Annotated in this window: 37 protein-coding genes; 15 read left to right on the forward strand and 22 right to left on the reverse strand. The window is 71.3% G+C overall.

The features are described from left to right. Positions 1 to 149 precede the first annotated feature (149 nt). The 3 genes from ACWEGE_RS41665 to ACWEGE_RS41675 all read right to left on the reverse strand — a co-directional run bounded on the left by ACWEGE_RS41665 (position 150) and on the right by ACWEGE_RS41675 (position 5,781). Entirely contained in the window at positions 150 to 2,642 is a 2,493-nt protein-coding gene (locus tag ACWEGE_RS41665; RefSeq protein ID WP_449666010.1) for a polynucleotide kinase-phosphatase, read from the reverse strand. Continuing rightward, positions 2,639 to 4,015, reverse strand: a complete 1,377-nt coding sequence (locus tag ACWEGE_RS41670) for a 3' terminal RNA ribose 2'-O-methyltransferase Hen1 (protein WP_449666011.1) — start codon at positions 4,013 to 4,015, stop codon at positions 2,639 to 2,641. Before ACWEGE_RS41670 ends, ACWEGE_RS41665 begins: the two co-directional genes overlap by 4 nt. A 68-nt stretch (positions 4,016 to 4,083) precedes the next feature. Beyond that, positions 4,084 to 5,781 carry an RICIN domain-containing protein gene (locus tag ACWEGE_RS41675; RefSeq protein ID WP_449666012.1) on the reverse strand — a complete coding sequence of 566 codons (1,698 nt, stop codon included), beginning with the start codon at positions 5,779 to 5,781 and terminating at the stop codon, positions 4,084 to 4,086. Positions 5,782 to 6,059: 278 nt separating this feature from the next. On the opposite strand from ACWEGE_RS41675, the gene ACWEGE_RS41680 reads away from it, so the two are divergent. The 4 genes from ACWEGE_RS41680 to ACWEGE_RS41695 all read left to right on the forward strand — a co-directional run bounded on the left by ACWEGE_RS41680 (position 6,060) and on the right by ACWEGE_RS41695 (position 12,242). Further along, positions 6,060 to 8,027: a thioredoxin domain-containing protein gene (locus tag ACWEGE_RS41680; RefSeq protein ID WP_449666013.1), complete on the forward strand. Its 1,968-nt coding sequence runs from the start codon at positions 6,060 to 6,062 to the stop codon at positions 8,025 to 8,027. An 83-nt stretch (positions 8,028 to 8,110) separates the two neighbouring features. After that, on the forward strand, positions 8,111 to 8,668 hold the full coding sequence (locus ACWEGE_RS41685) for a hypothetical protein (RefSeq protein ID WP_449666014.1): 558 nt from the start codon (positions 8,111 to 8,113) through the stop codon (positions 8,666 to 8,668). A gap of 227 nt (positions 8,669 to 8,895) precedes the next feature. Beyond that, complete coding sequence (locus ACWEGE_RS41690; protein WP_449666015.1) at positions 8,896 to 10,272, forward strand: glycoside hydrolase family 28 protein; 1,377 nt, start codon at positions 8,896 to 8,898, stop codon at positions 10,270 to 10,272. Positions 10,273 to 10,352: 80 nt separating this feature from the next. Then, entirely contained in the window at positions 10,353 to 12,242 is a 1,890-nt protein-coding gene (locus tag ACWEGE_RS41695; protein ID WP_449666016.1) for an acyl-CoA dehydrogenase family protein, read from the forward strand. A gap of 57 nt (positions 12,243 to 12,299) precedes the next feature. Here the strand turns inward: ACWEGE_RS41695 and ACWEGE_RS41700 are convergent, their stop codons facing one another. Further along, positions 12,300 to 13,046, reverse strand: coding sequence for a DUF2382 domain-containing protein (locus tag ACWEGE_RS41700; protein ID WP_449666017.1), 747 nt, complete (start codon positions 13,044 to 13,046; stop codon positions 12,300 to 12,302). Positions 13,047 to 13,356: 310 nt separating this feature from the next. On the opposite strand from ACWEGE_RS41700, the gene ACWEGE_RS41705 reads away from it, so the two are divergent. Both ACWEGE_RS41705 and ACWEGE_RS41710 read left to right on the forward strand, forming a co-directional pair. Continuing rightward, complete coding sequence (locus ACWEGE_RS41705; RefSeq protein ID WP_449666018.1) at positions 13,357 to 13,830, forward strand: carboxymuconolactone decarboxylase family protein; 474 nt, start codon at positions 13,357 to 13,359, stop codon at positions 13,828 to 13,830. A gap of 153 nt (positions 13,831 to 13,983) precedes the next feature. Beyond that, entirely contained in the window at positions 13,984 to 14,373 is a 390-nt protein-coding gene (locus tag ACWEGE_RS41710) for a hypothetical protein (protein WP_449666019.1), read from the forward strand. Between the two features lie 135 nt (positions 14,374 to 14,508). On the opposite strand, the gene ACWEGE_RS41715 is transcribed toward ACWEGE_RS41710, so the two are convergent. The 3 genes from ACWEGE_RS41715 to ACWEGE_RS41725 all read right to left on the reverse strand — a co-directional run bounded on the left by ACWEGE_RS41715 (position 14,509) and on the right by ACWEGE_RS41725 (position 16,072). Next, the gene (locus ACWEGE_RS41715; RefSeq protein ID WP_449666020.1) at positions 14,509 to 15,078 is read right to left on the reverse strand and encodes a hypothetical protein; all 570 of its coding nucleotides are present in this window, start codon (positions 15,076 to 15,078) and stop codon (positions 14,509 to 14,511) included. Between the two features lie 29 nt (positions 15,079 to 15,107). Then, on the reverse strand, positions 15,108 to 15,560 hold the full coding sequence (locus ACWEGE_RS41720; RefSeq protein WP_449666021.1) for a hypothetical protein: 453 nt from the start codon (positions 15,558 to 15,560) through the stop codon (positions 15,108 to 15,110). A gap of 182 nt (positions 15,561 to 15,742) precedes the next feature. After that, positions 15,743 to 16,072, reverse strand: coding sequence for a hypothetical protein (locus tag ACWEGE_RS41725; RefSeq protein ID WP_449666022.1), 330 nt, complete (start codon positions 16,070 to 16,072; stop codon positions 15,743 to 15,745). 149 nt (positions 16,073 to 16,221) lie between these two features. Between ACWEGE_RS41725 and ACWEGE_RS41730 the strand changes: the two genes are divergently transcribed. Further along, positions 16,222 to 19,068, forward strand: coding sequence for an nSTAND1 domain-containing NTPase (locus tag ACWEGE_RS41730; protein WP_449666023.1), 2,847 nt, complete (start codon positions 16,222 to 16,224; stop codon positions 19,066 to 19,068). Here ACWEGE_RS41730 and trhA read toward each other — a convergent pair. Further along, the gene (gene trhA / locus ACWEGE_RS41735; RefSeq protein ID WP_449666070.1) at positions 19,065 to 19,706 is read right to left on the reverse strand and encodes a PAQR family membrane homeostasis protein TrhA; all 642 of its coding nucleotides are present in this window, start codon (positions 19,704 to 19,706) and stop codon (positions 19,065 to 19,067) included. The genes ACWEGE_RS41730 and trhA overlap by 4 nt on opposite strands. 113 nt (positions 19,707 to 19,819) lie before the next feature. On the opposite strand from trhA, the gene ACWEGE_RS41740 reads away from it, so the two are divergent. The 3 genes from ACWEGE_RS41740 to ACWEGE_RS41750 all read left to right on the forward strand — a co-directional run bounded on the left by ACWEGE_RS41740 (position 19,820) and on the right by ACWEGE_RS41750 (position 25,539). Beyond that, the gene (locus ACWEGE_RS41740; protein WP_449666024.1) at positions 19,820 to 20,596 is read left to right on the forward strand and encodes an isoprenyl transferase; all 777 of its coding nucleotides are present in this window, start codon (positions 19,820 to 19,822) and stop codon (positions 20,594 to 20,596) included. A gap of 458 nt (positions 20,597 to 21,054) precedes the next feature. Further along, positions 21,055 to 22,347, forward strand: a complete 1,293-nt coding sequence (locus tag ACWEGE_RS41745) for a PhoH family protein (RefSeq protein ID WP_449666025.1) — start codon at positions 21,055 to 21,057, stop codon at positions 22,345 to 22,347. A 120-nt stretch (positions 22,348 to 22,467) separates the two neighbouring features. Next, positions 22,468 to 25,539 (forward strand): amidohydrolase family protein, encoded by a 3,072-nt coding sequence (locus ACWEGE_RS41750; RefSeq protein WP_449666026.1) that lies wholly within the window; start codon positions 22,468 to 22,470, stop codon positions 25,537 to 25,539. A gap of 1 nt (position 25,540) precedes the next feature. Here ACWEGE_RS41750 and guaB1 read toward each other — a convergent pair whose 3' ends face one another. Further along, positions 25,541 to 26,980, reverse strand: coding sequence for a GMP reductase (guaB1, locus tag ACWEGE_RS41755; RefSeq protein ID WP_449666027.1), 1,440 nt, complete (start codon positions 26,978 to 26,980; stop codon positions 25,541 to 25,543). Between the two features lie 43 nt (positions 26,981 to 27,023). Between guaB1 and ACWEGE_RS41760 the strand changes: the two genes are divergently transcribed. Together ACWEGE_RS41760 and ACWEGE_RS41765 are read left to right on the forward strand one after the other, a co-directional pair. Continuing rightward, positions 27,024 to 27,491: a DUF309 domain-containing protein gene (locus tag ACWEGE_RS41760; RefSeq protein ID WP_449666028.1), complete on the forward strand. Its 468-nt coding sequence runs from the start codon at positions 27,024 to 27,026 to the stop codon at positions 27,489 to 27,491. After that, entirely contained in the window at positions 27,485 to 27,979 is a 495-nt protein-coding gene (locus ACWEGE_RS41765; RefSeq protein ID WP_449666029.1) for a hypothetical protein, read from the forward strand. Before ACWEGE_RS41760 ends, ACWEGE_RS41765 begins: the two co-directional genes overlap by 7 nt. Here the strand turns inward: ACWEGE_RS41765 and ACWEGE_RS41770 are convergent. Then, the gene (locus tag ACWEGE_RS41770; RefSeq protein ID WP_449666030.1) at positions 27,976 to 28,599 is read right to left on the reverse strand and encodes an MBL fold metallo-hydrolase; all 624 of its coding nucleotides are present in this window, start codon (positions 28,597 to 28,599) and stop codon (positions 27,976 to 27,978) included. The two genes, ACWEGE_RS41765 and ACWEGE_RS41770, sit on opposite strands and share 4 nt — an antisense overlap. A gap of 97 nt (positions 28,600 to 28,696) precedes the next feature. Between ACWEGE_RS41770 and ACWEGE_RS41775 the strand changes: the two genes are divergently transcribed. Continuing rightward, on the forward strand, positions 28,697 to 29,911 hold the full coding sequence (locus tag ACWEGE_RS41775; protein ID WP_449666031.1) for an NADH:flavin oxidoreductase/NADH oxidase family protein: 1,215 nt from the start codon (positions 28,697 to 28,699) through the stop codon (positions 29,909 to 29,911). 409 nt (positions 29,912 to 30,320) lie between these two features. Here ACWEGE_RS41775 and ACWEGE_RS41780 read toward each other — a convergent pair whose 3' ends face one another. The 5 genes from ACWEGE_RS41780 to ACWEGE_RS41800 all read right to left on the reverse strand — a co-directional run bounded on the left by ACWEGE_RS41780 (position 30,321) and on the right by ACWEGE_RS41800 (position 34,957). Further along, entirely contained in the window at positions 30,321 to 30,515 is a 195-nt protein-coding gene (locus ACWEGE_RS41780) for a transposase (protein ID WP_449666071.1), read from the reverse strand. An 80-nt stretch (positions 30,516 to 30,595) separates the two neighbouring features. Next, on the reverse strand, positions 30,596 to 31,201 hold the full coding sequence (locus ACWEGE_RS41785) for a Pr6Pr family membrane protein (RefSeq protein ID WP_449666032.1): 606 nt from the start codon (positions 31,199 to 31,201) through the stop codon (positions 30,596 to 30,598). Between the two features lie 94 nt (positions 31,202 to 31,295). Further along, positions 31,296 to 31,736 carry a hypothetical protein gene (locus ACWEGE_RS41790; RefSeq protein WP_449666033.1) on the reverse strand — a complete coding sequence of 147 codons (441 nt, stop codon included), beginning with the start codon at positions 31,734 to 31,736 and terminating at the stop codon, positions 31,296 to 31,298. A 211-nt stretch (positions 31,737 to 31,947) separates the two neighbouring features. Further along, positions 31,948 to 33,480, reverse strand: a complete 1,533-nt coding sequence (locus ACWEGE_RS41795) for an ATP-dependent DNA ligase (protein ID WP_449666034.1) — start codon at positions 33,478 to 33,480, stop codon at positions 31,948 to 31,950. Positions 33,481 to 33,559: 79 nt separating this feature from the next. Beyond that, a complete protein-coding gene (locus ACWEGE_RS41800; protein ID WP_449666035.1) occupies positions 33,560 to 34,957 on the reverse strand; it encodes a class II fumarate hydratase in 1,398 nt (465 codons plus the stop codon). A 122-nt stretch (positions 34,958 to 35,079) separates the two neighbouring features. Here ACWEGE_RS41800 and ACWEGE_RS41805 point away from each other — a divergent pair, with 122 nt between their 5' ends. Beyond that, positions 35,080 to 36,069 carry an NAD(P)/FAD-dependent oxidoreductase gene (locus ACWEGE_RS41805; RefSeq protein ID WP_449666036.1) on the forward strand — a complete coding sequence of 330 codons (990 nt, stop codon included), beginning with the start codon at positions 35,080 to 35,082 and terminating at the stop codon, positions 36,067 to 36,069. A 1-nt stretch (position 36,070) separates the two neighbouring features. Here the strand turns inward: ACWEGE_RS41805 and ACWEGE_RS41810 are convergent, their stop codons facing one another. From ACWEGE_RS41810 to ACWEGE_RS41835, 6 genes are all read right to left on the reverse strand, one after another. Continuing rightward, positions 36,071 to 36,823: a S1 family peptidase gene (locus tag ACWEGE_RS41810; protein WP_449666037.1), complete on the reverse strand. Its 753-nt coding sequence runs from the start codon at positions 36,821 to 36,823 to the stop codon at positions 36,071 to 36,073. 8 nt (positions 36,824 to 36,831) lie between these two features. Next, entirely contained in the window at positions 36,832 to 37,884 is a 1,053-nt protein-coding gene (gene glpX, locus ACWEGE_RS41815) for a class II fructose-bisphosphatase (RefSeq protein ID WP_449666038.1), read from the reverse strand. Between the two features lie 82 nt (positions 37,885 to 37,966). Beyond that, positions 37,967 to 38,194 carry an exodeoxyribonuclease VII small subunit gene (locus ACWEGE_RS41820; RefSeq protein ID WP_449666039.1) on the reverse strand — a complete coding sequence of 76 codons (228 nt, stop codon included), beginning with the start codon at positions 38,192 to 38,194 and terminating at the stop codon, positions 37,967 to 37,969. Then, on the reverse strand, positions 38,191 to 38,589 hold the full coding sequence (locus ACWEGE_RS41825) for a hypothetical protein (protein ID WP_449666040.1): 399 nt from the start codon (positions 38,587 to 38,589) through the stop codon (positions 38,191 to 38,193). Before ACWEGE_RS41825 ends, ACWEGE_RS41820 begins: the two co-directional genes overlap by 4 nt. Then, the gene (gene xseA / locus ACWEGE_RS41830) at positions 38,586 to 39,833 is read right to left on the reverse strand and encodes an exodeoxyribonuclease VII large subunit (protein ID WP_449666041.1); all 1,248 of its coding nucleotides are present in this window, start codon (positions 39,831 to 39,833) and stop codon (positions 38,586 to 38,588) included. The genes ACWEGE_RS41825 and xseA overlap by 4 nt, the downstream gene beginning before the upstream one ends. Beyond that, positions 39,830 to 40,585 (reverse strand): lipid droplet-associated protein, encoded by a 756-nt coding sequence (locus ACWEGE_RS41835; RefSeq protein ID WP_449666042.1) that lies wholly within the window; start codon positions 40,583 to 40,585, stop codon positions 39,830 to 39,832. The genes xseA and ACWEGE_RS41835 overlap by 4 nt, the downstream gene beginning before the upstream one ends. Before the next feature lie 141 nt (positions 40,586 to 40,726). On the opposite strand from ACWEGE_RS41835, the gene ACWEGE_RS41840 reads away from it, so the two are divergent. After that, positions 40,727 to 41,722 carry a 4-hydroxy-3-methylbut-2-enyl diphosphate reductase gene (locus ACWEGE_RS41840; RefSeq protein ID WP_449666043.1) on the forward strand — a complete coding sequence of 332 codons (996 nt, stop codon included), beginning with the start codon at positions 40,727 to 40,729 and terminating at the stop codon, positions 41,720 to 41,722. Positions 41,723 to 41,894: 172 nt separating this feature from the next. Here the strand turns inward: ACWEGE_RS41840 and ACWEGE_RS41845 are convergent, their stop codons facing one another. Beyond that, positions 41,895 to 42,806: a DUF6542 domain-containing protein gene (locus ACWEGE_RS41845; RefSeq protein WP_449666044.1), complete on the reverse strand. Its 912-nt coding sequence runs from the start codon at positions 42,804 to 42,806 to the stop codon at positions 41,895 to 41,897. Positions 42,807 to 43,425: the final 619 nt, after the last annotated feature.

The raw sequence follows: 43,425 nt of genomic DNA on the forward strand, positions 1-43,425 counted from the left end.
TCGGCGAGGCAGCTTGTCAAGGCGGGAAAGCGTGCCTTGACAAGCTGCCGCCGGCCGTGTTGCGGCTCCGGATCGGGGTTGCGGGGGGTCTGGGTGGCGTTGTGGTCCTGTTGGGCTTTCCCCTTGCGTTGGGGCCATGAGGTGGTCGGTCAGAGCCTGGGGTCCACCGGGTCCGACTCCAGGGCCAGTACTGCGAACACGCACTCGTGTACGCGCCACAGTGGCTCTCCCCGCGCTACGCGCTCCAATGCCTCCAGGCCCAGTGCGTATTCGCGTAGCGCCAGCATGCGCTTTCGGTTGAGGCCGCGCTTGCGCAGCCTCTCCAGGTTCTCCGGCAGCGTGTAGTCCGGGCCGTAGATGATGCGCAGGTACTCGCGTCCGCGGACCTTCAGCCCCGGCTGGACCAGGCCGCGCGTTCCGCGGGTCAGGTTGCTTGCCGGCTTGACCACCATTCCCTCGCCGCCCGCCGCTGTCAGCTCCTCCCACCACGTGACGCCTCTGGTCACTGATGCGTCGTCCAGCAGGTCGACCTCCAGGGTTCGGGTTCGCTGGAAGCGGGGGCCCGTGAGGGCGTCGAGCTTCGACAGGTGCCAGGCGTGCGGGCGGTCGTGGTAGGCCTTTCCTTCCGACGCCAGGAGCTGGAACGGTGCCAGGCGCACGCCGTCCAGGCCCGAGGTCGGCCAGCAGTAGCGGCGGTACGCCTTCCGGTAGGAGTCCACTGTGGATGCACGGGAAGCCGTGCGAGCCAGGAGGTCTCCCACGTCGATGCCGCGTGCGGCCGCTGTCGTCAGCGCTGCCGCCGCCGCGGGCAGGACCGCTTCGGCGGCCGCGCCCACCGATGCGTACTGGTCCGCGATGAGCGAACCGGCCTTCGCGCTCCACGGCAGCAGCTCGGCGTCGAGCAGCAGCCAGCCCGAGTCCAGCTCCTCGAACAGGCCGGCCGCCGCCGTGCGCACGTCCGCCAGGAGCTCGTCGTTCTGCGCAGCCGAGAAGAACGGGCGTCCGGTTCGGGTGTACACCGCGCCGCCGCCCTGGATGCCGAAGCGGCGAAGTGCCACCTCGTCGTCCCGGCAGACCAGCACGACGGCCCGGGAGCCCATGTGCTTCTCTTCGCACAGCACCGCTTCGACGCCCGCCGCCCGGTACTCGGCGAACGCGTCCTCCGGGTGCTCCAGGTACTCGGCGCGGGACGACGTCGAACACGGCGCCATCGTCGGCGGCAGGTACGCCAGCCAGCGCGGGTCGACCGCGAACCGGCTCATCACCTCCAGGGCCGCCGCCGACTGCTCCGCCGAGACGCCGACCCGGCCGTGGTGGGCGGTCTGGACGATCCGCTTGCCGGTGACGTCGGACAGCTCGAGCACCGCCGGCTCGCGGCCGCCCAGCGGCCGGGCCGCGTCGAGCGGCCGGGACGGCTCGTACCAGACCCGGTGCGCCTTCACCGAGACCACTTCGCGCTCCGGGTAGCGCAGCGCGGTCAGCTTCCCGCCGAACACCGCGCCGGTGTCGAGGCACATCGTGTTGTTGACCCACTCCGGCTCCAGCGTCGGCGTGTGCCCGTAGAGGACCATCGCCGAACCGCGGTAGTCGTGGGCCCACGGCAGCCGCACCGGCAGGCCGTACTCGTCGGTCTCGCCCGTCGTGTCGCCGTAGAGCGCCATGCTGCGCACCCGGCCGGAGGCGCGCCCGTGGTAGCGCTCCGGCAGCCCGGCGTGCGCGACGACGAGCTTCCCGCCGTCGAGGACGTAGTGCGCGATCAGGCCGTCGCAGAACTCGTGGACGCTGCGGCGGAACTCCTCGGACTCCGCGCCGAGCTGCTCGAGGGACTCGGCGAGCCCGTGCGCGACGTTGACCTTCCGCCCGTGCAGCGCGCGCACCAGCTTCTGCTCGTGGTTGCCGCACACGACCAGCGCCGTCCCGGCCGCGGCCATGCCCATCACGCGCCGCAGCACGCCCGGGGTGTCCGGGCCGCGGTCGACGAGGTCGCCGACGAACACCGCCGTCCGCCCGTCCGGGTGCACGCCGTCGGCGTACCCCAGCTCGGCCAGCAGCTCCTCGAGCTCGGCCGCGCAGCCGTGGACGTCACCGATCACGTCGAACGGCCCGGTCAGCTCGCGCTTGTCGTTGCGCAGCGGCTCGACGACGATCTCCGCCTCGGCCACCTCGGCCTCGGACCGCAGCACGTGCACGCGCCGGAACCCTTCGCGCTCCAGCGTCTTCAGCGACCGCTGCAGCTCACCGCGCTGCCGGCGGATCACGTGGTCGCCGAAGTCGCGGTCCGGCCGGCCGGCGTTGCGGGCGACGCACACGGACAACGGCAGGTCGAGCACGATCGCCGTCGGCAGCACGTCGTGCTCCTTCGCGAGCTTCACCAGGCTCGCCCGCGAAGCGCGCTGGACGTTCGTCGCGTCGATGACGGTCGTCCGCCCGGCCGCGAGCCGCTTGCCCGCGACGTAGTGCAGCGCGTCGAAGGCCTCGGCCGACGCCGACTGGTCGTTCTCGTCGTCGGCGACGAGCCCGCGGAAGAAGTCGCTGGAGAGCACCTGCGTCGGCGCGAAGTGCGTGCGCGCGAACGTCGACTTGCCGGAGCCGGAAGCGCCGACGAGCACGACGAGCGCCATGTCGGGGACGGTCAGCTTCACGCGGCCACCTCCTTTTGGGTGGTGAAGACCGCCAGTTGGGTCGGCGGTCCCGAGTCCTGGTCCTCCGGTCCGATCGGCAGGTACCGGACGTCGTAGCCGCGCCGGGTCGCGACGCCGTCCGCCCAGGCGCGGAACTCGGCTCGGGTCCATTCGAACCGGTGGTCGGCGTGCCGGAAATGCCCCGATGGCAGGAACTCGAACAGCCGGTTGTACTCCGCGTTGGGGGTCGTGACGAGCACCGTGCGCGGCGCCGCGACCCCGAACACCGCGTGTTCCAGCGCCGGCAGCCGCTCTTCGTCGACGTGCTCGACGACCTCCATCAGCACGGCGGCGTCGAACCCGGCCAGCGCCGGATCGGCGTAGGTCAGCGCGGACTGCCGCAGCGTGACGCGGGAGCCCTCCTTCAGCCGCTTCTCGGCGATGTTCAACGCACTGCTGGACACGTCGACGCCGACGATCTCGGTGAACGACCGCTCCTTCTCGAGGACGCGCAGCAGCGCGCCGGAGCCGCAGCCGAGGTCGAGCACCCGCCGTGCGCCCACGGCCCGCAACGCGGCGAGCACGCTGCCATGGCGCTGTGAAGCGAGGCTCTGCGGCTTGTCTGCGACCTCTGTGACCGCCGTGACCAGCGCTTCGGCCTCCGCCGGGACGTCGTCCGCCTCGGCCAGCCGCGAAAGCGCGTACGCGACGACCGGGCGGCGCCGCTCGAGGTAGCGGTTCGCGATGAGCGTCCGCTCCGGGTGCCCGGCGAGCCAGCCGTCACCGGCGCGCAGCAGCTTGTCGGCCTCGTCCTGGCCGACCCAGTAGTGCTTGTCACCGTCGAGTGCGGGCAGCAGGACGTACAGGTGGCGCAAGGCGTCGGCGACGCGCTGGGTGCCGGTGAGCTTCAGGTCGACATAGCGGCTGTCGCCCCAGTGCGGGAACTCCGGGTCGAGCGGGATCGGCGTCGCCGAAACGCGCCAGCCGAGCGGCTCGAACAGCTTGTGCACGACCTCGGGGCCACCGCGCGCGGACAGCGACGGCACGTGGACCTCCAGGTCGAAGGGCTCGTCGACGAGCTCCGGGCGCGCGGCGCACCGGCCGGCGAGCGCGGTCGTGAACGCGGTCCGCAGCGCGACCGCGAGGTACGAGCCCCCGGCGTACGGCCGGTCGTTGACGTACTGGGTCAGCGACGTCCCGCCCCCGCGGACGAGCTCGACGGGGTCGATTTCGACGAACAACGCGGCGGTGCAGCGGTCCGGCGCCGCCTCCGGGTAGAAGATGTGCGCGGTGCCGGCGGACAGCGCGACCGACTGCGCCTTCTCCGGGTGCTTGTGCAGGAGGAAGCCCAGGTCGGTGGCCGGGTTCCGGGTGGTCGTGATGGTCAGGAGCACCGGCCCAGTGTGGCCGACGGGCCGGTGACCGCGCGCCCGGTTTTCGCGGGGGCGCGGTCACCGGTCGGCTACTTGAGCGGTGTCCCGCCCGAGTTGTGGTACGCGATCGTCTTGTCGATCAGGTTCCCGCCGTCGGTCTCGACCGTGGTCTGTTCCTGCTGCCCGGCGCCGAACAGGATGGCGGCGACGTGCGCGTCCGCCACCTGGTCCAGGTGCGAGAAGAAGTAGTCCACCTTGTCGTCCTGGTAGTGGTTGAGCGTGTTGTTCTGCCGCATGTTGCCCACCGGGACCTGCCACAGGACCACGGGCTTGCCCACCGACTCGGCCATGGTCTTGTAGAACTTCAGCGCGGCGGCGGCCTGCTGGTCGGTCCAGAAGGTGTTGCGGCCGCCGTTCGCCGGCTTCGCGTACCAGCCGGCGTCGCGGTCCGACACGTCGGTGACCAGGAAGTCGGCGTTCTTCGCGCCGAGTTCCGCGTAGTCCTTCACACACCCCTGGACGTTGGTCTCCCAGTCCCAGCAGGTGAGGTGGAGCCCCGCGCCCGTGTTCGGCGCGTACTTGTGCGCCATGGCGATCAGGCAGGCGGCCAGGCCGGCGGCGCTGTTCTCCTGCGCTCCGCAGTCCGTCGGGTTCGACGCCTTGACCTGCGCGGGCACCTGGTGCGGGCTGCCGAGCGACCGCACGTAACCCCAGAAGTCGGGTTCGATGTCGATCAGGTCGTGCGAGGTGCCGATCTTCTGGAGGAAGAAGCGGTAGTCGTTCAGGTAGCGGGTGAGCAGGTCGGTCCGGTTGATGGCGACGACCTCGCCGGGACCGTCGCCCTGGCCGGCCGCGTCCCCGAGGTCGCGCAGCGAGTACCAGGTCCAGAGGTACTTCTGCGGGCGCGGCTTGCCCTGGTAGGTGGCCTGGGCCACGTGCTGGTCGCCCCAGGTCACGTAGAAGCCGGGAGCCGTGGTTTCCCCGGTCCAGCAGCCCCACCAGCTCGACCACTCGGGCTTGCAGCGCGCCGCCGTGTAGTAGTCCGCCGACGGCGCCGGCTGGCTGTGCACGTAGTTGTACCGGACGTCGAAGGGCGCGGCCGTCGCCGAGGCGTCGTTCATCGAGCCGCCGATGAGCAAGGTGCTGCTGCCCATGAACCGGGTCGCCGAAGCGGGGCTGCCGGTGGCCGGGGTCGTCGACGTCGGCGACGGGCGGGTGCTGCTGCTCGGGGTCTGGCTCGTCGTCGCGCTGCCGCGCGGTGTGGTGGGCGTGGTGGTCGTCGTCGTGGTGCTCTCGGTGCCGCCGATGCTCCCGGCCGGGACGAGCTGCCACTGCTGGTTGGCGCCGCCCCAGTCCCAGTACTGGGCGACGCGGGCCCCCGCGGTCCTGGAACCGGCCGTGACCTCGACGGCCATGCCGCTGAAGCGGTTGATCAGGCGCACGTGGCCGTCCGGCGACTTCTCCAGGCGGAACTGCTGGTTGGCGCCGTTCAGGTCGTGCCACTGGACCATGGCGGTGCCGGCGGTCTTCGACCAGCCGAAGTCGTCCAGCACGTTGCCGGAGTTGCGGTTCTGCAGCCGGTAGTAGCCGTCACCCGCGTCGATGAACCGCCACTGCTGGTTGGTCCCGTCGTAGCGGCCCCACTGGACCACCGCCGCACCGTCGTTCCTGGCGTAGGCGAAGCCGTCCAGCGCCTGGCCGCTGGTGCGGTTGACCAGGACGTACCAGGACTTCGGGTCGACGGTGTCCGCCGAGGCGGTGCTGACCACGACCACGGAGCCGGTCACGACGGACAGGACGAGGGCCGCCCAGAAACCCCGGCGCTGGAACAGCCGGCGGCCGCGATGCCGTCCCGGACGGGCCGGGCGGCCACGACCGGGGGAGGCCGGCGACGGCGTGGGTGGGCGAGGGGACATGTCGGTGCTCTCTTTCGGTCGCTGCCTCTGGCGCCGGCCGCGTGGCCGGACGCCCCTGGGTTGCCACCGGTTCCGGAAAGGTTGCCGCGGCGCGGAAGATTTCTCGCGGCTGCCGCGCGCCCGGTTTTCCCGGGTGCGACCCTGGAGCCATGAACCGCCTCGCGCACGCGACCAGCCCCTACCTGCTCCAGCACGCGGACAACCCGGTCGACTGGTGGCCGTGGGGGCCGGACGCGCTCGCCGAGGCGAAGCGGCGGGACGTGCCGATCCTGCTGTCGGTCGGCTACGCCGCCTGCCACTGGTGCCACGTCATGGCGCACGAGTCGTTCGAGGACGCCGACACCGCCGTCGCGATGAACACGCACTTCGTCAACATCAAGGTCGACCGCGAGGAGCGGCCGGACATCGACGCGGTGTACATGGCCGCCACCCAGGCGATGACCGGGCAGGGTGGCTGGCCGATGACCTGCTTCCTCACCCCGGACGGCGAGCCGTTCCACTGCGGCACCTACTACCCGCCGACGCCGCGGCCGGGCATGCCGTCGTTCCGGCAGCTGCTGGCCGCCGTCGCCGAGGCGTGGCGGGAGCGGCCGGACGAGCTGCTGGACGGCGCGAAGCAGATCGTCGCGCACCTCGCCGAGCAGACCGGGCCGCTCAAGGAGTCCGTTGTGGACGAAGCGGTGCTCGCCGCGGCGGTCGGGAAGCTCGAGCAGGAAGCGGACCCGGTCAACGGCGGGTTCGGCCGCGCGCCGAAGTTCCCGCCCTCGATGGTGCTGGAGTTCCTGCTGCGCCACCACGAGCGCACGGGGTCTTCGACTGCACTGTCCCTTGTGGAGTCGACGGCGGAGGCGATGGCCCGCGGCGGCCTGTACGACCAGCTGGCGGGCGGCTTCGCGCGCTACTCCGTCGACGCCGAGTGGATCGTGCCCCACTTCGAAAAGATGCTGTACGACAACGCGTTGCTGCTCCGCTTCTACGCGCACCTCTGGCGGCGCACCGGCTCGGCGACGGCGTTGCGGGTCGCCACCGGAACGGCGCAGTTCCTCTTCGACAGCTTGCGAACACCCGAGGGCGGCTTCGCGTCTTCACTGGACGCGGACACCGAAGGCGTCGAAGGCCTGACCTACGTCTGGACGCCGTCGCAGCTGCGTGAGGTGCTCGGCGACGACTCTGCCGCCGAGCTGTTCGGCGTCACCGAGGAAGGGACGTTCGAGGAGGGCGCTTCGACGTTGCGCCTGTTCGGCGACCTGCCGGAGCCGATGCGCGTCCGGCTGCTGGAAGCGCGGGCGAAGCGGCCGCAGCCGGGCCGGGACGACAAGGTGATCGCGTCCTGGAACGGCCTGGCGATCACCGCGCTGGCCGAGGCGGGTGTCGCGCTTGATCGTCCACAGTGGATCGAGTGGGCGGTCGGCGCGGCCGGGTTGCTGCTGCGGGTGCACGTGGTGGACGGCCGGCTGCGGCGGAGCTCGCGCGACGGCGTCGTCGGCGAATCCGCCGGCGTGCTGGAGGACTACGCCTGCGTCGCCGACGGGTTCCTGGCCCTGCACCAGGCGACCGGCGACGCGAAGTGGCTCACCGAAGCGACCCGGCTGCTCGACCTGGCGCTGGCGCACTTCGCGTCCCCTGACGTCCCCGGCGCGTACTTCGACACGGCCGACGACGCCGAGACGCTGGTCCAGCGCCCCGCGGACCCGGGCGACAACGCCAGCCCAGCGGGGGCGTCCGCGCTGGCCGGGGCGCTGCTGACGGCGTCCGCGCTCGCGGGCCACGCCGATTCGGGCCGCTACCGGGAGGCGGCCGAGCAGGCGCTCCGGCGGGCCGGGGTGCTGGCCGGGCGGGCGCCGCGGTTCGCCGGGCACTGGCTGTCGGTGGCCGAAGCGCTGCAGGCCGGCCCGGTGCAGGTGGCGGTGGTGGGCGCGGACCCGGCGTTGCGCCTCGCGGCCGCGCGCGGTGTCCACGGCGGCGGCATCGTCCTCGCCGGCGAGCCGGACGCACCCGGCGTGCCACTGCTGGCCGATCGCCCGCTGGTCTCGGGCGCCCCGGCGGCCTACGTGTGCCGGGGGTACGTCTGCGACCGCCCGGTGACGTCCGCGGAGGAGCTCGCTGCCCAGCTCTGATCGCCCTGGGTGAACGCTGTGTCGGTGCGGTTGTCTTCGGCGTAACTTCGGTAGCGATGTAATCATGTAATCGGAGGTACGACATGGGACGCGGATGGCGCGGAAGCCGGGGCTGGCAGCAGGCCGAGGTCCCGCCGGCGGACGACGCGGCGGCCTGGTTCGGCGGGCGCCTGCCCGACGGCTGGTTCACGGGTGCACCGGAGGTCACGGTCGACCGCGAAGAGATCATCGTGGTCGGCGAGCTCCCGGCCCTGACGGAGGAGTACCCGGACGACGCCGCCCGCGCGGCGGCCGAAGAGGGCCGGATCAGCCGGTACCGCGAGGAGACGCGCGACGAGCGGATCGAAATCGCCCGGCAGGCGGAGCACCGGTACCAGCGCAAGGTGGCGTGGGGAGCGCGCCTGGGCAGCACGACGGTGCTGTTCACGACGCACTCGGCCCCGGTGATGACGCGCTTGCGCCAGCCGGAGCGCCTGGTGCTGGACACGCTGGTGGACGCGGGCGTGGCCCGGTCGCGGTCGGACGCACTGGCGTGGGCGGTAAGGCTGGTCGGCCGGCACGCGGACAGCTGGCTGGGCGAGCTGCGCGAGGCGATGACCAAGGTCGACGACCTGCGTTCCAAGGGCCCCGACCTGGCCTGACCGGTCTGCCGCGGCTGTCGCGAGTGGTGAAGGCGGGGTCAGAACCCGCCTTCGCCACTCACGACACGGCTGCGGGTGCCGCGGGACAGCGGGCGCCCACCCGAACCTGGGCGGCGCTCGCCGCGCAAGCCTGGACCTTCCGGCGCGGGGCACCTAGAGTTCGTCGTGCCCACGGTCCGTGCCGTGGTTCCGCCGTCGCACACGTCTTCCCCGTGAAGGAAGTGTCCATGGACGGCAGGTTCACCCGGCGGCAGCTGATCAAGGGCGGGCTCGCGGTGGCGGCGGTGCCGCTGCTCCCGGCCTCGCCCGTCTCGGCGGCGCCCCGCATCGACGTCCCCACGCTCCCGTGGCCGGCGGCGAACGACATCGTCGCGAACACGACGATCCCGGTCTTCCCGGACCGCAGTTTCCCGATCACCGGCTACGGCGCGAAGAACGACGGCAAGACCGACAACACCGCGGCGATCGCGAAGGCGATCGACGCCTGCGCCGCGGCCGGCGGCGGGCACGTGATCGTGCCCGGTGGTGGCAGCTTCCTCACCGGTGCCGTCCGGCTGAAGAGCAACGTCGACCTGCACCTCGAACCCGGCTCGGTGCTGAAGTTCAGCGGCGACGCGGCGAAGTTCCCGAACGTCCTGACGCGCTACGAAGGCATCGAGTGCGTCAACCGGTCGCCGATGGTCTACGCCCACGGGGAGAAGAACATCGGCCTCACCGGCAGCGGCACGCTCGACGCGGCGGCCACCTCGTCGTGGAACAAGGGCAGTGACCGGGCCTACCTGGAGTCGTTGGTGGCCAAGGGAACCGCGCCGGAGAAGCGGGTGGTGCCGGGCTCGGGGCACAGCATGCGGTCGGCGTTCGTCGAACCGTACGCCTGCGAAAACGTGCTGATCCAGGGCATCACGCTGAAGAACTCCATGTTCTGGCAGCTGCACCCGACGCTGTGCCGCAACGTCACGGTCGACGGCGTCAGCACCGATCCCAGCACCGCGCACAGCAACACCGACGGCTGCGACCCGGAGTCGTGCGATCACGTCGTCATCGCCAACTGCACCCTCGGCGCGCACGACGACAACATCGCGATCAAGTCCGGGCGCGACGCCGACGGGCGCCGGGTGAACGTCCCGTGCCAGAACCTCGTCGTGGTCGACTGCGTGATGAACGGCAACTGGGGCGCGATCACCTGCGGCAGCGAGCAGACCGGCGGCATCCGCAACGTCTACGCCTACCGGCTCACCGTGAAGGGTGACACGAAGTTCGCGCTGTACGTGAAGTCCAACACGCTGCGTGGCGGGTTCTCCGAGAACATCAACCTCGACAGCGTTTCCGGCACCTTCGCGCGGAACTTCGTGTACGTGACGTCCACCTACAACAGCCAGACCGGCAGCTACGTCCCGTCGTTCGGGCCGTTCACGATCAGCAACTGTTCGAGCACGAAGATCGGCGGCAAGACCTTCGACGTCAGCGGTCTTTCGAACGCCCACGTGCACGGGCTGGCCGTGTCGAACTCCACGTTTAACGGCGTCTCCGACACCGCCAACACCCTGAAGTACGTGGACAACGCCAAGTTCACGAACGTGACGGTGAACGGCAAGCCGATCTGAACCTGCGGGATCGCGCGCGCTGCGGCAGGCTTACTACCAACGAGTAGGAAGCCTGCCGTTCGTCTTTTCCGGAGGTAGCCGTGGACGTTCCCGAAGTGCCGTCGAAGGTGGATCCGGACGCGCTGACCGCCGTGCTCGACGGCCGCTGGGCCGAGCTGCGCCGCGGGGTGCGGGCGCAGATGGCCGAGGCGAAGTTCCGCGACCCGGTGGACCTCGGCATCGAGGCGCACCGCGCCCAGGTGCTCGACCAGCTGCGCGAGCTCGCCGCCACCGACCGGCCCGGCCTCGGCTTCGACCCGGCGTACGGCGGCGGCGGTGACGTCGGCGGTTCGGTGACGTCGTTCGAGCTGCTCGGCTACGGCGACCTGTCGCTGATGGTGAAGGCCGGCGTCCAGTGGGGCCTGTTCGGCGGCGCCGTCCAGCTGCTCGGCACCGAGCGCCACCACGAGCGGTACCTGCGCGGGATCATGGACCTCGACGTCCTGGGCTGCTTCGCGATGACCGAGCACGGCCACGGCTCCGACGTCCAGCACCTGCGCACCACGGCGACCTTCGCCGACGGCGGGTTCGTCGTCAACACGCCGGATGCCATGGCCCGCAAGGAGTACATCGGCAACGCGGCCCGTGACGGCCGGCTGGCGGTGGTCTTCGCGCAGCTGGTGACCGGCGGCGAATCCCGGGGTGTGCACGCGTTCCTCGTCCCGATCCGCGACGACGACGGAAAGCCGATGCCCGGCGTGTCCATCGAGGACTGCGGACCCAAGGCGGGGCTCAACGGTGTCGACAACGGACGGTTGAGCTTCGACAACGTCCGCGTGCCGCGCGAAGCCCTGCTGAACCGCTTCGGTGACGTCGCCGAGGACGGGACGTACTCGAGCCCGATCGAGAGCGACAGCCGCCGGTTCTTCACGATGCTGGGCACGCTGATCCGCGGCCGGGTGAGCGTCGGCGGCAGCGCGGGGAGCGCGACCAAGCGCGCGCTGGCACTGGCCGTCCGCTACGGCGAGCACCGGCACCAGTTCATGAAGCCGGACGGCGACGAGGTCGTCATCCTCGACTACCTCGGGCACCAGCGGAAACTGCTGCCGGCGTTGGCGAAGACGTACGCGCTGCACTTCGCGCAGGAAGAGCTGGTGTCGAAGCTGCACGACATCGACGCGTCGGCGCCGGAGGAGGAGCAGCGCGAACTGGAGTCGCGCGCGGCCGGGCTGAAGGCCCTCAACACGTGGCACGCGACAGCGACGATCCAGGCCGCGCGCGAGGCCTGCGGCGGCGCGGGCTACCTCGCGGAGAACATCCTCCCGGGCCTGAAGGCCGACACCGACGTCTTCACGACGTTCGAAGGCGACAACACGGTGCTGCTGCAGCTGGTCGCGAAGGGCCTGCTGACCAGCTACAAGCAGGATTTCGAGGACCTTTCGCCGCTGGCGACGGCCCGGTTCTTCACCGACCAGGTGGTCAGCACGATCCTGGAGCGGACGTCGGTGCGCAAGGCGCTCGAGTCGCTCACCGAAGGGTCCGACGCGGACGTCTTCTTCCGCCGCGAGTGGCAGCTGCGCCTGTTCGAGGACCGCGAAGAGCACGTCGTCGAAGGCGTGGCGAAGCGTCTGCGCAAGGCGGCGTCCGACCCGTTCGGCGTGTTCAACTCGGCGCAGGACCACGTGCTGCGCGCGGGCCGCGTGCACGTCGAGCGCCTGGTGCTGACGGCGTTCGCGGCGGCCGTCGAGCGGTGCCCGGACCCCGAGGCCCGTTCGCTGCTGGAACGCGTCTGCGACCTGTACGCGTTGTCGGCGATCGAAGAGGACCTGGCGTGGTTCCTGGGCCACGGCCGCCTCACGGCGTCGCGCGCGAAAGCCGTCACGTCGGCGGTGAACCGGTTGTGCTCGGAGCTGCGCCCGCACGCGCGGACGCTGGTGGACGCGTTCGCGATCCCGGAGCAGTTCCTCGCCGCGCCGATGCTCACGTCCTGACGGTGGTGACCCGGGCGGGTGGCCGGTATCGGGGACCGGCCACGCGCCCGGGAGCCGTCACGACCGCCGGTGCTTGCGGTCGTCGTCGGTGACCTCGAACTGCTCCTTGCGGACCTTGCCGGACACGGTCTGCTCGTCGGTGACCGTCTCGGTCCGCAGGCGCGCCCGCTCGACCGGCACGGTCTCCTTGCGCACCACGGGCTTCTCGGCGTGCAGGACGACGTCCTGTTCGGCCTCGCCGATCTCCGCCCGGCCGTCGCCGCGGGTGACCGGCTCCCGTTCGACGCGCACCTCTTCGTGCCGCACCGGCACGGTGACCTGCTGCTCTTCGGTGACGACGTACTTGCGCAGCCGCACGTGCCCGGTCTCGACCTGCTCGGTCCCGACGTTCAGCCGCTCCTCGGACCGCGTCATGGCCCGGTCGTCGCGCTTCCCGCGCCCACCCGCGGCGGCCTGGCCGCGGTCCATCCGCCCGTCCGGCGACGTGCGGGGCACCGGCAGGCCGTAGTGCTGGTAGAGCCGGGTGCTCTCCTCGGGGGAAAGGTGCCCGTCGGCGTCGATGCGGGGCGCGTCGGAGACGCTGTCCTTGTCGACCCGGACGTGGACGCCGTCCTCGTCCGTGTGCGCGCCGGAAAGCGGGACGAAGCTCTCCTTGGTGCCGAACAGGCCGGTCTTGACGGTGATCCACTCGGGCTGGTGCGTCGCGTCGGCGAGGTAGACGTTGCCGACCTTCCCGAGCTTGTTGCCCTCTGGGTCGACCACGGCGCTGTCGATGAGTTCTTCGGGCTGCATGGTCCTGGCCATCGCGGTCGTGCTCCTTCCACGCGTTGGGTCCTTGTCCGGCCCCCACCGTCGGTCGCGCGGGAAAGCGCGGCAACCGTCGTGGTGGCCCCGTGGGTGACCCCTGATCGTGATCGTTTGAAGCGGCTCCGGCGGGCCAGGCGCGCCGCCGTCCGCAGGTCGGGGGCGGTGCCGCCGGCGTGACCGGCCGCCGCGCGGGGGACGCGAAGGTGTGGACCTCAATCCGGCGTGACCGGCGTCACTTCCGGTGCTGTCACAACGTCGTCGCCCGGGTCGTCAAGGGGGTGAAGCGGACGAGGAAAGGGGAACGACGATGGAAGCGCGGCTCAACATGTTCGAGAACGAGGTCACCGGCAAGTTCGTCAAGCGCCTGATCGCGGCGTCGCGCCCGGTCGAGGAGTCGTCGCTGCCGAAGGCGACGCAGGAACTGGTGAAGATCCGCGCGAGCCAGATCAACGGCTGCGGGATGTGCCTCGACATGCACACGAAGGACGCGGCGGCCGGCGGCGAAACGGCGGTCCGCCTGGCGATGGTGGCGGCGTGGCGCGAAGCGGTGGTGTTCACCGAAGCGGAGCGCGCGGCCCTGGCGCTGACGGAGGAGGGCACCCGCCTGGCGGACACGCACACCGGCGTCAGCGACGAGACGTGGGCGGCGGTGCGCAAGCACTTCGACGAGGACCAGATCGGGGCGCTGGTCGCGCTGGTGGCGACGATCAACGCGTGGAACCGGCTGAACGTGATCGTCCGCAACCCGGCGGGCGAGTACCAGCCGGGGATGTTCGGCTGAGGGCGTTTTCACCGGCCGTGCGGCACCGGACCAGCTTGGATGGTGACGACCGCACGGAGGTGGAACCCCCAACCGTGGCACAGCCCGATCAGGGCCGCGCGGCGTAAGTCGGTTGAGTGCCGGGACGGGTGATGTTGTCCAAACCATCGAGTGATGTCGATAAAGGACGGCGGCGGATCGCCCGATGATTTTATCATGATGAAAAAGACGCTCTTCGCAGCCGCAGTCATCGGTGGCGCCATGCTCGCTGTTGCCGCGCCGGCTTCCGCCGGTGAGGGTCACCACCCCGGCGGCGGCATCAGCATCGGCGACAACCTCTGCGCGGCTCCGTGGCAGTGGAACGGTCCCATCGAGGCGCTGCACGCGGGCCACGCGCCCTCGTACGCAGCCTGCAACAACAACTCCACCGGCGGCGGTCACGGTGGCATCAGCATCCTGAACAACGCGTGCCTGCTGCCCTGGCAGTGGAACGGCCCGCTGGAGCTGCTGACGGTGGACCACAACCCGTCGTACGTCGCCTGCAACGGCAACAGCGCGGGCTGAGCACAAAGAAGAGCCGCGGCTGGTTGATCGAGTGTGCACCAACCATCCACGGACGGTCTTCTTCTGACGAAAGCGCGGCCATTCGTTCTGACCGAGCGGGTGGCCGCGCTTTCGCATGCCGTCGAGCCACGGACTTCAACGTTTCGCCGCGGAGTCCGTGCAAGGGATGATCCACCAGACCACTGTCCAGTTGTAGTCCTGGTTGTTCGCCTTGGCCTGGAACTTGTCGTAGACGAATTTGTCCTTGAAGAGGTAGTAGGTCCAGGTTCCGGTCGTCTGGTTGTCACCCCACGAACCGAGCCCGGACCATGGCATGGGGGTCACCACGCAGTCGTACATCCCGAAATGGCTGCCGGTCCCGTACTGACCACTGTAGACACACAGCCACCCGGGTGCCGTTCCGCCGTCGCACGGGTCATAGCGGGCGCTCAACTTCCTGGGCTGCTTCTCACCGGGCAGGGCGATTCTGAGCTCCGCGCCCGTCGTGGTCTTGACCTCGTTGAGCGCGGTCTGCCGACCGGGCGTGCGGGCGAGGTACCGGTCCGCCTCGCTCTGGAGCCGGCTGATCTGACCGGCGGACAGACCGGCGCGGACCCCGTCGGCGGCGAACTTCGCCGACGCCGAAGCAGCTGTTCCGGACAGCATCGACGTCGCGGTCGCGACCAGCGCCGTTCCGGCGAGCAGCTTTCGAAAACCGAACCACATGGGTCTTCCTTCCTCTTGTCCGGCCGGCGCTAGCAAGGCGTGACGTACCAGACGGGTGTCCAGTACACGCCGTCGAATCTCGGGGTGTCCCGGAATTCGTAGGCGGTCGAGGTGAACAGGGTCTCCTGCGCCCTGTTCTCGAACCGCGCCACCGTGCCGGTCGTCTGGTTGTTTTCCAGGCCGCCCCAGCCGATCCAGTTCCGCAACGGGTAGGTTCCGCACACGAAGTAGCTGACGGAGTCGAACCCGTTGTCGTACTTCCACAGGCAGAGCCATTCTCTCGAGCAGCCTCGCTTGGCGCCGAGGGTCAGCTCGCCGCCGGGGATCGCGATCCGGTTGGCGGCGACCTGGCGGCTGCCGGGGATGCTCGCCAGGTACTCGTCGACGCGGTGCTGCAACTTCGTCGTGTCGGCGAGAGCCGGTGTGCCGACACCGAAGACCGCGGTGGCGGCGAGGCAGACGAGAACCACGAATCGACGCATGGTGTTCACTTCCTTCTTTTCGGGCGGGTACCTGCTGCCGGCGGTACGTGATTTCAGGCGCAGACGCCGCCGAGCCCGGTTTGCCCGGCGCAGTTCGCTTCGGTGATCGCCTCGTGAGGCCGTCGGGGTCCTTGGCGGTGAGCCCGACGGGCCTGGCGCCGTTGGCCGCCGCTTCGCGTCGCTCACTGCAGCCGGCAGGCCGCTTCCGCGTCGTACGAGTCGACCCCTGTGTTCGCGAGCTTGACCATGCAAAGCAGTCCGCCGAGACCGTCGTCGTTGCAGGCTGCCACCCGTTCGTTGGTCAAGGCATAACCGGCGCGGTACAGGAAATAGGTGCAATCGCCGGAGGTCTTCAGGCTGTTCGCCTGGATGACTGTTCGGGAAATGTGGAGCTCCTGGCCTGGCGTTCTCAACTCGCGCCCCGAAGCGACGCCTCCGTTCACGGAAACTGCGACGGTGGCTGCGAGAGCGGTTGCGGCGGCGATCTTGCCTGCCGTCTTCCTTGCGTCCACTGCGATGGCCCTTTCTCGGTCTCCTCGGCTGCCCTGTTCGGCTCAACCGGCGACTCAGGTCTACGGCATTCGGGTTGTCCGGTGCCGGTGGCGTGACATCGGACAACCGAGGACCGGACAATGGCACCGAGCCTTTGGGGGAGGGGTCGATGCCGCGACCGGAACGTCCGCTGGGCACCGGAGACGAGCCGCAAACGCTGTTCGCTCGTGAGCTGCGGCGAGTTCGCGAGGCGGCGGGCAACCCGCCCTACCGCCGGCTGGCGCGCGAGGCGCACTACTCGGTGACCACGCTGTCGGATGCCGCCGGCGGGAGGACGTTCCCCACCCTGCCGGTCACGCTCGCCTACGTGCGGGCCTGCGGCGGCGATCCCGCGGAGTGGGAGCGGCGCTGGCGCGAGACGCACGCGCTGCTTTCCACGCCCAACGGCGCCGACGACCCGCAGATCCGGCCGCCCTACCTGGGCTTGTCGGCCTTCCGGACCGCCGACGCCGACCGGTATTTCGGGCGCGACGCCCTGCTCGAAACGCTCGGCGACCGGATTGGGCAGCACCGGCTGGTCGCCGTCCTGGGCGCATCGGGTTCCGGGAAATCGTCGTTGCTGCACGCCGGGCTGGCCACTGCGGATATCCGTCCGATGGTGGCGTTCACCCCCGGTACGTCCCCGCTCGAGGAATGTGCACTGCACCTGGCCGCCTTTGTCGGCGAATCCGCTCCGGCACTGCACCGGGAATTCACCGGCGATCCGACGGCGCTGCACCTGCGCATCCGGCAGGCGCTGGCCGCCGACCCCGCGGAAACCGAACTGCTGCTGGTGGTCGACCAGTTCGAAGAACTGTTCACGTTGTGCGCCGACCCCGCGGAACGGCAGGCCTTCATCACCGCACTGACCCACGCGGCGACCGCGCCGCGCGCCCGGGCCCGCGTGGTACTGGGTGTGCGATCGGATTTCTTCGCCCATTGCACTCGCTACCCCGAATTGCGGCCCGCACTGGGTGCCGGGCAGGTCCTGATCGGGCCCATGAGCCCGGACGAACTGCGGGAGGCCATCGTCAAGCCGGCGGCTGCGGCGCACTACACCGTCGAAAACGCGCTGGTGACGCGCCTTGTTGCGGAAGCCACCAGCCGGCCCGGTGCGTTGCCGCTGGTCTCGCACGCGTTGCTGGAGACCTGGCGACGCCGCAGCGGCATGACCCTCACCGTGGCCGGGTACGAGCAGACCGGCGGGATCCGGGACGCCCTCGCGCGCACCGCCGAGAACGTCTACGCCGGGTTCGACGAACGCCGGCAGCTCATGGTCCGGCAGATCCTGCTCCGGCTCACCGCGCTGGGTGAGGGCACCGAAGACACCAAGCGCCGCCTCACCCGCGCCGAACTGGACGACACCCCGGCCGTGCGGACCGTGCTGGCCGCGCTCACCGCCGCCCGCCTGGTCACTGTCGACCACGACATCGTGGAGATCACGCACGAAACCCTCATCGAGCACTGGCCACGGCTGCGCACGTGGCTGGCGATCGACCGGGAGGGACAGCGCGTTCACCGCCGGCTCGCCGAGGACGCCGCGGTGTGGGAATCACTGCGCCGCGATCCGGACACCCTGTACCGCGGGGTCCGCCTGGCCAGGACGCGCGAACTCGCCGACAGCGTGCTGACCGCGCGCGAACGCGCGTTCGTCCACGCCGGACGGGCCGCCGAGACCGCTCGGCAGGCCGCCTCCCTGCGCCGGTCCCGGCTGCTGCGTGCGCTGGTCATCGTGCTCGTCGTTCTCGTCGGCGTGACCACCGCCGCCACCGTGGCTGCGCTGAGGGCCAACGAAACGGTCACCGCGCAGCGGGACACAGTGCTGGCCCAGCAGGTCGCCGAGGAGGCCGTCACGCTGCGGGCGAGCAGGCCGGCGTTGGCCGCGCAGCTCGCATTGGCCGCCTATCGCCTCAGGCCAACGCAGCGCAATCGCGATGCGCTGATCAGCGCTGTCGCCATCCCGCTGAACCACGTGCAGGAGGTCGACGCGACCGCGTTCAGCCCGGACGGCCGCCTGATCGCCTCGGCCTCCGCCGACCACCTCGTGCGGCTGTGGAACGTCGCCGACCCCGCCCATCCGAAGCCGTCGGCGGTGCTCGCCGGGCACGGTGACGCCGTCCGCGCAGTGTCCTTCGATCCCGGCGGCACGGTCCTCGCCACCGCCGGCCGCGATCGCACGGTCCGGCTGTGGGAGCTGGGCGACGGCACGCAGCCCGCCCAGCTGGCCGTGCTGACCGGGCACCAGGACACGATCTACTCCCTGGCCTACGCCCCGGACGCCCGCACGCTGGCGACGGCCAGTTACGACCACACGGTCCGGCTGTGGGACGTTCGCGTGCCGGCCCGGCCGGTGGCGCTGCCGGTGCTGACCGCCCACGCGCGCAACGTCAAGGCGGTGGCGTTCAGCCCGGACAGCAGGCTGCTGGCGTCCGGCAGCGACGACCGCACCGTGCGGCTGTGGGATGTCGGCGAGCCCACGCGGCCGGCGGAACGGCTCGTGCTCACCGGCCACAGCGACCTGGTGGTCACGGTGGCGTTCAGCCGGGACGGCCGGTCGATCGCCTCAGGCGGCGACGATCGAACCGTCCGGCTCTGGAACACCGCCGATCCGGTCCGGCCGGAGGTGCTGTCCGGGCACACCGACGTGGTTTCGTCGGTGGCGTTCAGCCCGGATCGGCGGCTGCTGGCTTCCGCCAGCTACGACCACTCCGTGCGGCTGTGGGACATGAGCGACCGCGGCCACGCTTTGCTGGCCACCCTCACGGGCCACACGGGCGCCGTCGAAGCGGTGACGTTCAGCCCGGACGGGCGACACCTGGCCACCGCAAGCGACGACCACACCGTGCTGCTCTGGGAAACCGACCCGGACCGCGCCGCAACGCGGGCCTGCGAGCTCGCCCACCCCGCCATCACCCGTGAGGAATGGGCCTCCCACCTGCCGGGGCTGAGCTATGAACCGCCCTGCCGACCGGGCTAGGCGTACATGGCCAGCCAGATCGCGATGTAATGCGAAACGGCGGCCAGCACGGTGCAGGCGTGGAAGAACTCGTGGTACCCAAAGGTCTCAGGCCAGTGATTGGGCCACTTCACGGCATAAAAAACCGCGCCGAGCGTATAGAACAACCCGCCCACGCACAGCAGCACCAACGCGGCGACCCCGGCGTGCGAAGCAAGCTCGGGGAAGACGAACACCGCGACCCACCCGAGGGCGATGTAGATCGGCACCCCGAGCCACCGCGGCGCGTGCGGCCACAGCATCTTCAACGCCACACCCGCGATCGCGCCGCCCCAGACGATCGACAGGATCACGTAGCCCGTCGGCTTCGACATCGCCAGCAGTGTGAACGGTGTGTACGTCCCGGCGATGAACAAGAAGATCATCGAGTGGTCCGCGCGCTTCATCCACTTGTACGCGCGGGGGCTCCAGAACCGGCGGTGGTACAGCGCGCTCACGCCGAACAGGCCGAGCACGGTCAGGCCGTAGACCGAGGTCGCCAACGCGGCGATCGGGGACACTGTGGACGCCGCCAGGCTGATGAGCGCCGCCGCCGCGGCCAGGGCGCCGAAGAACGTCCAGAAGTGGATGTGCCCGCGCAGCCGGGGGCGGAGATCCACTACGGGCTCGGGTGGTTCCGTCGTCAGGCTCACGCTTCCAGGTTACGGCAGCGTAGGTTCTCCAGCAGTGCTCAAGTCACACGCCTCACACCGGGTGCGTACGCTGACTCGACGTGAGTGTTCGCTCCTTCTTGTCCGACGTCGTGTACAGCGCCTACGGCAGGCGCCTCATCCAGCAGGCCGCCGGGCGGCATCCGCGGCACATCGCCATCATGCTCGACGGCAACCGCCGCTGGGCGCGTGAAGCGGGCTTCGCGGACGTTTCGGACGGGCACCGCGCCGGGGCCAAGAAGATCGCGGACTTCCTGAGCTGGTGCCAGGAGGCCGAAGTCGAGGTCGTCACCATGTGGCTGCTGTCCACGGACAACCTCAACCGCGACCCGGACGAGCTCACCCCGCTGCTGACGATCATCACCGACGTCACCGACGAGCTCGCCGGTCCCGGCACGCCGTGGCGGCTGCGGATCGTCGGCGCGCTCGACCTGCTCCCCGCCGAGGTCGCCAAGCGGCTCAGCGAAGCCGCCGCCCGGACCGAGGGGCGGACCGGGATGGAGGTCAACATCGCGGTCGGCTACGGCGGGCGCCAGGAGATCGCCGACGCCGTGCGCAAGCTGCTGCTGCAGCACGCCGACGAGGGAACGTCCATCCACGAACTGGCGAAGATCCTCGACGTCGACCACATCTCCGAGCACCTCTACACCTCGGGCCAGCCGGACCCGGACCTGATCATCCGCACCTCGGGTGAGCAGCGGCTTTCCGGCTTCCTGCTGTGGCAGTCCGCGCACTCGGAGTTCTGGTTCACCGAGGCGTACTGGCCCGCCTTCCGGCGGGTCGACTTCCTGCGCGCGATGCGCGACTACGCCTGGCGGCACCGCCGGTTCGGCTCCTGAAGCACCGGAAAAGCCGCTGGTCAGCCCCCAGGGAACACTTAGGGTTGATTTCGGACGACCGACGGTGAGATGACGATCTGGCGAATCACCGTGTTGGCTCCCTGCGCGTCGCCGCATTCGTGGGTACCTTCCGAGGTGAGGGCGCGCGTTCCGTGCGGGTCCTCGCGGGAGGCCCTGGTCGTGGCGGTGATCGAGGGGGCGGCTCAGCCGCCCACGAGACGCTCGAGGGGGCCGGCACCCGGCCCTCGTGGCCGCGCCACCTGACTCAAGAGTCAGGAGGAGTGGTCCAGCCAGGGAGGTGCCCGGCCCAGCGAGTGCGGGCGTGAGGTGCACACGCCCTCGAGGGAGATGCCGTCGTGACTGCGCAGCGTTTGCCCCGTAAGGCCTCTGGCCACTCTTCGACCGGTGCCGTTCCTGGCCCGGAGAAAGCCTCGACCTCGCCCGAATCCCAGCAGCACATGTACGTGCTCGACACGTCGGTCCTCCTTTCGGACCCGTGGGCGGTCACTCGGTTCGCCGAGCACGCTGTCGTGCTGCCGCTGGTCGTCATCAGTGAACTGGAGGCGAAGCGCCACCACCCGGAGCTCGGCTGGTTCGCCCGGGAATCCCTGCGCATGCTCGACGACCTGCGCCGGCAGTACGGCAGGCTCGACGCGCCGCTCCCCATCGGGGACCACGGCGGCACGCTGCAGGTGGAGCTGAACCACTCGGACCCGTCGGTGCTCCCGTCCGGGTTCCGGACCGACTCCAACGACCACCGCATCCTCGCCTGCGCGCTCAACCTCGCGGCCGAGAACAAGGCGGTCACGCTGGTGACGAAGGACATCCCGCTGCGGGTCAAGGCCGGGGCCGTCGGTCTCGAGGCGGACGAGTACCGCGCGCAGGAAGTGACGCCGTCGGGCTGGACCGGCATGGCGGACGTCGACGTCCAGCAGGACCTCATCGACGCGCTGTTCGGCGGCAGCACCGTCGACCCCGTCGAGTGGGGCATGGACGAGCTCGCCGAGCTGCCCTGCCACACCGGGCTGCGGCTGCTCGCGGGCAGCTCCAGCGCGCTGGGGCGGATCACGGCGGACAAGCGCATCCGGCTGGTCCGGGGCGACCGCGAGGCGTTCGGCCTGCACGGCCGCAGCGCCGAGCAGCGCGTCGCGCTCGACCTGCTGCTCGACTCCGACGTCGGGATCGTCTCGCTGGGCGGTCGCGCCGGCACCGGCAAGTCGGCGCTCGCGCTGTGCGCCGGCCTGGAAGCCGTCATGGAACGCCGCCAGCACCGCAAGGTCGTGGTGTTCCGGCCGGTCTACGCGGTCGGCGGGCAGGACCTCGGCTACCTGCCCGGGTCCGAGAGCGAGAAGATGCAGCCGTGGGCGCAGGCGGTGTTCGACACCCTCGGCGCGCTGGTCAGCCAGGACGTCCTCGACGAGGTCTTCGACCGCGGCATGCTCGAGGTGCTCCCGCTGACCCACATCCGCGGCCGCTCGCTGCACGACACGTTCGTGATCGTCGACGAGGCGCAGTCGCTGGAGCGCAACGTCCTGCTCACGGTGCTCTCGCGGCTCGGCACGGCGTCCCGCGTGGTGCTCACGCACGACGTCGCCCAGCGTGACAACCTGCGGGTCGGGCGGCACGACGGCGTCTCGGCGGTGATCGAGAAGCTCAAGGGCCACCCGCTGTTCGCGCACGTCACGCTGACGCGCTCGGAGCGGTCGCCGATCGCCGCCCTGGTCACCGAGATGCTGGAGGACCACGGCTGACGGACTCCGGGGGCGGCGTCCGCGCCGCCCCCGGCAATCCTTGGCGTCGTTGCCGGGCATCCGGTGGAAAACCCGCTCGGCCGCTATGCGGCTGATCCGGGGCTGGGCATAGTTGGCCGGATGGGGCCCGAAAATCTTTCTCGTCGTGAGCTTCTCGTCCGAAGTGGCGCAGCCGCCGCCGCACTGACCGTGGCCGGCGCGGGGGTCGCCGAGGCCGAAGAGGACGTCCGGCCGGGCGGGGTGGTGCTGCGGCAGGGCACGAACATGTCCGCCGCGCTGTCGCCGGACGGCCGGTGGCTCGCCGTCGACCTGGTCACCGGGATCTGGGTGCTGCCCGCCGCCGGCGGTCGCGCCCGGCGGCTCACCGACGACCTGCAGGACGCGACGCTCCCCAGCTGGTCGCCGGACGGCCGCCGGATCGCGTTCCAGTCCTACCGCGACGGCAACTTCCACCTGTACGTCATCGAGGCCGCCGGCGGGACGCCCCGCAAGCTCACCAGCGGGCGGTTCGACCACCGGGAGCCGGTGTTCTCGCCGGACGGCACCAAGCTCGCCTTCAGCAGCGACCGCGACGGCAGCTACGGCATCCACCTGCTGGACATCGCCTCCGGGGCGATCGGCACGGTCGTGTCGACGGCCGACGAAGAGGCGTCACCGCGCTGGTCGGCCGACGGCACGAAGATCGTCTTCACGGTGAACGACACCGCCATCGACGTCGTCACCCTGGCCACCGGCGCCCGCGAGCGCCTGGTCACCGCGACCGGCGCCGACAAGCTCTACGGTCCCGCGTTCGGTCCCGGCGGCCGGCCCAGTTACCTGCGGCTGCGTGGCGCCGACGCGGACCTCATGCTCGGCGAGCAGCAGCTGACCAAGGGCGAGGACGTCTTCGGCTTCCCCGCGAACTGGACCGGGTCCGCCGTGCTCTACACCGCCGACGGGCACATCCGGCGGCGCGAGCCGTCCGGCGCGGTCGAGGACGTCCCGTTCGAAGCAGGCGTGTCCACGGCACCACGCGAGTACCGGAGGCGGGTCCGTGACCTGGACTCGCCCGCGCCGAAGCCCGTCCGGGGCATCGCCGGCCCGGTGGTGTCGAAGGACGGCAGGCGGATCGCCTTCCGGGCCCTCAACGCGATCTACATCGTCGCGGCGGGCGGGGGACGGCCGCAGCGGCTGATCGGCGACGGCTACTTCAACTCCGACCCGGACTTCCACCCGGACGGGACGAAGCTGCTCTACACGAGCGACCGGCTCGGCACCGCCGACCTGTGGCTGCACGACCTCGGCACCGGTGAGGACGCCGTCCTCACCCGGCTGGCGGGCGCCCAGGTCGCGCCGCGGTGGTCGCCGGACGGCGGCCGGGTGGCCTACGCCGACCAGGACGGCGCCACCTGGATCCACGACGTGGCTGCAAACCGAGCCCAGCAGGTGACGCCGCCGCTGTTCATGCCGGGCCGGCCCACCTGGTCGCCCGACGGGTCGGTCCTCGCCCTGGCCGCGGTGAAGCCGTACTCGCGGCGGTACCGCGAAGGCACCAGCCAGATCCTCACGGTCGACCTGAAGACCGGCGAACTCCGCTACGCCGAGCCGATGCCGTTCCGCTCGCTCGCCACCCGCGGCGACGACGGTCCACTGTGGTCACCCGACGGCCGGTACCTCGCGTTCACGGTGGAAAGCGTCGCCTGGATCGCCCCGGTCGACGGCGCCGGACGGCTGATCGGCGAGCCGCGGCAGGTCACCCGCGAAGTCACCGATTCACTGGCCTGGCAGGGGAACGACACACTCGTGTACCTGTCGAAGGGACAGCTGAAAGCCCAGAAGATCACCGGCGGCGAGCCGCGCCCGATCCGGCTCGACTTCAGCTGGGCCCGGCCCCGCCCGCCGCGCCCGACCGTCATCCACGTCGGCGCGGCCTGGGACGGCGTCGCCCGGACGCTGCGGCGGGACGTCGACATCGTCGTCGACGGCGGCCGGATCACCGACGTCCGGCCGCACCGGGCCGCCCCCGGCACCGTCGACGCCCACGACCTGACCGCCATGCCCGGGCTGATCGACATCCACAACCACTGGCACCTGCGCGGCAGGCAGTGGGGTGACCGGCAGGGCAGGCTGTGGCTGTCCTACGGCATCACCACCACCCGCTCGCCCGGCGACCCGGTGTACCAGATGCTGGAGACCCGCGAGGCCCTGGAATCCGGGAACCGCGTCGGGCCGCGGTACTTCGGCACCGGGGAAGCCGTCGACGGCTCCCGGATCTACTACAACTTCATGCGGCCGACGCTGTCGCCGGAGCAGCTGGACCTGGAGCTCTCGCGCGCGGTCGAGCTCGAGTACGACATGATCAAGACCTACGTCCGGCTGCCCGTGGCCTCCCAGCAGGCCGTGGTCCGGGCCGCGCACCGGGCGGGCATCCCGCTCTCGTCGCACTACCTGTACCCGGCGGCGAACATCGGCATGGACGCGATGGAGCACACCGGGGCCACCAACCGGCTCGGGTACTCGCACACCGTCAGCCGGATCGGCCGGTCCTACCAGGACGCGATCGCCTTGTTCACCCGCTCGGGCATGTCGGTCACGCCGACGTTGTTCACGTCCAGGGCGTTGTACGCCGACGACAAGTCGCTCGTGACCGACGAGCGCACCCGGGTCCTCTTCCCGCCGTGGGAGTACGCGCTGCTCAAGACCACGGCCGACACCGCGGGCAACCCGGAGAACGCCTACCTCCGCCAGGTCCTCGCCGGGAACGTCGACATGGTGCTGCGGATCCACCGGGCGGGCGGGTTCGTGGTCACCGGCACGGACTCCCCGCTGGACAACGTGGCCGTCTCCACCCACCAGAACCTGCGGGCCATGGTCGCGTTCGGGTTCACGCCGTACGAGGCGCTCACCACCGCCACCCGCAACCCGGCGCGGTGGCTGGGCCTCGAGGACCGGATCGGGGTGCTCAAGCGGGGCGCGTACGCCGATCTGTCGCTGGTCAGCGGCAACCCGCTGGAGGACGTCAAGGCGGCCGCGAACGTCCGCAGCGTGCTGGTCGGCGGCGTGCTGCGGACGGTCGGCGAGCTGCTGGCGCCCTACCGGGACCAGCCGGGCGAGCGGGCGGCCACCGAGGTGGCGCCCGCGGCCCGGTCAGCGGAGAAGCAGCACTGGTGGCACGTCCCGGAATGGGCGGAACACGTGTGCTGCGCGGGCTGACTCACCAGCCCGAAGGCAGCGGGCGGCCTTCGGCGAACCCGGCCGCCGACTGGACGCCCAGCACCGCGCGCTCGTGGAACTCCTCGAGCGTCCGCGCGCCCGCGTAGGTGCACGACGACCGCACGCCGGAGCCGATCGAGTCCAGCAGGTCCTCGACGCCGGGGCGCTGCGGGTCGAGGGACATCCGCGACGACGAGATGCCCTCCTCGAACAGCGCCTTCCGCGCGCGGTCGAACGAGTTGTCCGTGCGCGTCCGCGCGCCCACCGCACGCTTCGACGCCATCCCGAACGACTCCTTGTAGGGTCGGCCCTGCTCGTCGAACCGCAGGTCACCGGGGGATTCGTAGGTGCCGGCGAACCACGAGCCGACCATCGCCGCGGACGCGCCCGCGGCCAGCGCCAGCGCGACGTCACGCGGGTGGCGGACCCCGCCGTCGGCCCAGACGTGCTTGCCCAGCTCGCGCGCGGCGGCCGCGCAGTCGGCGACCGCGGAGAACTGCGGACGGCCCACGCCGGTCATCATCCGGGTCGTGCACATCGCGCCCGGCCCGACACCGACCTTGACGACGTCGGCGCCGGCCTGGATCAGGTCGCGCGTGCCCTCGGCGGTGACGACGTTCCCGGCGACCACCGGGACCTGCGGCGACACCGACCGGACGGCCTTCAGCGCGGCGATCATCTTCTCCTGGTGCCCGTGCGCGGTGTCGACGACCAGCACGTCGACACCGGCCTTCAGGACCGCGTCGGCCTTCGCCGCGACGTCGCCGTTGACGCCGACCGCGGCGGCGACGCGCAGCTTGCCCGCGTCGTCGACGGCCGGGGTGTAGATCTCCGCACGCAGGGCGCCGACGGCGGTGAGGACGCCCGCCAGCCGGCCGTCGGCGTCGAGGCCGAGCGCCAGGTGGGCGCCGCTGCTGTTGAGCCGTTCGAAGACCTCGCGCGGCGGCGTGGTCAGCGGAACCGCGACGCTCGGCGCCTGCGCGACGTCGGCGAGACGGGCGAAGCGGTCGACTCCCGCGCAGGCCGCTTCGTCGACGACGCCGACCGGGCGGCCTTCGTCGTCGACGACCACGACTGCGCCGTGGGCCCGCTTGTGGACGAGGTTGAGCGCGTCGGCGACCGCGGCCGCTCCGGTGAGCACCAGCGGCGTGTCCCAGACCGTGTGGCGGCTCTTCACCCAGCCGACGATCCCGGCGACCGCGTCGGGATCGACGTCCTGCGGGAGCACCACCAGGCCACCGCGGCGGGCGACGGTCTCGGCCATCCGGCGGCCGGCAACCGCGGTCATGTTCGCGACCACGATCGGGATGGTCGCGCCGGTGCCGTCCGCGGTGGAGAGGTCGACGTCGAAGCGGGACTCCACGTCCGAACGGTTCGGCAGGAGGAACACGTCGTCGTAGGTCAGGTCGTGGGCGGGCCGGTGGCCGTCGAGGAAACGCACGAGTCACCAGACTACCCGGCGGCCCCGTGGCAGGATCGGTGGCATGAGCCGCCGCGACCGGGACACCGAGGGACGGGCACGCAACGCACGGCCGCGAGACGGCCTCGGCCGGCCGCTGCCGTACGGCTCCGACGGGGTCGAGCGCCAGCCGGAAGGCATCGAGCGCACCCCGGCGCAAACGCTTGCGGAGGCGCAGCGGCTGCTCGACGACGGCAAGCCGTTCCACGCGCACGAGGTCTTCGAGGACGCCTGGAAGACCACGGACGGGCCCGATCGCGAGCTTTGGCGCGGCCTCGCGCAGCTCGCCGTCGGGCTGACGCACGCGGCCCGCGGCAACAACGTCGGCGCGGTGTCGCTGCTGGAGCGCGGGGCGGCGAACATCGAGCCGTTCCGGGGTGCGCCACCGCACGGGATCGACGTCGCCGGGTTGCAGGCGTGGGCGCTGGCGCTGGCGGAAGAAGCCAAGCAGCGTGTCCGGGTGTCGCCGAGCGCACCGCGGCTGACGTGCTGACGGCTCTCGGAGCCGCGGTCATCGCGGCGGTCGCGTCCCTGGTCGGCGTGACGCTGGGTGCGCTGGTCGAACCGCTGAAGCTCAACGCGGCGCGGCGGGCGAAGGTGCGCCAGGACCGCGCCGACCGCTGCGGCCGGTTCATCGAAGCCGCCGCCCGGGCGCGGCAGCACCTGGTCAGCATCAACGTCAGCTACCGCGAAGACCGGACCTCCGAACGCGTCTTGGCCTACGAAGACGAGTACTACACGGCGCGGGCGGAGGTCCGGTCCCTGCTCGGGCTCCTGGTGATGAGCGGGCCGGACGAACTGGTCGAGGCGGCCAAGGAAGTGCGGCGGAAGGACATGGACCTGCACCACGTGCGGCACGCGCCGGACGACGACGGCAAGTTCACCAAGGTCGTGCTGCCGAGGCCCGTCCGGGACGCCGTGGTCGCGCTGGACCGGGCGATCGAGGAGTTCGCCCTCGTCGCGCGGAAGCACACGGCTTAGGGCTGGTCCCAGCCGTCCGAAGCCGCCTTCTCGGCGCCGATCGTCGTGCCTTCGCCGTGTCCGGTGTGGACCTTCGTGGCGTCCGGGAGCGTGAACAGCTTCGTCCGGATGGAGTCGACGATCGTGGGGTAGTCCGAATAGGACCGTCCGGTGGCGCCCGGGCCGCCGTGGAACAGCGTGTCGCCGGTGAACAGCACCCCGAGTTCGTCGGCGTACAGGCAGACCGCGCCGGGCGCGTGCCCCGGCGTGTGGATGACCTGCAGTGCCGTGCCCGCGACGGTGAGCACCTGGCCGTCGGCCAGTTCGCCGTCCGGGGCGCGGTCCGGGTGGGTGAGGTCCCAGACGACCCGGTCGTCCGGGTGCAGCAGGATCGGCGCGCCGGTCGCGGCGGCGAGCTCCGGGGCGGCGTTGACGTGGTCGTTGTGCGCGTGGGTGCAGACGATCGCGGTCAGCTTCCGCTCGCCCACGACGTTTTCGATCGCCTTCGCGTCGTGCGCCGCGTCGATCACGATCACTTCCGCGTCGTCACCCACGAGCCACACGTTGTTGTCGACGTCCCAGCTGCCCCCGTCGAGCCGGAAGACACCGGAGGTCACCAGGTTCTGCACGATCGCCGTCATGCGCCCGACCCTAGTGGTCATTCGACGGGTAGATGACATACCGGCGGTATGCTACCGTCGAGTCACCTTACCGTGAGTAAGTTCGAGAGGTGACGCGATGACCCGGGACCTGCTGGCGGAACCGCTGAAGCTGCGGTGCGGCGCGGTGCTGCCCAACCGCCTGGCCAAGTCGGCGCTGAGCGAGCAGCTCGGCGACCGCCGCAACGCGCCCACCCGCGAACTGGCCGAGCTGTACCGCACCTGGGCCCGTGGCGGTGCGGCCGCGCTGATCACCGGGAACGTCATGGTCGACCCGGCCGCGCTCGGGGAGCCGCGCAACGTCGCGGCGACCGCCGACCCCGCCGCCTTCCGGCCGTGGGCGCAGGCCGTCGACGGCACGGACACCCGCCTGTGGGTGCAGCTGAACCACCCGGGTCGGCAGAGCCCGCGGTACCTCTCGCGGCAGCCGGTGGCGCCGTCCGCCGTCCCGTTCGGCAACCGGGGCATCCGGACCGCCTTCGCGGCCCCGCGCGCGTTGACCGGCGAAGAGATCGAAGCGATCATCGAGCGCTTCGCCGTGGCTGCGCGGACTTTCGTCGATGCGGGCTTCCACGGCGTGCAGCTCCACGGCGCGCACGGCTACCTCGTCTCGCAGTTCCTTTCCCCGCTGACGAACCTGCGGACCGACGCCTGGGGCGGGGACGCCGTCCGCCGCCGCCGGTTCCTGCTCGAGGTGGTCCGGCGGGTGCGCGCGGCGGTCGGTGACGGCGTGCCGGTGTCGGTCAAGCTCAACAGCGCGGACTTCCAGCGCGGCGGCTTCACCGAGGACGAGTCCCTGGAGGTCGTGCGGGAGCTCGGCGAGATCGGGGTCGACCTGCTGGAGGTCTCCGGCGGGACCTACGAGAAGACCGCGATGATGGGCTCCGCACGCGCGAGCACCCAGGCGCGCGAAGCGTACTTCCTGGACTACGCGGCAAAAGCGCGTGAAGTCTCCGACGTCCCGCTCATGGTCACCGGCGGCTTCGCGACGCCGGGCGGGATGGAAGCCGCGTTGCGCTCGGGCGAAGTGGACGTGATCGGCCTCGGCCGGCCACTGGTCGTCGACCCGGGCCTGCCGGCCCGGCTGATCGACGGCGAGGACGTCCGCGCGGAGCGGCTGTGCCCGAAGACCGGGATCCGCACGGCCGACAGCCTCCTGGAGATCCAGTGGCACACCCGCCAGCTGCACCGGATCGCGGCGGGCAAGCCGGTCGACCGCCGCGGCGCGCTGCCGACGCTCGTGCGGGCCGGGCTGACCGACGGGCTCAACGCGTTCCGCCGCGTCCGCGGTTAGGGCCTGGTTCAACGTCGTAGCCACTCGTTGGTGGCCGCGATGTGCACGGTCGCCTCGTGGCGAACCGCGAGTTTGGTCGAACCGTGTGGCGACGCCTCGGTTGCGTCTGGGCCGGTTGATGCCGCACTCGACCGCGTGCCGTTGCTTGTGGACCTCCGGGTCGAATGCCGGTGACCGGCCGCTGGCCGGCCGCGGTTACGGCGACACCGGACCTGATCAGAAGGCTGGGGAATCGTGCATGCGATCCCGCGCCGCCATGCTGCCCGGCAGTCACCAGCAACGACGATGGGTTTCTGGCCCTGCTCGGTGGCCCGGTGCATGCTGGTGCGCCCGGTTGATCGTGGAATCCACGCTCACCTCCCAGGTGATCAACCCGGCGGCGTCGGCCCGGGTCTGCAACCGGCCAGGATCAGCGCCCACATACCAGCGCGCTGCAGCGCCGGAACAAGCCATAGACGGTTTGCCGGCAGCCATACACGGGTGGGACGTCACGCCACGGCGAACCGACACGGACACGCCGGCGGATGCCGTCCAGGAGCTGGCGTTCAGTCCACAGTGGTGGGCGGCCGGGCTTCTTGCCGACGGGCAGCAGCGGTTCCAGGATCGCCCACTGCGCGGGTCGGCGCGCCCCGTCGCCGCCAGGCCGTGCACAAGGTCTCCGGTGGTCGGCATCTCAAACCGGCTCTAGGCGGGGGCGAGCCGGCGGTCGTAGAGGAACGCGCCGGCGGCCAGTGCGGTGAAGAAGAGCCCGATGAAGACGCAGTTCAGCGCGACCTGGCCGTAGCCGAGGGCGCCGGCGTCGACGAACGGGTACGGGTAGAAGCCGGTGATCGCCCCGCGCGGCAGCGTGAACGCGAGCCAGGCGAGCGGGTACAGCAGCGACCACCAGACCGTGCGCAGGCTCAGCACGCCACGCGGGGCGGCGAGCAGCCAGCCGAGCACGAACAGGATCGGCGTCACCTTGTGCAGCATCGTGTCGGAGACCAGTGAGAGGCCGTGCAGTTCGTAGAGGCCGGCCAGGGCGACCTGGTAGACGATGCCGGTCACAATGATGCCGACCAGCGCGTCGAGCCAGAGGACGGTGAACAGCCGGCCGCGGCCCCGGCCCAGCGCGACCACGGCCGAGGTGATCGTGACCAGCAGGTTCGAATCGATCGTGAAGAAGCAGAGCAGGTTTGCGACGCTGCCGTCGGCGGCGGAGGCGGTCGCGACCACCTGGGTGATCAGGCCGGCCAGCGCGACCACGGCGGTGACCGCGAACCAGGCCCGGGTGAGCTTCTCACTGCGCATCCGGGGAGCGTACCCGTGGGTAACTCCACAGTGGACCCCACGAAGGTGTCGAGTTCCGGGGCTGCCCGGCACGTGGACAGCCCCGGGTGTGCGGTTACGCCGCGAGCAGCGAGTCCCGGAGCGCGACGAACGCCTCGTACTCCGCCTTCTGCTCGACCGGCAGCTGGTAGGCGACGGCCAGCAGCTTCGTCACGGACGGGAGGATGCTGAGCCGGAACGTCCGGCCCTCGGTCGTCTTGATGACGAATCTGCCCTGCAGGTCGCGCTTCTTGACCGACGCCCGGTTGGCGTCGTTGATCGTCAGCGGCGTGCCCGCGGTGATGGTGCCGTTCTTCTCCTCGAGCGGGACCAGGACGAGATCGGTCTGTCCCGGCTTGAAGCCCAGGGCGAAGTTGGCGACCGAGGTGGTCCGGAAGACCAGGTAGTTCTTCTGCCTGATCTCCGCGGCGTACACCTTGGTGTAGCTCGCCCCGTCCGCGACAGCGCCGTCGAAGGCGGCGTGGATCGACGCCTTCATCTGTTCCTTGCTGACCACTGCTTGCTCCTCCGTGACCGCTCGGGAAGTGAGCGGGAACCTTGTGAAGGAGCGCACTTTAGGGATTCTTCGCCGCGGGCTGTGTCGGGAAAATTCTCGTCAAATCCGGTTCGGCGCGCGTCGAAATCGTCGAACGCCGTCGCCGGCTCGACCACCATCCACTGTGGCCGGTGCGGAGCGCGGGCACCAGCTACTTTCGTCGTGCTTCGCGTCAGCTCCCTTCCCCGCGGTCGCCGTGCAGCAGGCCGCGGACCGTGTCGATCGTGTCCGCTTCGGCCGGGTCCTTGTCCGGGCGGTAGCGGACCACCCGCGCGAACCGCAGCGCCAGGCCTCCGGGATAGCGCGTGGAAACCTGCGCGCTGTCCAGTTCGATCTCCACCACGACCTCCGGCCGGACGTACACCGTCCAGTCGTCCCGGTGGGTCTCGATCTCCTGGAACGTCCTCGTCTGCCACGCCAGCAGCTCGTCGGTCATGCCCTTGAACGTCTTGCCCACCATGATCGGCGGGCCGCCGTCCGGATCGCGGGCACCCAGGTGGAGGTTCGACAGCGTGCCGGTGCGCCGGCCGTGGCCCCACTCCGCCGCCAGCACCACCAGGTCGATCGTGTGCACCGGCTTGACCTTCAGCCAGGCCCGCCCGCGCCGCCCGGCCGCGTACGGCGAGGCCAGGTCCTTGACCATCACCCCTTCGTGGCCGGCTGCCATGGCCGCCTCCAGCACCGAAGCGGCCCGCGAAGTGCCCACCTCACCGGGGATCACGTGCGCCCCGGCGACCTTGCGCAGCGCCGCGTTGCGCTCCGACAGCGGCGCGTCCAGCAGGTCGACGCCGTCGAGGTGCAGGCAGTCGAAGAAGTACGGCCGCAGCAGCAGCGCCTTGACCTGTTCCTCGCGGGTGCTGCCGAACCGGCTCATCGTGTCCTGGAACGGCCGCGGCCGCCCGGCGTCGGTGAGGGCCAGCGTCTCGCCGTCGAGCACCACCGACTCGCACGGCAGCGCCCGCACGAGTTCGACCAGTTCCTGCACGCTCCCGGTGATCTCGCGCAGCGTGCGCGTCCAGACGTGCACCTCGTCGCCCTGGCGGTGCACCTGGATCCGCGCACCGTCCATCTTGTACTCGACGATCGCCTCGGCGTGCTCGGCGACGGCCTCGTCGAGCGACTCCGCCGGCGAGGCCAGCATCGGCTTGACCGGCGTGCCGAGCGTCAGCCGGAACTCCGCGAGCGCCGCCTGCCCGCCGGTGATCGCCGCGACGCCGGTGACGCCCAGCTTCCCGGACAGCATGAACGCCCGGCGCACGTCCTCGCCCGGCACCTCGGCCGCCGCCGCGATCGCGTCGACCATCACGCCTTCCAGCGCGCCCTGCCGCAGTTCGCCGGTGACCAGCCGGAACATGAACTGCTGCTCGTCCGCGGTGAGCCGCTCGAACAGCGCCCGCAGCACCTCCTGCCGCCGCGTGTTCGACCCGGTGCCCGCCGCGACCCCGGCCGCCGCGGTGAGCGCCGTGTCGACCTCGGCCACGGTGACGACGGGGTCCGGCGCCGAGCCGGCCCCCAGCCCGGCCAGGGTGCGCCAGCCCGCACCCAGCCTGTCCTGCGCGGTCTGCCCGGTCAGGTACGCGATCACCACGGGCAGCTCACCGACCTCGGCGGCGCGCAGCACCGAGGCCAGGAGGGCGATCTTCGCCTTCCTGGACCTCGTCGCCGCCAGCTCGGCGGACGCCCGGACCAACTCGCTCAGCAACACCCGGACATCATGACCCGCACCACCGACAATTTCTCGTCGGCCGGCTGTCCGGCCTGGTGCGGAGGGGGCGGGCGGGCCGCTACTTCCCGCCGCGGGCCATGCGCAGCACGTCGAGCGCCTCGTCGAGCTGCTCCTCGGTGAGCTTGCCGTCCCGCACGTGCCCGCGCTCGATGACGACTTCGCGGATCGTCTTCAGCTCCTTCAACGCCTGCTTCGCGACCGCGGCCGCTTCTTCGTAGCCGAGGTACTTGTTCAACGGCGTCACGATCGACGGCGAACCCTCGGCGTAGGTCCGCGCGCGTTCGGTGTTCACGGTGACGCCCGCGAAGACCTTGTCCGCCAGCAGCCGCGAAACCGCCGCGAGCAACCGCGCCGACTCGAGGACGTTCCGCGCGATCACGGGCAGGTTGACGTTCAGCTGGAAGTTGCCCGCCGCGCCCGCGAACGCGACCGCCGCGTCGTTGCCGATCACCTGCGCGACCACCTGCAGCGTCGCCTCCGGGATCACCGGGTTCACCTTGCCCGGCATGATCGACGAGCCCGGCTGCAGGTCGGGCAGCGCCAGCTCGGCCAGGCCGGTGCGCGGGCCGGAACCCAGCCAGCGCAGGTCGTTGGCGATCTTGTTGAGCGACACCGCGACCGTGCGCAGGTGCCCGGACGTCTCGACGACGCTGTCCTGCGTCGCCTGCGCCTCGAAGTGGTCGCGGGCCTCGGTCAGCGGCAACCCGGTGACCGTGGCGAGTTCTGCGGCGACACTGGAACCGAAGCCGTCGGGTGCGTTGAGGCCCGACCCGACGGCGGTGCCGCCGATCGGCAGCTCGCCCAGCCGCGGCAGGCCCGACTTCAGCCGTTCGACGCCGAAGCGGATCTGCGACGCCCACGCGCCGGCCTCCTGGCCGAGCGTGATCGGGACCGCGTCCATCAGGTGCGTGCGCCCGGACTTCACCACGTCGGCCCACTCGGCGGCGCGGACCTCGATCGCGCCGGCCAGGTACTCGAGCGCCGGGATGACGTCCTTGGTGACGGCTTCGGTGGCGGCGACGTGGATGGTCGTCGGGAAGGTGTCGTTCGACGACTGCGACGCGTTGACGTGGTCGTTCGGGTGCACGTCACGGCCGAGCGCACGCGAAGCCAGGGTGGCGATGACCTCGTTGGCGTTCATGTTCGACGACGTCCCGGACCCGGTCTGGAAGACGTCGATCGGGAAGTGCGCGTCGTGCGCTCCGGCGGCGACCTCGTCGGCGGCCGCCGCGATGGCGTCCGCGACGTCGGCGTCGAGCACGCCCAGCTTCAGGTTCACCCGCGCGGCGGCGGCCTTGAGCAGGCCGAGCGCGCGGATCTGGGCGCGCTCCAGGCCCCGGCCGGAGATGGGGAAGTTCTCCACGGCCCGCTGGGTCTGCGCGCGGTAGAGCGCGTCGGCAGGCACGCGGACCTCGCCCATGGTGTCGTGTTCGATCCGGTATTCCTGATCAGCCATGACACCGATTCTGGCCCTGTTCGCACCGGCCCGCGTGGTGGCGTCGCCCACCCTCGGCGGCCCGCGACGCTAGGATCGGGTGTGTTCTCGATCACCGCCATCCACCACTGGCTGGAGCGAGCATGACTGACGCTACTGGGGACTCCTACGACCTCGTGATCATCGGCGCGGGCCCGACGGGCCTGTTCGCCGCCTACTACGCCGGGTTCCGCGGCCTTTCGATGGCGGTGGTCGACTCGCTGCCCGAGCCCGGCGGCCAGGTGACCGCGATGTACCCGGAGAAGATGATCTACGACGTGGGCGGGTTCGCCGAGGTCCGCGGCCGCGATCTGGTCGACGGCCTGGTGAAGCAGGCCGAGCCGTTCGCACCGGCGTACCTGCTGGGGCGCAAGGCCGAGAAGCTGGAGCCCGCCGAAGACGGCGTCGAGCTCACCCTCGACGGCGGCGAGACGCTGCGGGCCCGCGCCGTGCTGATCACCGCGGGCATCGGCGAGTTCACCCCGCGCCCGCTGCCGGCCGGCGACGGCTGGCTGGGCCGCGGCATGGTCCACTTCGTCCCCTCGCTGGCCGCGCACGCGGGGCAGCACGTCGTGGTCGTCGGCGGCGGCGACTCGGCGTTCGACTGGATCCTCGCCCTGCACCCGGTCGCGGCGAGCGTGACGCTGGTGCACCGGCGCGCGAAGTTCCGCGCCGCCGAGTCGATCGTCCGGCAGGCCCGCGAGCTCGGCACCCGGATCATCACCGACGCCGAGGTCACGCGGTTCGTCGAAGCGCCGGACGGCTCGCTCGAAGCCGTCGACGTCTCCATCAAAGGAGCGGGCGAGGAGCGGCTGCCGGCCAACGCCGTCGTCGCGGCACTGGGCTTCACCGCCGACCTCGGCCCGATCGAGAGCTGGGGCCTGGAGATCGACCACCGCGCCATCTCGGTCGACTCGACGATGGCGACCGCCCGCGAACGCGTCTACGCCGCCGGCGACGTCGCCGCGTACCCGGGGAAGGTGAAGCTGATCGCGACCGGCTTCGGCGAGGCGGCGACGGCCGTCAACAACATCGCCGTCGCGCTCGACCCGGACGCCCACCTGTTCCCGGGGCACTCGAGCAACGCCGAATAGGTCAGGCCTTCGTCTTCTCCGCGATCCACGGCGCGTAGGCGACGACGGAGGTGTAGATCGACGGCGCCGTCGCGCATTCCGGCTCGTTGTTGCCCGGACGGCTGGTGACGCCGACGAGCTGCCACTGGTCGCCCGCGCGCACGATCTCGGGGCCGCCCGAGTCGCCGAAGCAGGCCCCGGACTTGCCGCCGGGGTTGTCGGTGCACAGCTCGGCCGTGCCGTCGAACACCGACGTGCACTTCGTGCCCTCGACGATCTGCGTGTCGAGCTGCTGCAGCGTCGTGGGGAGCTCGCCGCAGTTCAGCTTCGGGCACGTCTGGCCCCAGCCGAGGATCCGGGTCGCGGTGCCTGGCGAGGCCGCCGTCGCGAGCCCGATCGGCGCCGCCGTGGCGGGCGCCGCCAGCCGCAGCAGCGCGATGTCGCCCGCCGGGCTCTCGGTGTTGAACGCCGGGTTCACCACGATCCCGGCGACCTGGGCGACCTCGCCGCCCTGACCCACGTCGTTCGTGCCCGTGCGCACCGAGATCGTGGCCGGGTCCTTGCCGAACGCGCAGTGCGCGGCCGTGACCACCCAGGCGGGCGCGATCAGCGCGCCGGCGCAGAACAGCTTGCCCGATGCGGAGTGCAGCGACACCGCGAACGGGTACGGCTGGTCGGCGTTCGCGCCCCCGACGATCACGGGGGCGGCCGCGGCGGTGCCGGGGACCAGGACGACGAGGATCAGGGCCAGTAGAGCCGGCAGTCGCCTGGTCACGGATCTCCTTACGGCAGCGGGGGCACGACGTCGTCGGCGGGCGCGTCCAGGTGGCCGTCGAAGTTGATCGAGGAGTACGCCCGCAGCTTGTTGAGCCGGTGGTAGCCGTCGATCATTCTGACGGTCCCGGACTTGGACCGCATCACGATGGACTGCGTCGTCGCCCCGCCCTCGCGGTAGTGGACGCCGCGCAGCAGGTCGCCGTCGGTGACGCCGGTGGCGCAGAAGAAGACGTTGTCGCCGCGGACGAGGTCGTCGTTGAGCAGGATCCGGTCGAGGTCGTGGCCGGCGGCGAGGGCCTTCTCACGCTCGGCGTCGTCCTTCGGCCACAGCCGGCCCTGCAGCTCGCCGCCGAGGCACTTCATCGCGCAGGCCGCGATGATGCCCTCGGGGGTGCCGCCGATGCCGACCAGCATGTCGACGCCGGTGGTCGGGCGGGCCGCGGCGATCGCGCCCGCGACGTCGCCGTCGGAGATGAACCGGATCCGCGCGCCCGCCTCGCGGACCTCCTTGATGATCTGCTCGTGGCGCGGGCGGTCGAGGATGCACACGGTGACGTCGCCGACGCTGCTGTTCTTCGCCTTGGCGACCCGGCGGATGTTCTCCGCGATCGGCGCCCCGAGCTCCACCTTGCCGGCGGCTTCGGGCCCGACGGCGAGCTTCTCCATGTAGAACACCGCGGACGGGTCGAACATCGCGCCGCGCTCGGCGACCGCGAGCACGGCGAGGGCGTTCGGCATGCCCTTGGCCATCAGCGTGGTGCCGTCGACCGGGTCCACCGCGACGTCGCAGTCCGGCCCGTCGCCGTTGCCGACCTCTTCGCCGTTGAACAGCATGGGCGCTTCATCCTTCTCGCCCTCGCCGATCACCACGACCCCGCGCATCGACACCGTCGAGACGAGCTGGCGCATCGCGTCGACGGCCGCGCCGTCCCCGCCGATCTTGTCGCCGCGGCCGACCCAGCGGCCGGCGGCCATGGCGGCGGCTTCGGTGACCCGGACCAGCTCCATCGCGAGGTTGCGGTCGGGCGCTTCACGACGACTCTCTGCGGCGGACATCATTGCCTCCCGGATCGTGGAACTGGCGGGTGGACAGTCTGTCAGATCCCTGTCCGGATTCCCGATGCCGAAGACATGGCAAACGTCACTGGCTGTCGCTGGTTTCGTCCTCGACAGACGCCAGAGCAGCTTCGATGCGCTCGCGCGCGCCTTCGAGATGGTGCTCACAGACCTTCGCGAGCTTCTCGCCCTTCTCCCACAACGCGAGCGACTGCTCGAGGGAGAGGCCGCCGGCCTCGAGCTCGCGGACGACCTCGACCAGTCGGTCGCGGGCCTGCTCGTAGCCGAGTTCCTCGCTGGCTGTTTCACTCACGCTCGGTGTTCTCCGACCTTCCGGGCCTGCACGCTGTTCGCGCACACTACCGCGCTGGCCATCGCGTGGTCGTAACCCACGAAGGCGAGCGCGAACTCCTGCCCGTCACCCTCCGCGATCGCCTCTTCGAGGTTCTCCTGCGCCCCGGCCACCCGCCGCCGGTGCCCCGCGCCCTCGGCGAACCACCAGCGCGAGCCGACCTGCATGGACGTCGCCTCGGACAGCCGCCGCAGCTGCGGGCCCAGGTCGCGGCGGGCGGCGGTGCCGCAGCCGGCGAGCAGGGCCGTCCAGCACTCGGCGGCGGCCTGGTCGGTGCGGACCGCCTGGTCCAGCAGCGGCCGCGCGCCGAGTTTCCTGGCCGCGTCCACGGTGAGCGGGAGGAACGTCACCTTCACTCCTGCTCTCCTTCCGCCACCGCCTTGACCGCGCCGTCGCCCACCCGCACGCGCAGCTGGGCACCGGCCTCGACTTCGGAGACGGAGCGGAGTACCTGGAGGTTGCCTTCGGCGTCGACGAACTGCACGACCGCGTACCCGCGGGCGAGCGTCGCCGCCGGTCCGAGCGCGGTCAGCCGGGCTCGCGCGTTCGCGATTTCGGCCTGGTCCTTGGCGAGCAGGCCCAGCATGGCGCGGCGCGCGCGTTCGCGGTGGACGTCGACGTCGTCCTGGCGCCGCTGGATCGGGCCCAGCGGGTCGGCCAGCGACGGGCGGCTGCGGATCTGGTTGAGCAGCCGCGCCTGCGTGTCGACCCAGCCGTGCAGCGCCCGGCGCCCGCGGTCGCGCATCTGCCGGACGCGTTCGGTCTCCTCGCGCAGGTCCGGGACGATCCGCTTGCCGGCGTCGGTCGGCGTCGAACAGCGCAGGTCGGCGACGTAGTCGAGCAGCGGGGTGTCCGGCTCGTGCCCGATCGCGCTGACGACCGGTGTGCCGGCGGCCGACACCGCCCGGCAGAGCGCTTCGTCGGAGAACGGCAGCAGGTCCTCGACGCTGCCGCCGCCGCGGGCGATGACGATGACGTCGATGTCCGGATCGGCGTCGAAGATCCGCAGCGCGCGCATGACCTGCGGCACCGCCTGCGTGCCCTGCACGGCCGTGTTGAGCACCTTGATCCGGACGTGCGGCCACCGTCCCTGCGCGTTGGCCAGGACGTCCCGCTCCGCCGCCGACGCGCGGCCGGTGATCAGCCCGACACCCTTCGGCAGGAACGGGATCGGCCGCTTGCGCTGGGCGGAGAAGAGGCCTTCGGCGGTCAGCAGCTTCTTGAGGCGCTCGATCCGGGCGAGCAGCTCGCCGATGCCGACGGCGCGGATCTGGTCGGCGCGCAGGCTGATCGTGCCGCGGCCGAAGAAGTACGACGGCTTCGCGTGCACGACCACGCTCGCGCCCTCCCGCAGCGGCGGCTCCATTTCGCGGATCAGCCAGTTCGGGCAGGTGACGGACATCGAGACGTCCGCCGAGGGGTCGCGCAGGGTCAGGAACGCGGTCTGGGTGTTGGGGCGGGAGCTGACCTGGGTCACCTGGCCTTCGACCCAGACCGCGCCGAGCCGGTGGATCCAGTCGCCGATCTTGCGCGCGACGGTCCGGACCGGCCACGGCGATTCCGCGGTGCTCGCGGGGGCCTGTGCGGACTCGGTGCTCACCGGTCTTCCGCGCCGTCTTCCTTTTCCTGGTCCGGCTCTGCCCGGTCCGACTCTGCGCGGTCCGCCTTGCGGGCGTTGGCGATCCGGCGGGACAGCATGCCGGTGAACGACGCGCGGTCGGCGTGGGCGCGTTCGTACTCGAGGATGGTCTCGAGCTGCTCGATCGACAGCTGGCGCAGCCGGGCCCGCAGCTGCGGGAGGGTGAGCTGGTCGTAGCCGGTCAGCCCGGCCGGACCCTCGTAGCCCGCGGCGCTGGTCCTCGGCGTCTCGCTCTTGGTCTTCTTGTCGACCTTGGGCGTGCCGGGCTTCGGCGTCTTCGGCGGTTCCTCTTCGCTGTCGTTCTCACCGTCGGCGTGGTCCTCGGCGAGCGCGCGTTCCTCGGCCGCCCACGGATCGCCCAGCTCCGCTTCGAGTTCGGCCGCCGACGGAACGTGACCGTTGATCTCCGAGCGCGGCTCCGGCACCTCGGCGACCGGCGCGGGGCGCGGGGGCGCGACGTCACCCAGTTCGGCGTCCTCGTCGAAGGTCGCCCAGCTCGGCGTGTCCTCGATCGGGCGCAGGCTCGACAGCGCGTTGTCGCCCTTGATCGCGAGCTCGGTGACGTGCTGCTGGACCCGCATGGAGGCCTGCAGCACCTGGCTGACCACGGTCACCGGGAGCCCGGCCAGCTGCCGGGGAAGTTCGCGAACCCGCTCGGCGGTGGAGACGGCGAGGCCCGCGGCGACCCGGAGGGGGAGCGGGAATGGCTTCATGGGTCCAGCCTGCCGCATGACCGCCGCTCCTGCCCAACCGGACGCGCGCACTGAGTGACGTCCGGCACAGCACGGTAGCGGGACGAAGGTCACCCGAAAGGGACTTCGAGGTCGCCTCGGGGCTGCCCGTACCCTGGGGGCATGAGTTCAGCGAGTCCCGGAATCGAGCCCGCGGGTACCCCGACGATCACCGGAACCGCTTCCGGCAAGCGGGTGCTGCTCGCCAAACCCCGTGGTTACTGCGCCGGCGTCGACCGCGCGGTGATCGCCGTCGAGAAGGCCCTCGAGGTCTACGGCGCGCCGGTGTACGTCCGCAAGGAGATCGTGCACAACAAGCACGTGGTCGAGACGCTGCGTGAGCGCGGCGCGATCTTCGTCGAGGAGACGTCCGAGGTGCCCGAGGGCGCGCTGGTGGTGTTTTCCGCCCACGGCGTCTCGCCGATGGTGCACCAGGAGGCGGCGGACCGGAACCTGCGCACGATCGACGCGACCTGCCCCCTGGTGACGAAGGTGCACAAGGAGGTCAACCGGTTCGCCAAGGACGACTACGACATCCTGCTGATCGGCCACGAGGGCCACGAGGAGGTCGAGGGCACGGCCGGCGAGGCTCCGGACAAGGTCCAGCTGGTCGACAAGGCCGAGGACGTCGACAAGGTCGAGGTGCGCGACCCGTCGAAGGTGATCTGGCTGTCCCAGACGACGCTGTCGGTCGACGAGACGATGGAGCGCGTCGACCAGCTCCGCGAGCGGTTCCCGGGCCTGGCGGACCCGCCGAGCGACGACATCTGCTACGCGACGACGAACCGCCAGGTCGCGGTCAAGGCGATGGCCGCGGAGTGCGACCTGGTGCTGGTGGTCGGGTCGACGAACTCGTCCAACTCGAAGCGCCTGGTCGAGGTGGCGCTGAAGGCGGGCGCCCGGGCGTCCTACCTGGTCGACTTCGCGCACGAGGTCGACGAGGCCTGGCTCGCGGGCGTCACGACGGTCGGCGTCACGTCGGGTGCGTCGGTGCCGGACGTGCTGGTCATGGAGCTGCTCGACTGGCTGGCCGAGCGCGGCTACGCCGACGTCAACGAGGTCACGACGGCCAACGAGAAGATCTCCTTCGCGCCGCCGAAGGAACTGCGCAAGGTCTGACCCGGCTCCGGTGGCGGGTCGCCTTCGCGGCTCGCCACCGTGTCGTCCCGCCAATCACGCGTGATGCCCTCCCGATCACGCGTGATGCCCCCTCTGATCACACGTGATGCCCTTCGGCGCACGGTCCCGGCATGCAAAACGGCGGTCACCTCGCGAGGTGACCGCCGTTTTGTCAGCGTTCTTCGTCGTCCCAGGGACGGTTCCGCCGCGGCGGAGCGTTCCGTCCACCGGACGGGCGACGGGGCGGCGGAGCGTCACGGCCGTCCTCGGGCGGGCGAGGACGCCGCCGCGGAGCGTCACCGCGAGGCTCGCGCCGGCGCGGGTCACCCTCGTCCGGACGAGGAGCGCGCCGGGTGGCGGGCGGCGGCTTGCGCGTGCCCCGGGTGCCCGGGTCGCGTTCGGCCGGGGCGTTCGAGCGAGGTGCACGGCGTTCGCCGTCGGCGGGCGGCCGCGGGCGCCGCGGCGGTTCGCCTTCCCGGCCGCGTCGAGCGCCGGCGGGGAGCGGGGTCTGCCCGGTCCGGTTCGAGCCGGCCGGCCTCGGACGCCCACCGGACTGCGCGGCGCGGGCGGGGGGCCTCTCGTCGTCTTCGTCGGCCGGGCGCTTCTTGGCCTTCTTCGGGGCGTCCGGGTCGCGTTCGCGGAAGAACCGGAAGATGCCGATCAGCAGCGTGATGCCGGTGGTGATGGCCATCGTGGGGAAGCTGTTGATGAGAGGGCTGCCGATGTTGAGCGCCTTCGACAGCATGTCGTCGCCCGAGCCGGACCCCGACGTCAGCAGGATCACGCCGGGCACGGTCACGGCCAGCACCAGCGGCGGCATCACCATGGGCCCGAACAGGCCCCGGCGCCGCACCGCGCAGACCGCGATCACGGCTCCGGCGATGTAGCAGACGGTGAAGACCACCGGGATGTTCGTCTGGCTCGGCTTGCCGAGGAGGGCGCCGACGATCGCCAGGCCGAGGCCGACCAGGACCGCGGCCCACCAGGGCAGTCCCCGCCTCGAACCGACGACAGGACGCTCATCCCACGCAACGGGGACGTCGTCGGCATCTGGATCGCTCTGGCGATCGCGAATCGCGGTCACAGGGCAACACCGTATCTCGTGGTTGTGAAGATCTTGCCAGCACCGCCGCCGACGTGGGCCGACAGCCACCCGCCGGGATGATCCGGTGGCGCCGGGTAGCGCTGACGAGCGAGCCGGGCGGCCCCCCGGGGAAAGGGTCCCCCGAGAGGGACGCCGACGACAACCCACGGTCGGATGGATGCGCACCGCCAAGTGGCCGGCGGTGTCTCTTGCCGCGGCCTGCTGGGTCGGGTGCTGGGCGGTCGTGGCCGGCAGTTGTCGCTGGTCAGCGGGTTTTGGTTGCGCTTTTGGTGCGACGCCTGGCTGCCTCCGGGGCGCGGGCTTGTGGCAGCGGCCGGTGCACCCGGTTGTGGCCGGGATCGCCCTGGCGGCTTGCCTCCGAGAGCCTGCTCACCTGGGGTGGCCGCCCGGCCGCGCCCGCTCCGGAATGCCGGCCGCCTCGCCGGGCGCCGCGGATGGTGGGTCGGGTGGGTCCGGCCGTTCGCCTGCTGCGGGCGTTGGGCTTCAGCCGGCGGGCCTCGGTTCGGGTGGGTCCGGCCGTTCGCCTGCTGCGGGCGTTGGGCTTCAGCCGGCGGGCCTCGGGTCGGGTGGGTCCGGCCGTTCGCCTGCTGCGGGCGTA

This window comes from Amycolatopsis sp. NPDC004747, from assembly GCF_053601335.1.

Excerpts from the sequence above, each read along its gene's own strand:
- ACWEGE_RS41705 (WP_449666018.1), top strand. The coding sequence starts at position 13,357 with ATGGAAGCGCGGCTCAACATGTTCGAGAACGAGGTCACCGGCAAGTTC.
- ACWEGE_RS41835 (WP_449666042.1), bottom strand. The coding sequence starts at position 40,585 with ATGAAGCCATTCCCGCTCCCCCTCCGGGTCGCCGCGGGCCTCGCCGTC.
- ACWEGE_RS41760 (WP_449666028.1), top strand. The coding sequence starts at position 27,024 with ATGAGCCGCCGCGACCGGGACACCGAGGGACGGGCACGCAACGCACGG.
- ACWEGE_RS41680 (WP_449666013.1), top strand. The coding sequence starts at position 6,060 with ATGAACCGCCTCGCGCACGCGACCAGCCCCTACCTGCTCCAGCACGCG.
- ACWEGE_RS41715 (WP_449666020.1), bottom strand. The coding sequence starts at position 15,078 with ATGTGGTTCGGTTTTCGAAAGCTGCTCGCCGGAACGGCGCTGGTCGCG.
- ACWEGE_RS41690 (WP_449666015.1), top strand. The coding sequence starts at position 8,896 with ATGGACGGCAGGTTCACCCGGCGGCAGCTGATCAAGGGCGGGCTCGCG.
- ACWEGE_RS41700 (WP_449666017.1), bottom strand. The coding sequence starts at position 13,046 with ATGGCCAGGACCATGCAGCCCGAAGAACTCATCGACAGCGCCGTGGTC.
- glpX (WP_449666038.1), bottom strand. The coding sequence starts at position 37,884 with ATGATGTCCGCCGCAGAGAGTCGTCGTGAAGCGCCCGACCGCAACCTC.
- ACWEGE_RS41720 (WP_449666021.1), bottom strand. The coding sequence starts at position 15,560 with ATGCGTCGATTCGTGGTTCTCGTCTGCCTCGCCGCCACCGCGGTCTTC.
- ACWEGE_RS41745 (WP_449666025.1), top strand. The coding sequence starts at position 21,055 with ATGTACGTGCTCGACACGTCGGTCCTCCTTTCGGACCCGTGGGCGGTC.
- ACWEGE_RS41775 (WP_449666031.1), top strand. The coding sequence starts at position 28,697 with ATGACCCGGGACCTGCTGGCGGAACCGCTGAAGCTGCGGTGCGGCGCG.
- ACWEGE_RS41685 (WP_449666014.1), top strand. The coding sequence starts at position 8,111 with ATGGGACGCGGATGGCGCGGAAGCCGGGGCTGGCAGCAGGCCGAGGTC.
- ACWEGE_RS41750 (WP_449666026.1), top strand. The coding sequence starts at position 22,468 with ATGGGGCCCGAAAATCTTTCTCGTCGTGAGCTTCTCGTCCGAAGTGGC.
- ACWEGE_RS41730 (WP_449666023.1), top strand. The coding sequence starts at position 16,222 with ATGCCGCGACCGGAACGTCCGCTGGGCACCGGAGACGAGCCGCAAACG.
- ACWEGE_RS41805 (WP_449666036.1), top strand. The coding sequence starts at position 35,080 with ATGACTGACGCTACTGGGGACTCCTACGACCTCGTGATCATCGGCGCG.
- ACWEGE_RS41840 (WP_449666043.1), top strand. The coding sequence starts at position 40,727 with ATGAGTTCAGCGAGTCCCGGAATCGAGCCCGCGGGTACCCCGACGATC.
- ACWEGE_RS41770 (WP_449666030.1), bottom strand. The coding sequence starts at position 28,599 with ATGACGGCGATCGTGCAGAACCTGGTGACCTCCGGTGTCTTCCGGCTC.
- ACWEGE_RS41785 (WP_449666032.1), bottom strand. The coding sequence starts at position 31,201 with ATGCGCAGTGAGAAGCTCACCCGGGCCTGGTTCGCGGTCACCGCCGTG.
- ACWEGE_RS41710 (WP_449666019.1), top strand. The coding sequence starts at position 13,984 with ATGTCGATAAAGGACGGCGGCGGATCGCCCGATGATTTTATCATGATG.
- ACWEGE_RS41800 (WP_449666035.1), bottom strand. The coding sequence starts at position 34,957 with ATGGCTGATCAGGAATACCGGATCGAACACGACACCATGGGCGAGGTC.